Raw genomic sequence first — 57,671 nt, 5'->3', positions numbered from 1 at the left:
CTACATCGCCCATCGCGAGCGCATCCGCCGCGCCCAGCTCCTGATCCTGGAAGAGCGTTCCCCGAACCCCTGACGCAAGATCGCGCGTCCGCTTCGTGCTATCGACGGCTCCAACAAGACGGGAGGAGCCGGATGCGCGCTGCGATTTTCAGGAACGGTGAGATTGTCGTCGACCGGATGGCCGAGCCAAAGCCCGGCCCCGGCCAGGTGCTTGTCAAGACGCTCGCCTGCGGCATCTGCGGCTCCGATCTGCACGCGCGCCAGCACGCCCACCGCATGGTGGAGATGGCGCGAAAGACCGGCCGCAAGCCGATGGATCTCGCCCGCGACGTCGTGTTCGGCCACGAGTTCTGCTGCGAGATCGTCGACTTCGGCCCGGGGACCGTGCGCAAGCTCAAGTCGGGCACGCGCGTCTGCTCGCTGCCAGCCCTCGTAACGCCGCAGGGCATCGAAGGTATCGGTTACTCCAACGACAATATTGGCGGCTATGCCGAGGCGATGCTGCTGAGCGAAGCGCTGCTGCTCGAGGTGCCCAACGGTCTCGCGCCGGAGCATGCCGCGCTCACCGAACCGCTCGCGGTCGGCGTTCACGCCGTCGCCAAGGCCAACATCCGAGGCGGCGAAGTGCCGCTCGTGATCGGCTGCGGTCCGGTTGGGCTCGCGGTGATTGCGGCGCTAAAGCTCAAGGGCCTGCATCCGATCGTCGCGGCCGACTATTCGCCGGCGCGGCGCGCGCTTGCGGCAAAACTCGGCGCCGATGTCGTCGTGGATCCACGAGTGTCGCAGCCCTATGCCACCTGGGCCGAGCATGCGCAGATGTCCGATGCCGAAAAGGCGGCCCGGCCGCCGTTCCAGGCGATGCTGCCCGCGCTGAAGCCCGCGATCATCTTCGAATGCGTCGGCGTGCCCGGTCTGTTGCAGCAGGTCTTCGAAGGCGCGCCGCGCGATGCGAGGATCGTCGTGGTCGGTGTGTGCATGGAGACCGACAGGAGCGAGCCCATGCTCGGCATCATGAAAGAGCTCAACGTCCAGTATGTGCTCGGCTACACGCCGGACGAATTCGCGGCGTCACTGCGCCTGATCGCGGAGGGGCAGGTGGATGCGGCGGCAATGGTGACGGCGGAAGTCGGCATCGACGGTGTCGCAAAGGCTTTCGCAGATCTCGCCAACCCTGAGGCTCACACCAAGATCATCGTGCAGCCGTGGCGGTGATGCCTTACACCGGCAGCGCGATCGAATATTTCACCTGGCTGAGCGCAAAGCTGGACTCGATCGAGGCGATGCCGTCGAGCCGGGTCAGCTTGGTCTTCAGGAAAGTCTCGTAGGAGGCGAGGTCGGCGGCGACCACGCGCAAGAGATAGTCGCGATTGCCGGTCATCAGATAGCATTCCAGCACCTCGTCCCATTTCGAGATCGCGCGCGCGAAGCGGTTGAGGTCCTCCTCCTTCTGCCGGGCCAGCTTGATCGAGATGAAGACGCTGACATGCAGCCCCAGCGCCTTCTGGTCCACGGTCGCGATGTAGCGCGAGATGACGCCGCGTTCCTCGAGCAGCTTGACCCGGCGATGGCATGGCGACACCGACAGCCCGACCTTGTCGGCCAGTTCCTGCATGGTCAGGCGGCTGTCGTTCTGGAGCAGAGCGAGGATTTTTCGGTCAATGGCGTCGAGGTCGGGCATTGGGATGAACCTGTCGTTTTTGTCGGCTGATTGGTAAGCTATCCCAATATTGGCTGGTATTGCGCGAAAAATTGAGAAGTTTGGCGCTTCCTGCAGGGGTATCATCGGGCACCTGTTTTCCGGGAGCATTGCCATGCCCGTTGATACCGCCCGCCTCGACACCTTGACCGCGCTGGCCCGCAAGACGCTGTGGCTGTCGTCATGGACCATCCATCACGCCAACCACATCCGCCCGAATGCGGACGGCCTGAAAGTCGGGGGACATCAGGCCTCGTCGGCCTCGCTCGCCACCATCATGTCGGCGCTGTATTTCCACGTGCTGAAGCCCGAAGATCGCGTCGCGGTGAAGCCGCATGCGAGCCCGGTGTTCCACGCCATCCAGTATCTGTTCGGCCGGCAGAGCCGCGAGAAGCTGGAGAATTTTCGTGGCTTCAAGGGCGCGCAGTCCTATCCCTCGCGCACCAAGGACGTCGACGACGTCGATTTCTCCACCGGCTCGGTCGGCCTTGGCGTGGCGCAGACGCTGTTCGCCTCGCTGGTGCAGGACTACGTCAAGGCACATGGCTGGATGAAGGATCGCCGCGAAGGGCGGATGATCGCTCTGGTCGGCGATGCCGAGATGGACGAGGGCAACATCTTCGAGGCGCTGGCGGAGGGCTGGAAGCACGGCCTGCGCAACACCTGGTGGGTGGTCGACTACAACAGGCAGTCGCTCGACGCCGTCGTCCGCGAAGGCCTCTGGGAGAAGTTCGAGACCGTGTTCCGCAATTTCGGCTGGGACGTGGTGATCGTGAAATATGGCCGCCTGATGCGCGAGGCCTTTGCGGAAGCTGGCGGCGAGGCGCTGAAGCGCTGGATCGACAATTGTCCGAACGCACTCTACGCCGCATTGTGTTTTCAGGGCGGCGCGGCGTTCCGCAAGCATTTGCACGACGAGATCGGCGATCAGGGCCCCATCACCAAGCTGATCGACAGGCGCAGCGACGACGAGCTGCTGGCGCTGATGTCGAACCTCGGCGGCCATGACATGGCGAGCATGCTGGACGCCTTCGAATCCATCGACCACGACCGCCCGGTCTGCTTCATCGCCTACACCATCAAGGGCGTCGGCCTGCCGTTCCAGGGCCACAAGGACAATCATGCCGGCCTAATGACGGTCGCGCAGATGGAGAAATATCGCGACAGCCAGAACATCCGGCCCGGACACGAATGGGACAGATACGAGGGTCTCGCGCAAAGTGCCGCCGAGCTCGACGCCTTCCTCGCGGGCGTGCCGTTCAACCAGGACGGCCGCCGGCTCACCGCGCCTGTTATCGAGGTGCCGTCGCAGCTTGCCTTCAAGCCGGCGCCGCAGATGTCGACCCAGCAGGGTTTTGGGCTGGTGCTGAACGAGATCGCGCGCGGCGACAGCGAGCTCGCCAAGCGCATCGTGACGACATCGCCTGACGTCACCGTCTCGACCAATCTCGGTCCGTGGGTGAACCGGCGCGGCCTGTTTGCGCGCGGCGAGAAGGCGGACTTATTCCGCAGCGAGAAAATTCCATCCACCTTCAACTGGGACTTCTCGCCCAAGGGCCAGCATCTCGAACTCGGCATCGCCGAGATGAACCTGTTCATCATGCTCTCGGCGCTCGGCCTGTCGCACCAGATCAACGGCGAGCGGCTGCTGCCGGTCGGCACGCTCTACGATCCCTTCATCGAGCGCGGTCTCGATGCGCTGAACTATGCCTGTTACCAGGATGCGCGCTTCATGGTGGCGGCGACCCCCTCAGGTATCACGCTCGCGCCCGAAGGCGGCGCGCATCAGTCGATCGCAACCCCTTTGATCGGCATGGCGCAGGATGGCCTTGCCTCGTTCGAGCCGGCCTTTGTCGACGAGCTCGCCGTGATCATGGGGTGGGGCTTCAATCACATGCAGCGCGATCCGGGTGAGGGCGGCTCGGTCTATCTGCGGCTCTCGACGCGCTCGATCGAGCAGGCGCAGCGGATCATGACGCCCGAGCTTGCACAGGGCATCACCGACGGCGCGTATTGGTTGCGCAAGCCGGGGCCCAATGCCGAAGCCGTCATCGCCTATACCGGCGCCGTGGCGCCAGAAGCGATCGAAGCGACCGGCTTCATTGGCGAGAGCCGGCGCGACATCGGCCTGCTCGCGATCACGTCCGCGGATCGTCTGCATGCGGGATGGACGGCCGCACGGAAGTTGCGCCGTGATCGGCGCGGCGTGCAGCATCTCAGCCACATCGAAAAACTGCTCGCACCGCTGCCGCGCGACTGCGGCATCGTGACGGTGATCGACGGCCATCCGGCGGCGCTCGGCTGGCTCGGCAGCATCCGCGGCCATCGCGTCGAGGCGCTCGGCGTCGAGCAGTTCGGCCAGACCGGCACCATCGCAGACCTCTACCGCCACCACGGCATTGACGCCAACGCCATCATCGATGCGGCCGAAAGCCTCACCACCGGCGCGCCGGTGTTGCATCGGAAGATGGCGGTGTAGTTCTCCGTCGTGGTCCTGGCCCCCGTGCGCAATTGCGCACTGGGCCAGGACGACGGCAATCGAGACCTTGCCACCCCTCCGCCATCGGCTCATATAACCTCGGTCCGCCGCAATGCTGGCCCCGCATATGGCGGGTTCAATTGCCGGCGCTTTCGTGCAAGGATGCCTGCCGAAACGCCCCCCAAGCCCCCAAGAAGAGGTTCACTATGGTCAATCGCATGCAGTTCTACATCGACGGCGCCTGGGTCGATCCCGCCGTCAAGAAGTCCACCGCCGTGGTCAATCCGGCGACGGAAGAGGCGATGTACGAGGTTGCGCTGGGCTCCAAGGCCGACGTTGACAAAGCCGTCGCCGCCGCCAAGCGCGCGTTCGTGACGTTCTCCCAGACCAGCCGTGACGAGCGCGTCGCGCTGCTCACCAAGGTCATCGAGATCTACAAGGGCCGTCTCAAGGAGATCGGCGCCGCCGTCTCCGACGAAATGGGTGCGCCGCTGCCGATGGCGGAGAAGCTGCAGGCCGGCGCCGGTCTTGGCCACCTCATGACCACGCTCGACGTGCTCAAGAACTATCATTTCGAGGAACCGGTCGGCACCGCCATGGTGCTGCGCGAGCCGGTCGGCGTGGTCGGCATGATCACGCCCTGGAACTGGCCGCTCAACCAGATCGCCTGCAAGGTCGCGCCCGCACTCGCCGCTGGCTGCACCATGATCCTGAAGCCATCGGAGTTCACCCCGACCTCGGCGCTGATCTTCGCGGAAATCCTCCATGAAGCCGGCGTGCCGAAGGGCGTGTTCAACCTCGTCAACGGTCTCGGTCCCGAGGTCGGCGCCGCCATGAGCGAGCACCCCGATATCGACATGATCTCCTTCACCGGCTCGACCCGCGCCGGCATCGACGTGGCCAAGCGTGCGGCACCGACCGTGAAGCGCGTCAGCCAGGAGCTCGGCGGCAAGTCGCCGAACGTCATCCTCGAAGGCGCCGACCTCACGAAGGCGGTGACCGGCGGCGTGATGCACATGTTCAACAACTCCGGCCAGTCCTGCAACGCGCCCTCGCGCATGATCGTGCCGGCCTCGAAGATGAAGGAAGTCGCCGCGATCGCGAAGGCCGTCGCCGACAAGACCAAGGCGGGCGATCCGCGCGCCGAAGGCACCACCATCGGTCCCGTGGTCAACCGCGGCCAGTGGGACAAGATCCAGGGCCTGATCAAGAAGGGCATCGACGAGGGCGCAACGCTCGTCTCGGGCGGCCCGGGCCTGCCCGAGGGCGTCAACAAAGGCTTCTATGTCCGTCCGACCATCTTCGCCGACGTCACCCCCGACATGACGATTGCGCGTGAAGAGATCTTCGGACCGGTGCTGACGATCATCGGCGCCAAGGACGAAGCCGAGGCCGTGCACATCGCCAACGACACGCCCTATGGGCTTGCCGGCTACGTCACGGGCGCTTCCGTCGAGGACGCCAAGCGCGTCGGCCGGCAGATCCGCGCCGGCAACGTCAACCTGCAGGGCGTACCCAACGACCGCTCCGCGCCGTTCGGCGGCTACAAGCAATCCGGCAACGGCCGCGAGTGGGGCAAATATGGCCTCGAGGACTTCCTCGAAGTGAAGGCCGTCGCCGGCTTCAACGCGGCGTAGGCGTTACTGCCTGGGTGAACATGACGCCGGAGCGGGAAACCGCTCCGGCGTTTTTGTTCTATCTTTCGTCATTGCGAGGAGCGAAGCGACGAAGCAATCCAGGCTGCCTCCGCGGAAAGATTCTGGATTGCTTCGCTCCGCTCGCAATGACGAGAGGCGTGACGGAGGAAAAACTATCCCCCGACCGCGCCCTGCGTGTTCACATACAATGCGTAGATCGACTGGCTCGCGGCCATGAACAGGCGGTTGCGCTTGACGCCGCCGAAGCAGAGATTGGCGCAGCGTTCGGGCAGCGCGATGCGGCCGATCATGACGCCGTCGGGCGCGAACACCACGACGCCGTCGAGCTCGGGATCGCCCATGCCCCAGCCGCACCAGAGATTGCCGTCGATGTCGCAGCGCATGCCGTCCGGCGTGCCCGGGCCGGCGTCGATGTGGACGCGCTTGTTGGAGATGGTGGCGCCGTCAGGCGAGACGTCATAGGCGAGGATTTTCCGGTTCGGCACGCCGCGTGATTCCACGACGTAGAGGATTGTCTCGTCCGGCGAGAAGCACAGCCCGTTGGGCCCGAGCACGCCTTCGGCAACGATGGTCGCCTTGCCGGTCGCGGGATCGAGCCTGTAGACGTTCGGCTCGATCTCGGGCTCGGCCTTGTAGCCCTCGTAATTGCCGAGTAGGCCGAAAGTGGGATCGGTGAACCAAACCGCGCCGTCGGACTTCACCACGACGTCGTTCGGCGAGTTGAGCTTCTTGCCGCCGAACGAGTCCATCAGCACGGTGATGCTGCCGTCATATTCGGTGCGGGTGACGCGTCGCCCGCCATGCTCGCATGTGACGAGCCGGCCCTGGCGATCCCTGGTGTGGCCGTTGGCGAAATTGGAGGGCTTGCGGAACACCGAGACCGCGCCGGTCTCCTCTTCCCATTTGACGATGCGCTGGTTCGGAATGTCGCTGCACAGGAGATAGCGCCCGTCGCCGAACCACACCGGACCCTCGGCCCAGCGCAGGCCGGTCGTCAGCCGCTCCACCGCCGAGAGTTTCAGCCAGTATTTTTCGAAGCGGGGATCGAGTGCCTTTATCGCCGGATCGGGATAGTAGCTCGCCGGCCGCCAGCCTGGCCGCTCCTGGGGATGGGACGATGCCTCATTCATGTCGGTTCTCTCGTTTCGTTCCCTCTGGACAATCCTGCTATCATTAGAGACATGTGACCGCAAATTGGTTGCCAAAGGCGAGGAAAGACATGGCGCGCATCTTGATGACGGGAGCTTCGGGCGGGATAGGAACGCGTCTGCGAAAACTGTTGCCGCCGATCTATCCGGACCTGTTGCTCAGCGACATCCGCCCGCCCGCCGATCTCGGCCCCAACGAACAATTCAAGGCGGCGGACCTCTCTGACCTGGCGCAGTGCGAGGCGATCTGCGAGGGCGTCGACGGCATCATCCATTTCGGCGGCTATTCGGTCGAAGGTCCCTGGAACGACATCCTCCAGGCCAACATCATCGGCGGCTACAATCTGTTCGAGGCCGCGTATCGCAAGGGCGTCAAGCGTGTGGTGTTCGCCTCCTCGAACCATGCCGTCGGATTCTATCCCCGCCACCACAAGATCGGCACCGACGTGACCCCGCGCCCCGACGGCCGCTATGGCGTCAGCAAGGTATTCGGCGAAGCGGTCGGCGCGCTCTATGCCGACAAGCATGGCCTGAAGGTGACTTGCCTTCGCATTGGCAATTTCGGCGACGTGCCGCTGGACCATCGCCGGATCTCGATCTGGCTGAAGCCGGAAGATCTGGTGCAGCTCTGCCGGATCGGGCTCGAGCATCCCGACATTCATTTCGAGATCTTCTACGGCGTGTCCCTGAACGAGCGTGCCTGGTGGGACAACCACCGCGCCTACGAGTTCGGTTACCGTCCGACGGGGCGCTCCGAGGATCATGTGGCACATGCGATGGCCGAGCAGGCCAAGCTGAAGCCCGATCCGGTCGGCGATCACTATCAGGGCGGCGCGTTCTGCAGCAACGAGTTCGACGGCGACACAAGTCGCATCATCGATTGGACCAAGCGGTAGGAGCGCATTCGCAAATCCAGGGCGTCGGAATCGACGCGCTAAACAACGCGTTTGCCGGCCTGGGCCGCGATGGGCCTCTGTACAAAGTACATCAGGATCAGGGAAATCACCGCCGTCGTCACGACGACGTATCCCAGCCGGTCGAAATGCCGGAGCGTACCGTCGGCGTCCTGCGCGATGAGTGCGGCGGCGAGCACGGAGCCGAGCCCGCCGGAGAGCTGTTGCAGCGACGCGCCGACCGCGCTGAAGGAGCCGCGTTGCGCCGGCTCGGGGATTGCCGAAATCAACGCCTGCGAAGGAATCATGCGGGAGAAGATGCCGACGAACATCAGGACGTTGACCAGGATCGCGACCGTCAGGCTCACCTCGCCGAGATGGGTGTAGATCAGCACCATCACGATGGACATGGCGCTGCCGAAGACGAAGGTGGGGTATTTGCCGAAGGCATCGCTCGCGCGTCCCACCAGCGGGCCGATGACAATGCTGAACAGGCCGGAGACGAGATAGATCGTCGGCAGATGCACGATGTCGATGCCGAGATTGTGCACGGTGTAGGCGCTGCCGAACGGCATCAGCATGTAGCCGCCGGTCGCCAGCAGGGTCGTTACCGAAAACGCCATCCAATAACGCGGCTGCGAGACCGTGGCGATCAGATGCCGGAACGGATTTCGATCCTGCTTCAGCCCGAGATGGCCGTTCACCGGCTTCATCAGGAGCATCACTGCGGTCATCCCGATCACCGACAGTCCGACCAGCGCGCCGAACGCGACGTGCCAGTTCCACTGGTTGGCGAGGAAAAGACCGGCCGGGATGCCCAGCACCTGGCTTGCCGCGAAGGCGGTTTGCACGAAACCCATGACGCGGCCGCGCAATTGCAGCGTGAACAAATCGGTGACGATGGCGAGCACGACCGAGCCGATCACGCCGCCGAACAGGCCGGTCACGATCCGCCCCAGCAGCAACAGATGATAGTTGGGCGCGATCGCGCACAGCATCGTGCCAAGGGTGAAGCCGGCGTAGAAGAACAACAGCAGCCGCTTGCGATCAAACCGGTCGGCAAAGCCGGCCGCCAGGATACCGGAAATCCCCGCGCTGAACGCATAGGCCGAGACCGCCACGCCGAACTGAGCGGCCGAAATATCGAGCGCCGGCATCATGATGGCGCCGAGCGGCGACATGATCATGAAATCGATGATGATCGTGAACTGGACCAGCGCCAGCAGCGCAACGAGGATCGCCTGGTAGCGCGAGAAGCCTCGGGATGGCGCTTGCCGCTCGGCGATCGGCTCCGTCAGGGTTTGTTCGGTCATGGCATTTCATTTGGGAGGGAGTGGAGGAGGACGCGCGACGTGGCGCCGGAGCCCGGCCCATATTTATTTCCGGCTCTGCGAAATTTCGATGGCTTGACAAACAGTTTTAGTGTCCGTCCCAGCGCGGTGCCTCGATTCACACGGGGCGAGCGACGCAAAGGCCTGAGCCTCGCTTTGGCCGTTCCGGCCATTGATCCAGATCAACGTTGCTCTGGCCGTCTGGCTCTCGATTTTGCGAGACCGCAATTCGGCAATCGGTGCCTCGATCACGGCTCAACGGCGGCAGCGCGAGTCAGGACAATGAAAATCGAATTGCCAGCCGCCGTACTGCTCACGCTGTTCATGTCGGGACCGGCGCGGGCCGCGATGCTCGGCGACGCCGAGGCGACGTTTCTCGACCAGCTCGTCACCGCATCCGCGGTGCTCGAACAACGATGTGTCGGCTACGAGGTCGATGGTGCCGGCAGTGTACAGCTCGGCGCCCGACTTCTCGGCAGCACGGATGCCGCGATGGCGATGATCGACGCCTATGCTGCAGCCATCAAGGCCCGCGATGGCGAGAGCTCCGATCCCGGTAAATTCCGCCCCGAAGTGTCCGACGCTGCCGGCAAAACGTTCAGGCGCGTCCGGATCTGATCAGAAACCCGAAGAGAGCATGCGCCGACTATGGCGATGCCAGCGTGGATCGCGGTCTGCTGAGGCGGTACTGAACCTGGACTTGAGGGATTCAGATCTGCGCAAACGAAAGGGCCGTCTCGAAAGACGGCCCCTTGGTTGTTATTCGACGATCTCAACGATCCGGTGGGTTCGCGGTTCGACCAGAACCGTGCGACCGTTCACCACCGTGTAACGATACTCACGGGCGCCGTACTCGGGCGGCACCTCGTAATAGGTCACGCCCTCTTCCGGAAGAACCGCCCCGACTCTCACATCCTCGCGGTACTGATATGAGGGCCGCCGCTGTTCGACGACGTAGGAGTGAAAGCGAGGACGTTGATCGACACCAAGGACTCCCGCCACGCCGCCAACGACTCCGCCGACGACGCCACCCACAACTGCACCGACAGGCCCTGCCGCTCGCTCACCATCCCGCGCACCGCGTTCGACGCCTCCGGGAACGCCCTGGGCCTGGGTCGTTACGGGAAGCAGGACGGCGACGGCAACAGCGGCGGCTCCGACTAAACGGCAAATCATGGCAGCTCCTATGGTGGGGGATTGGTGCAAGACCAAGTACCAAGCCGACCATAGGTTCCCCGGAAGTTGTGGACTGCGGGCGTTATTGCCCGAATGGGCTCGTGCGGCCTGCAATTGCGGGTAATCCAGCGCGCCCTTACCGCGTGAACTGCACCACCGCGAGAAGCGAACGTCTCCCATCTATGAACGCGGGCCCTCGGCTCGCTCATCCCCAATCCGCGCCAGGTAATCCTTCTTGCTGAACTGCATGTGATCCACACACAGCTGCGCCAGCGCCCAGCTGTCGCGGCCCTTCAACAGCTCGATCATGAGCTCGTGCTGGCGGCGCGATTGTGCCAGCCCGTCGCTGTCGGCGAGATTCTTGGCGCGCATCGGCAGGGTCAGGTTCATGTAGTGCTGCAGCGAGCGCACCAGATATGGATTGCTGCAGGCCGAGAACAGCGCGAGGTGGAAGGCGTCGTTGGCTTCATGGATGCCGCGCAGGTCCTGCAAATCCGCTCTCGCGCAATATTGCCGCTGCAATGCAGAGAGCTCGTCGATCAGGCCTTGCTGTGCGGGCAGGGGGATCATCAGCGCCGCCTGCCGGGTCAGCATCTCCCGGACCTCGTAGATCTGCCGGACCTCTTCGGCCGAGTAAAACCGCACGGTGGCGCCGACATTCTTCTCGCGGCGGACGATGCCCCGGCGCTCCGCATCCACCAAGGCCTGCCGCACGAAATGGCGCGAAGTGCCGTAAGCCGACATCAGCGCGTCCTCTGTGAGGCGCGCGCCTGGCGCAAGTCGGCCGAAGATGATGTCCTCTTCGAGCCGCGCGACGATGTCGTCCGGATCGTCGCGCCGGACCATCGTGGCGTCTGCGATGTGAATGTCGGACATGCCCTCGGCCTCCCGGCGCTTGGCCGGTTCGTCCTGTGGAGCAGGGAAGGCCCTGATTGTCAATAATCTGGTCTCCCACCAGCGCGCAACACGGGTAAATGGCAGGTTTAACGTCTGTCTTATTGACAATCAAGGGGCAATCTGTAGGACAATGACCCGGTAATGGGAGTGGTATGATGACGAGTGGGTTGCGCAAAGGGCTGACGAGCTATGGCGATGCCGGCTTCTCGCTGTTCCTGCGCAAGGCGTTCATCAAGGCCATGGGCTATTCCGACGACGCGCTGGAGCGTCCGATCGTCGGCATCACCAACACCTATAGCGACTACAATCCCTGCCACGGCAACGTCCCGCAGATCATCGAGGCCGCCAAGCGCGGCGTGATGCTGTCGGGCGCGATGCCGTTCGTGTTCCCGACGATCTCGATCGCGGAGAGTTTTGCGCATCCGACCTCGATGTATCTGCGCAATCTGATGGCGATGGACACCGAGGAGATGATCCGCGCGCAGCCGATGGATTCGGTGATCGTCATCGGCGGCTGCGACAAGACTCTTCCTGCGCAGGTGATGGCGGCGATCAGCGCCGACCTGCCGACGGTGGTCATCCCCGTTGGCCCCATGGTGGTTGGTCATCACAAGGGCGAGGTGCTGGGCGCCTGCACCGATTGCCGTCGCCTCTGGGGCAAGTATCGCGCCGGCGAAATGGATGATGTCGAGATCGAGGCGGTGAACGGCCGCCTTGCGCCGTCGGTCGGCACCTGCATGGTGATGGGCACCGCCTCCACCATGGCCTGCATGATCGAGGCCATGGGCCTGTCGCTGCCGATGAGCGCGACGATTCCCGCCCCGCATGCGGAGCGCTTTCGCCTTGCCGAGGCGAGCGGCAGGGTGGCCGCCGAGATGGCCAAGACCAAAGGTCCGAAGCCGAGCGAGGTGCTGACGCCGGCATCTTTTAAGAATGCCCAGGTCGTGCTCCAGGCGATCGGCGGCTCGACCAACGGCCTGATCCATTTGACCGCGATGGCACATCGTTCGCCACACCGGCTCGACCTCGGGGTGTTCGACCAGATTGGCCGCGAGGTGCCGGTGCTGGTCGATCTCAAGCCGTCCGGCGAGCATTACATGGAGCATTTCCATCACGCCGGCGGCGTGCCGAAACTGCTGGCGCAACTCGGCGATCTCGTCGATCTCGATGCCAAGACGATCACCGGCCAGACGCTGCGCGATATCGCGGCGAACGCGGAAGACGTGCCCGGCCAGGACGCGATCCGTCCGCGGGACAATCCGATCAAGAAGGAAGGCGGCCTCGCCGTCCTGCACGGCAATCTCGCGCCGCGCGGCGCAGTCATCAAGCAATCCGCCGCGAGCCCAAAGCTGCTGCAACACACGGGCCGTGCGGTGGTGTTCGAATCCGTCGAGGATATGACGCTGCGGGTGGACGATCCCGATCTCGACGTCACGGCCGATGACGTGCTGGTGCTGCGCAACGCCGGCCCCAAGGGCGCGCCCGGCATGCCGGAGGCGGGCTATCTGCCGATCCCGAAGAAGCTCGCGCGCGCTGGGACCAAGGACATGGTGCGCATTTCGGATGCGCGCATGAGCGGCACCGCATTCGGCACCATCGTGCTGCACATCACTCCGGAATCCGCCGTCGGCGGCCCGCTGGCGCTGGTGAAGAACGGCGACATGATCCGACTCGACGTCGCCAAGCGCAGCATCGAGCTTCTGGTGGATGCTACCGAGCTGGAACGGCGGCGTACGGCATTGAAGCCCGCGGCTGCGCCGGATGAGGCGCGGCGCGGCTATGCGTGGCTGTTCAACGAGACCATCATGCAGGCCGACGAGGGCTGCGATTTCGATTTCATGCAGAGGACTGGGAAGAAGACTGAGCAGAAAACTAAGAGAGGGTGACCAACCACCCGGAAGCGTAGCCCAGACCGCTAAAGCGGCGGGCGTTAAAACAGGGGGAAACGATGATCGCACGATCCATGCCAAGATTCTACATCGGCTGGCGGCAACGGCCGCAATCCTGTTCGTCACGGGCGCATCTGCGCAGGAGGTGAAGCATTATCGCTTCGCCTACGACCAGCCGCGCAATACCGGCTACTCCATCGCGGGCGACCTCTTTGCCGAAAAGCTCAAGGAATTGAGCAAAGGCACCATGATCATCGATCAATATCCGGGCGCGCAGCTCGGGCAGGAGCCGCAGGTGCTCCAGCTCGTGAAGGCGGGCGACGTCGAGTTCTCGATCATCTCCTCGGCGAACACCGCGACGATCTCGCCGCAAGCGGGCGTGATGTCGTTGCACTTCCTGTTCCGCGACGAGAACCACGTGGTCAAGGGTCTGGCCGATCCAAAAGTGTTCGAGGCGCTCAAGACCATGATCGACGAGACCACGCAGGGCCTGCATGTGATCGCGACGGGGTCGCAGGGCGTGCGCCACATGTACTCGAAGAGGGAGATCCACAATGTCGGCGACATCAAGGGCCTGAAGATCCGGGTGCAGGCGACTGCGACCGAGGACACCATGTTCCCGGCCTACGGCGCCCAGACCGTGCACATGCCGTTCGGCAGCGTCTACACGAGCCTGCAGACCGGCGTCGTCGACGTCGCCGAGAACAGCATCAATGTCTACCTCGTCAACAAGCACTACGAGGTCGCGCCGGTCCTGAATATCACCGAGCACGAAGCCAACAACGCGCTGGTGTTCATCTCGGACAAGCTCTGGCAGAGCCTGTCGGCCGAGCAGAAGGGATGGGTCCAGGCGGCGGGGAACGAGGTCAGCTCAAGGAGCCGCAGAAGGCCTTCGACCTCGAACGCACCGCGGCAGAGAAGCTGAAGAAGATGGGCGTGAAGATCGTCGACAACGTCGACAAGAAGACCTTCACGGCGACCGCCGATCCCTATCTCGACAAGCTCGCCAAGGAGCTCGGCCCGCACGCCGAGAAGATCAAGGATTTGATCCGCTCGATCAACTAGGCCGCGTACCGTTGCCTCCGCGTCGTCCCGGCGAAAGCCGGGACCCATACGCCGCGGCGGAGCTTGGGGCAGGATAGCCGCCAGCTTGCTTTGGCCACACGCAGCTGGGGGTATGGGTCGCGGCTTTCGCCGGGACGACGGGGATAGTGATGACAATCGCCGACAAACTGCTGGTGCAACGCCAACGGCACCTCAAATGGCGCGGGCTGGACTGGCTCGAGCTCGCCTTGATGATCCTCTGCGGCGTGCTCTGCTTCGGCTTCTCGCTGTCGGTGACCGCCGACATCGTCACCCGTACCATCGGCCATCCCTGGCTCTGGCTCCAGGAAGTGACCTCGACGCTGTTCATCTATGCGATTTTCGTCGGCACCGCGGCCGCGACCCGGCGCAACGACCACCTCTATCTCACCGCGATCTCCGAGGCGATGCACGGCACGCCGCGTCTGATCGTCGAAGTCATCATCCGGATCGTGGTGCTCGGCGTCGCCTTCTGCCTGATCTTGTACGGATATCAGAACTATCTCCGCGGCTTCGGCAGTTTCCGCCTGCCGTCGGGCACGCCGATCGCCTCGCTCTACGCGATCATCCCTCTGTCGGGCGTGCTGATCGGCCTGTTCACCATCGAGCAGCTCGTCAACGGTCTGCGCAACGGCTTTGACCACCCCGAGCCACCCGAAGAGGATGACGGGGCGCCTGTTATCACCGACGCGCAGATGAGGGCGCAGCCGTGAGCGCACTCCTTGTTCTGGCGTTGATGACGGTCTGCTTCCTGTCGTTCGGCTATCTCGGCGTGCCCGTGCCGTTCTCGCTGATGGCCGGCGTCTTCATCGGCGCGCTGCTGTCGGACGTCTCGCTCGCCGCGATCATCCAAAAAGTCTTCGACGGCGTCGATTCCGAGGCGCTGCTGGCGATCCCGTTCTTCCTGCTGGTCGGCGAGCTCATGAGCTCGGCCAATGTGGTGGTTCGAATAGCCAACCTCTCGGTGTCCCTCGTTGGCCACATCAGAGGCGGCCTGTCGCAGGTCGTGGTCGTCTTCAGTATGTTCTTCTCGGAAATGTCGGGCTCGACCACGGCCGACGTCGCTGTGATGAGCCGCGCTCTGGGCGGCCCGATGAAGCGCGAGGGTTACGAGCCCGCCTTCATCGCCGCGATCATCGCATCCGCATCGACCATCGCGGCGCTGGTGCCGCCGAGCATCACCGCGGTGGTCTATGGCGCCGTCGGCAATGTCTCGATCGCCGGCCTGTTCATGGCAGGCGTCGTGCCGGGCCTGATGATCGGCTTCGGGTTGATGATCTATTGCTATTTCTTCGGCCCGTCCGGCCTGCGCAAGCCGCGCGCGCCGCTGCGGCAGGTGGTGTTCGCGGCCGGCGATGCGGCGCTGCCGCTGATGATTCCGGTGATCCTGTTGGGGGGCATCCTGACCGGCTGGTTCACGCCGACGGAAGCCGGTGTCGTCGCCGTGGTCTGGATTGTCGTCGTCGTGATCCCAGCGCTCAACCGCGGGCATATCAGGAAGATTCCGTACGATTTCTGTCTCGCCGGCCTGATCTTCTCGCTGCCGCTGATCACGATCGGCGCCGCCAATGCGTTCGGCTGGATGCTCGCCTATTTGCGCGGTGCAAGCTACATCGCCGAAGTCATCACCTCGCTCGCCGGCAACGACCCGCATCTGATCATGCTGCTGATGGTGCTGCTGTTCACGGTCGTCGGCGATTTCATCGAGCCGGTGCCGACCATCATCATTTTCATGCCGCTGGTCAACACACTGACGGAAGCCGGCGACATCAACGCCGTGCATATGGGCGTGGTGCTGATCGCCACGCTCGCCTTCGGCCTGATCACGCCGCCTTACGGCTTGGTGCTGCTGATGGCCTCGAAATTCGTCGGCGTCAGTTTCGCAAAGGCGCTACGCGCCGCTTTGCCGATCTATCTGGTGTTCCTCGGGACGATCGCGTTTGCGATCTATTTCCCGAGTGTGGTGCTGTGGCTGCCGCAGAAAGTGCTGCCGGAATCGGTCGGATGCTTCAAGTCGCCGGCGGGCACGGGCTATATCTGTCCCAAGTAAGCCTGCTCGAGTGAACGCTACTTGCTCTTGCTGGTGAATTTCTTCACGGCGGTTCGAAACTCCGCAGTGTTCATCGCCATGATGATCTTGTGCTCCTCGGCGTCGAGCTGCTGCTTCACCGGGGTCGTGGCGGCCTGGTAGACCAGCGACTTGGTGCCGGCAATCGCGGCGAGCGGGTTCTGCGCCAGCCGCTCGGCGAGGGTTCGCGTTGCCGCCTTCAACTCGGCGGCGGGAACGAGCTTCGCAACCAGACCCCATTCATGGGCCTGCTGCGCGGTAAAATTATCCTCGGCCAGGAAAATCTGCAGCGCGCGGCGGGAGCCGACCGTGTTGACGATGCCGACCGTAGATCCGCCATCCGGCGAGACGCCGATCTTGGCATAGGCCGGCGTGAATTTGGCATCCTCGGCGGCGATGCAGAGATCGGTGACGAAGGCGAGGCCCATGCCGGCGCCGGCCGCCGAGCCGTGCACGCTGGACAGCGAGACCTTCGGCATGCGCCGGAGGATCTCGATGAAGGCGTGATAGTGCTTCAACAGCTCGCCGACGACCGGCGTCACCGTGCCCGCTTCGGCGGCGGCGCCGATCGTCTGCAGATCGCCGCCAGCCGAGAAGGCGCGGCCTTCGCCTTCGAGGACCACGACCCTGATGTCGTCGGCGCCCTCAATGTAAGCCGCGAGCTGTTCGAGCTGTTGTGCAATCGCCAGATTGATCGAGTTGAACGCGGCGGGCCGGTTGAGCGTGATGGTCGCGATCGGCCCGTCGATCCGCAGCAAGGCGGGATCGTCGGGCTGGGAGACGGGAGCTGGCATCTTGAAATCCCCGGCATGAGGTCGTTCGTGCGACTAAATCGCAGAAGGCGAGGGGTGACAATCCCCGGCAGGCGCCCTTGCGCAAGCCGGAACGATAGGTTCAAATGGACCTGCCTTCGTCAGGGACGGACACGAGCGCCGGCTCCTCCTGGGCAAGCAAGCCAAAATCAGCGCGAGAGGAGACGACATGGGTGACGCTCGTGTCTTGCGGAAATGGGCTGTCCAATGACGGACGGTCCGGTGGTCATTATCGGTGCCGGCCATGGCGGCTACCAGGTGGCGGCATCGCTGCGTCAGGCGGGATTTTCCGCTGCTATCTGCCTGATCAACGACGAGGCGCATCTGCCCTATCAGCGGCCGCCTTTGTCCAAGGCTTACATCAAGGGGACCGCCGGGCCGGAGAGCCTGATGTTCCGGCCGGGGAAATTCTACCAGGACCAGAGCATCGAGCTGGTCGCGGGCCGCGCCGTGTCGATCGACCGCGCGGGGCGCAAGGTGCTGCTCGCCTCGGGCAGGCCGCTGCCCTACGGCCACCTCGTGCTGGCGACCGGCGCCCGCAACCGGCTGCTCGATCTGCCCAATGCGAACCTTCCCGACGTGAAATATCTGCGCATCCTCGACGACAGCGAGGTGCTGCGGCAGATCATGCCGTCAAAGACGCGGGTCGTGGTGATCGGCGCCGGCTTCATCGGCCTCGAATTCGCGGCCACCGCGCGCATCAAGGGGCTAGAGGTCGACGTGCTCGAACTCGCCCCGCGCGTGATGGCGCGCGCGGTGACGGCTGAGGTGTCGGAGTATTTTCAGGCGCGGCATCGCGAGGCCGGCATCCGCATCCACCTCGGCGTGCAAGCAACCGCGATCGAGGCGGAGGACGGCAAGGTCACCGGCGTCTCCTTGAGCGACGGAAGGCATTTGCCGGCGGATCTTGTCGTGGTCGGCGTCGGCGTGCTGCCGAACATCGAGCTTGCGGCGGAGGCGGGGCTGCCGGTCGCGGCCGGGATCATCGTCGACGAATATCTCTCGACGGCCGATCCTGATATCTCGGCGATCGGCGATTGCGCGCTGTTCAACAGCCCGCGCTTCGGCGGATCGCAGCGGCTGGAATCGGTGCAGAATGCCACCGATCACGCGCGCTGCCTCGCGGCGCGGCTGACCGGCGACCGCAAGGCCTATGACAGCCATCCCTGGTTCTGGAGCGACCAGGGCGAGGACAAGCTCCAGATCGCGGGCCTCACCACCGGCTACGACCGCGTCGTCCTGCGCGGCGATCCCACCAGGAAGGCATTCTCGGCGTTCTGCTACAAGGGCGACAATCTGCTCGGCATCGAATCGATCAACCGTGCCGGCGACCACATGTTCGGCCGCCGCCTGTTCGGCCTGGATCGCTCGATCACGCCGGAGCATGCCGCCGACGAAAGTTTCGATCTGAAGGGCGCGCTGGCGTGATCAGTTCGCATTGAGGACGGCGGCGACTTCCGCGGCCGTCGGCATCGACGGCCCCGCGCCCATGCGCTGCACGGAGATCGAGGCGGCGGCATTGGCGAAGGCGAGTGCTGCGCGCAAGTCGACGCCGTCGGCGAGTTGCGCCGCGAGTGCTCCCACAAAACAATCGCCTGCGCCCGTGGTGTCGACCGCCTTCACCACGCGGCCTTGCACCGAAATCTCCTCGCGTCCCGCGAGCGCCAGCACGCCGCGCTTGCCGAGGGTCACGCAGATGGTCTGGTCCTCGCGCGCCTGAAGTTTTCGTGCGACGTCGAGGATGCGCGCGGCCTCGTCACTGTCGGACAACTCCACGCCGGCGAGGAGGCCGAGCTCGGTCTCGTTCAGCACGAGGATGTCGATCAGCGCGAGCAATTCGCTAGACATGGTTTGTGCCGGAGCCGGATTGAGCAGCGTCGTGGCGCCAATGTCGCGAGCCCGCCGGAAGAACGCGGCGATCGTCGGCAGCGGGATCTCGAATTGGCTGACCGCGACGTCGCCCTTGGCTAGCGGGACGGCCGCGACGTCATCGACGCCGACAAGCGCATTGCTGCCGGGAATGACGACGATGGTGTTGTCGGCCTCCGCCACCGTGATGATGGCCGTGCCTGTGTGCGCCTCGGCCGTCTCTCGGATCGCGCCGAGATCGATGCCTTGCGCGCCGAGGAACGTCCTCAGCTCACCGCCGAACAAATCCTTGCCCAGCCGGCCGATCAGCGTGGTCCGCGCGCCAAGCCGCGACGCCGCCACCGCCTGGTTGGCGCCCTTGCCGCCCGGAAAATACAGCACCTGCTTGCCGGCGACGGTCTCGCCGACCCTGGGATGGCGATCGGCTGTCGCCACCACATCCATGTTGATGCTGCCGGCGACGAAGACGCGCCCCATGAGAGACCCCTGCGAGCGCTAGACCCTAACCTCGAACTCGTGCCTGACCTTGGCGATGTCGACAAGAGTCGGCAGGCCAGCTTCGTTGCCAAGACGCTGGATCTTGAAGGTCGAGGCTGCCCGGGCAAAATCGAAATGCTCGCGCCAGCTTTTGCCGGGATGGGCGAGATAGGAATAGACATAGGCGCCATGGAAGACGTCGCCGGCGCCGTTGGTGTCGATCACGCGCTCGCGCGGAATCGGCATCGCCGGCATCACCTGCACCGTTCCGGTCTCGTCGTACCAGAGCAGGCCCTTCTCGCCCATGGTGATGCCGCCGATCTTGCAGCCGCGGCTCTTGAGATAGTCCAGCATCTTTTCCGGCGTGAGATCCATCTGCTCGCACAGGCGCTCGGCGACGATCGCGACGTCGATGAATTCCAATAGCTCATGCGTGTTGGTGCGCAGGCCGCCACCGTCGAGCGAGGTCAAGATGCCGGCCTCGCGGCAGACTTTTGCGTAGTGGATCGCGGCATCGGGCTGATGGCCGTCGACATGCAGCGCGCGGCAGCCGCCGAGATTGAGCATCGGGAAGGGATGGATGTGGTCGTCGTCGCGGCAGCGGACGATGGCGCGCTTGCCGTCCTTGGGCATGATGAAGGACAGCGAGGACTGATTGACCTTCCGCCCATGGAGCGAAATCGCATATTTCGCGCACATGTCCATGAACATGCGGCCGAGCCAGTCATTGGCCGCGGTGGCGATCAGATCGGGCACGATGCCGAGCTTGGCGCAGCAGAACGCCGCGGTCACCGCATTGCCGCCGAAGGAAACCGCGTAGTCGGAGGCCACGTGCTTCTCGTCGCCGGTCGGCATGTGGTCGGTGATGAAGACGACGTCGATATAGGTCTGTCCGATGAAGAGAGCCTGCATTGCTTGTCCGTGATGCGCTTTGTGGTCCCGGCCGGCGTGCTTACTGTAACACCGGTTCCGTCGCGGGACCGCTGAAATTATTCGCAAAACCGCCGCTGGGAGTGCTTGAGGTCGGCATGCGGCCGGAATACGACCATCACCGGGTAATGCCAAGCCCGGACAAACGCCGTCTCTCGGTCCACGGTTCCGGGCCGCTCAACAGGGGGAAGCATGATCACCGGCCTCGATCACGTCGTCGCACTGGTCAGGGATATCGGTGCGGCCAAGGCGGCCTATCAGACGCTGCTCGGGCGCGCGCCGGCCTGGCAGAACTCGGGCGAGGGCGCCGACCGGGTGTTGTTCACTCTTGCGAACATGACGATGGAATTGATGGCGCCGAACGGCTTCAGCGTGGCCGCCGACCGCATGCGCGCGCTGCTCGATGACCAGGAAGGCGTGCTCGCCAGCCTGTGCTTTCGTGTCGCGGACATGAGAAAAATGCACCGGCGGCTGGAGCGGGTGGCGCTCAAGCCGGATCCGGTCGCCGAGGTCGAAAGCAGCGATGCGGAGAGCGGTGCGGTCCTGCACTGGAAGCGGACGCGCGCCGCCACGGAGCTCACGCGCGGCGTGCGCATGTTCTTCCTCGAACTGGCTGATGAGCGTCCGCTTTCGCCGGCGACCGATATCGCGCCGATCGATGCGCTCGACCACGTCGTGATCACGACCGAAGACTCCGATCGCGCCGCCGCGCTCTATGGCGCGCGGCTCGGGCTCGATCTGGCGCTTGACCGCTCGCACCAGGATTGGGGCCAGCTGATGTTCTTCCGCTGCGGCGATCTCGTCGTCGAGGTGGTGCGCCGCCCCGTTGCGGGCGGCGATTCCCTGCATGACCGCCTCTGGGGCCTGAGCTGGCGGGTGGCCGATATCGACGCCACGCGCGCCCGCCTGATTGCCGCCGGCCTCGACGTCAGCGACGTGCGCAACGGCCGCAAGCCGGGCACGCGGGTGATGACGGTGCGGACCGGCACCTGCGGCACCCAGACGGTCCTGCTGGAGCGCTCGTCGAAGCCGGTGGATTGAGGTTCAGTCCTCCCCTCGTCATTGCGAGGAGCTCTTGCGACGAAGCAACCCAGACTGCCTCCGTGGTGGCAGTCTGGATTGGGTCGCTACGCTCGCAATGACGAAACTATGCGGCGGGCCGAGCGCGTGTTACACGGCATCCTGATAGCACCCAGCGAGCAACCGGTTTGGCGAAAGCAGCGGCAAAGCGAACTCTGAAATGGCAGCGCGATCCCGAGGGGATGCGGCTGCGCATTCTCGAAGCCGCCAAGCAGGAATTCTCGGCGCACGGGCTTGCCGGTGCGCGCGTCGACCGCATCGCGGCCAACGCCGGCGCCAACAAGCGGATGCTGTATTATCACGTCGGCAACAAGGACGAGCTCTATCTCGCGGTGCTCGAAGGCGCCTATGACAAGATCCGCAGCGAGGAGCGCGGGCTCGATCTCGAACATCTCGATCCGCCCGAGGCCATCCGCCGCCTAATTGAGTTCACCTGGAATTATTTCCTGCGCAATCCCGAATTCCTGTCGCTGCTCCAGACCGAGAATCTCGCGCGCGCAAAGCATCTCAAGAAATCGACCAAGGTGAAGTCGATGCACTCGCCCTTCGTCGAGATGATCGGCACCGTGGTGCGGCGCGGTGTGTCCGGCGGCGACTTCAAGGTCGCGGTCGATCCTGTCCAGCTCTACATCTCGATCGCGGGACTCTGCTTCTTCTATCTGTCGAACTCGGCGACGCTTAGCGTGATCTTCGGTCGCGATTTGCTGGCCAAGGACGCCAAGGACGAGCGGCTGGACCACATGGTCGGCCTCGTGCTGGCAGCGCTGACGGGGCAGTCGGCCGCACTGTTAGCTATGACGAAGGCGCCGAAGTCGCGCGCTGCGGTGGCGCAGACGGTTTAGCGGTGTAACTCGCTACAGCTCGATGGATTATCGGCGCTTCTCCGAATTCAGCCGTCATCGTCCGGCTTGACCGGACGATCCAGTACTCCGAGACGGTTTTGGTTGAGCCGACGGGTCGCGGCGTACTGGATTCCCCGCCTTCGCGGGGAATGACACCGAAGACGTGGCGCTGCCGACGCGTCCCTCAAGCCACCCGGAACCCGCCCAAAACGTCGCAGGAAAACCGCTGGACAGTATTTACCCAACGGGTTAATTTCTCGCCCAACGAACAAGACTGCCGGGAGTGAGACGTGGCTGAGCTGAAGCCGCAGAGTGCGGTGTCCAAGATGCTGAATGCGGCCTGGATTCGGCCGTTTTTGTTCCTGGTGTTCATCGTCGTGGCCTGGGATCTCGCCATCCGGCTGTTCAAGATTCCCGCCTACCAGATCCCGTCGCCGGGCGATGTCATTGCGGTGCTGCGCACCGATTGGCCGGAACTGTTGCGCCAGTCCTGGCCGACGACTTATGCCACCGTCTGCGGTTTCGCGCTCTCGGCGTTGTTTGGCATCCCCATCGCGATGCTGATCGCGGGCTCCAAGACGGTGGAGAGCTACGTCTATCCGCTGCTGGTGTTCTCGCAATCCGTGCCGAAGATCGCGATCGCGCCGCTGTTCGTAGTCTGGTTTGGCTTCGGCATCATTCCGAAAGTGATTTCGGCGTTCCTGCTCGGCTTCTTTCCGGTGGTGGTCTCCGCCGTGCAGGGCTTCAAATCGGTCGATCCAGATATGGTCGATCTCGCCCGCGCCATGCAGGGCAGCCGCTTCCAGGTGTTTTGCGCGGTGAACCTGCCGCATGCGCTGCCCGCGATCTTCTCCGGCCTCAAAGTGTCAGTGACGCTCGCCGTGGTCGGCGCCGTCGTCGGCGAGTTCGTCGGCTCCAATTCCGGCATCGGCTATGTGATGCAGCGCTCGATCGGCACCTTCGACCTGCCCACGATGTTCGCAGCGCTCGTGATCCTCGCGCTGCTCGGCGTCATCCTGTTCTGGATCGTGGACCGGATCGAGAAGCTGGTCATTCCCTGGCATGTTAGCCAGCGCGAGGACGTGATTTTCGCCTCTTAACAACAACCAAAGCGACGAACGGCCGCCAAACGGCCGACGCAACAACGAGAAGGGAGAGTGACGATGAAGCGGTGGATAGGAGTTGTCTCGGCGGCGCTGATGGTGTTCGCGGCCATGCCGGCGCAAGCAGCCGACAAAGTCGTGCTGATGCTCAACTGGTACGTCTATGGCGAGCACGCGCCGTTCTATTACGGCAAGGCCAAGGGCATCTACGCAGCCGAAGGCATCGACCTCGAGATCCAGGAAGGCCGCGGCTCGGCCGCGACCACGCAGGCGGTGGCCGCCAAGACCGCCGATTTCGGCTATGTCGACGTGCCCACCATGATGCGTGCCGCGATCAAGGGCGCGCCGGTGGTCGCGACCGGCGTGCTGCTCCAGACCAGCCCGATGTCCGCGATGGGTTTCGCCGACAAGAACATCAGGAAGCCGGAGGATATCAAGGGCAAGACAGTCGCGATCACGCCGGCCGATTCCATGACCCAGATCTGGCCGTTGTTCCTGAAGAAGACCGGCCTGAAGGAAAGTGACTTCCAGACGGTTGCCGGCGACGGCCAGACCAAGCTCAACGCGGTCATCAACGGCCAGGCTGATCTCTTGCTCGGCTATGTCATGGACCAGTCCATGAAGATCAAGGACGCCACCGGCAAGGACGTCTATCCGATCAAGTTCGCCGACTACGGCATCAACATGGTCTCCTCGGGCATCATCGCCAACACTGATTATGTGAAGGCCAATGCCGATCTCGTCCGCCGCTTCATGTCGGCGACGACCAAGGCGGTCGAGGCCGCCGAGAAGGAGCCGAAGGCCGCGGCGCAGTCGATCCTCGATGCCAACCCAAAGGGCGGCAAGGTCGACACGCTGACGCAGGGTTTTGAGCTAACCATTCCGCTCTACCGGACTGCTGAGACCAAGAGCAAGCGGCCGTTCCAGGTCACCGACCAGAACATGACCGACAGCGTCAACCTGATGGTCGAATATGGCGGGCTCGATGCCAAGGCCAAGGAGAACCCGAAGGCGTTCTATACCAACGACTATCTGCCGAAGAGCGGTTCGTGAAACCCGCGACAGCCATGAGTGAAACCCTGCAACCGGCCGCGCATCTGAGACTGGTGAGCGACCGGGCTGCGGGCGATGCGTCGGGCATCAAACTGTCCGGCGTGTCGAAGACCTATAGGACGCGCGACGGCGATGTGCCGTCGTTGCGGCCGCTCGACTTTCACATCAATGACGGCGAGTTCTTCGTCGTGGTCGGCCCATCCGGCTGCGGCAAGTCCACGCTGCTCAAGCTGATCTCGGGACTGCTGCCGCCGACGACGGGCGAGATCCTGGTCGAGGGTGAGAAGGTGACGACGCCGCACGGCAATGTCGGCATCGTGTTCCAGAACGCGCTGCTGCTGCCATGGCGCAACATCCTGTCCAACGTGATGCTGCCGATCGACATGAAGCGGCTGCCGCGCCAGACATATCTCGACCGCGCCAAGGCGCTGTTGAAGCTGGTCGGGCTCGAAGGCTTCGAGAAGAAGCTGCCGTGGCAGCTCTCCGGGGGCATGCAGCAGCGCGCCTCGATCTGCCGCGCGCTGGTGCATGATCCCAGGATCATGCTGATGGACGAGCCGTTCGGCGCCCTCGACGCGTTGACGCGCGAGCGCATGAATGTCGAGCTGATGCGGATCCAGCGCGAGACCAGAAAGACGGTGCTGCTGATCACGCATTCGATCCCCGAGGCCGTGTTCCTCGCCGATCGCGTGCTGGTCATGACCGAGCGGCCCGGCGCGGTCGCCGCGATCTACGACGTCCCGCTGCCGCGCCCGCGCTCGCTCGACGTGATGGCCGACCCTGTGTTCACCGAACTCGTCCAGCGCATCCGCAAGCATTTCTTCTCGCAAGGTTCGCTGGACTAAAGCCATGGCGCCGCGTCTGAAGCTGCGAGATATCGCGTTCTTCGAACGTCCCGTGCAGTTCGCGCGGCCGTTCCGCTTCGGCGCGATCACGATCAACGCGACGCCGCAGCTGTTCGTGCGGGTCGAGATCGAGGTGGAGGGCCGGGGAAGCGCGGTCGGTGCCAGCGCCGAGCTGCTGGTGCCGAAATGGTTCGACAAGCGGCCGGAACTGTCGCCGGCGCAGACTGTCGATGATTTGCGCCGCGCGCTGGAGATCGCGCGGGGGCTTTATCTCGCGCGAACCGGGTTTTTGACGGCATTCGATCTGCATGCCTCGTGCATCGGTGCCCAGGTCGCGACATGTGCGAAAAAGAACATTCCGGCGCTTGCGGCGGCTTACGGCCCCGCCGAAATCGACAAAGCGATCCTCGATGCGCTGCTCCGCGCTGCCGAGACCAATTTTTTCGACGGCATGGCCGGCAACATCGCCGGCATCGACGCGCGGCTTTCGCCCGACCTGAAGGAGACGGATCTCACGACGTTTCTATCCGGCCGGAAGCCGCTGCCGCGTGTTGCCATCAGGCATACCGTCGGCCTCGACGACACCGTTGAAGGCGAGGGCGGGGTTGCCGATGCCCGCGAGAACTCCGGGGCAAGATACTTCAAGCTGAAGCTGTCGGGGGACCCCGTCGCCGATGCAGCGCGGCTGGCGCGCATCGGCAAGGAGCTCGATGCGCTGGACCGTGACTACAACCTGACGCTCGATGCCAACGAGCAATATGCCGATCTCGCAGCCTTGCATGAACTCATCGGCCGGCTCGACCATGACACTGCGCTGCGATCGATTTCATCCAGGCTGCTCTATATCGAGCAGCCAATGCCGCGCGATGTTACGAGGCTGTCGCCGCTCGGCTCTCTCGCTGCGCGCGGTTTCATCATCGACGAAGCCGACGATTCCTACGATACGTTTCCTGCGGCACGGGCGCTTGGCTATCACGGCATCTCGTCGAAATCGTGCAAAGGGCTTTACAAGTCCATCGTCAACGCGACGCGCGCGGCGAAATGGAGCGTGGCCGGCGAAAGATTCTTCGTGACCGGCGAGGACCTGACCTGCCAGGCGGGCGTCGCCGTGCAGCAGGACCTTGCGCTCGGTGCCTTCATCGGCATCACCCATGCCGAACGTAACGGCCATCATTATGTGGATGGCTTCGGTGATACGCCTGCCGCAGAGACCCAAGCGTTCGCCGCCGCTCACCCCGATCTCTACGCCGATGCCGGGCAGGGTATCCGTCTCTCCATTCACGACGGCGATCTCCTGACGGGATCGCTTCGCACAACGGGTTTTGCGACGTCGGTCCATCCGGACTGGTCGGCGCTACGCCCGCTCGAACAGCCCAAATCACCTAGGGAGCAATCGGCATGACCACCCAACGCCTCGGCCTCATCATGAACGGCGTCACCGGCCGCATGGGGCTCAACCAGCATCTGATCCGCTCGATCGTCGCGATCCGCGAGCAGGGCGGCGTCCGCTTGAAGAACGGCGACCGCGTGATGCCGGACCCGATCCTGGTCGGCCGCAGCGCCGAGAAGGTCGAGGCCCTTGCCAAGCGCTACAACGTCACGCGCTGGACCACCGATCTCGATGCCGCCCTCGCCGACAAGAACGACACCATGTTCTTCGATGCCGCGACCACACAGGCACGGCCGGGCCTTCTGACCCAGGCCATCAATGCCGGCAAGCACGTTTATTGCGAGAAGCCGATCGCGACGAACTTCGAGGCGGCGCTCGAGGTCGTCAAGCTCGCCAATTCCAAGGGCATCAAGCACGGCACGGTGCAGGACAAGCTGTTCCTGCCCGGCCTGAAGAAGATCGCCTTCCTGCGCGACTCCGGCTTCTTCGGCCGTATTCTCTCGGTGCGCGGCGAGTTCGGCTATTGGGTGTTCGAAGGCGGCTGGCAGGAGGCGCAGCGGCCGTCATGGAATTACCGCGACGAGGATGGCGGCGGCATCATCCTCGACATGGTTTGCCACTGGCGCTACGTGCTCGACAATCTCTTTGGCGAGGTCGAGAGCGTGAGCTGCATCGGCAACACCGACATCCCCGAGCGTTTCGACGAGCAGGGCAAGAAGTACAAGGCGACCGCCGACGACTCCGCCTATGCCACGTTCCAGCTCAAGGGCGGCGCCATCGCCCACATCAACATGTCCTGGGTGACGCGCGTCTATCGCGACGATCTCGTCACCTTCCAGGTCGACGGCACGCTGGGCTCGGCCGTCGCCGGCCTTTCCGACTGCATGATCCAGGCGCGGCAGGCGACGCCCCGGCCGGTATGGAATCCCGACGAGAAGCGGCTGCACGATTTCTACGGCGACTGGCAGAAGCTGCCTGACAACGTCACCTACGACAACGGCTTCAAGGAGCAGTGGGAGATGTTCATCCGCCACGTCTACGAGGATGCGCCCTACAAATTCACGCTGCTCGAAGGCGTCAAGGGCGTGCAGCTCGCCGAATGCGCGCTGAAGAGCTGGAAGGAGCGGCGCTGGATCGACGTCGCGCCGATTAAGGTCTGAGGAGGGAATAATGAACAAGCCCGTCCAGCCCAAGCCCGTTCCGTCAACGTCGTCCCTGTCGCTCAAGCTGCCGAAAGCCGATCGCTCGATCGAGACCTACCGGCTCGCGGCCTCGCGAACGTTTCCGGCAAAGCTCGAGGGGCCGCTGAGCCGCATCGCGTTCTCGGCCGTCCATACCGTGACCGATCCCTTTGCCGACAACGACCCGTGGCTCTCCGCCGCTGTCGACTGGGACAAGACTATCGCCTTCCGCGAGCACGTCTGGGACCTCGGGCTTGGCGTTGCGGAAGCCATGGACACCGCGCAACGCGGCATGGGGCTGGACTGGCCGACCTCGCTGGAGCTGATCACGCGCTCGGTGTCTGCCGCCAAGCGTCGCAACGCGCTGGTGTTTTCCGGAGCGGGCACCGACCATCTCGCGGTGGAGGACGCCAGAAATATGGACGACGTGATCCGCGCCTATGAGGAGCAGACATCGGCGGTCGAGAAGGTCGGCGGCCGCATCATCTTGATGGCGTCGCGCGCGCTGGCGAAGCTTGGCCGTAATGCCGACGATTACGCAAAGGTCTATGATCGCGTGCTGTCGCAGGTTCGCGAGCCCGTGATCATCCACTGGCTCGGCGACATGTTCGATCCGGCGCTGACGGGATATTGGGGCACCAACGATCTCGACAAGGCGATGGATATTGCGGTCGCCATCATCAACGGCAACGCCGCCAAGGTCGACGGTGTCAAGGTATCGCTGCTCGACAAGCAGCGCGAGATCGACATGCGCCGTCGTCTCGACAAGCGCATCAAGATGTATACGGGCGACGATTTCAATTATGCGGAGCTGATCGCCGGCGACGTCGAAGGCTTTTCGCACGCGCTGCTCGGCATTTTTGACGCGATCGCGCCGGCGGCGTCCTACGCCTTGTCGCGCCTGGCAGCGGGTGACGAAGCCGGCTTCCACGACGTGCTGGGGCCGACGGTGCCGCTGTCGCGGCACATCTTCAAGGCGCCGACGCGGTTCTACAAGACCGGCGTGGTTTTCATGGCCTATCTCAACGGCCACCAGGACCACTTCACCATGGTCGGCGGGCAGGAGAGCACGCGCTCGACGCTGCATCTGGCCGAACTGTTCCGGCTGGCCGACAAGGCCGGACTGCTCGCCGATCCGGAGCTGGCGACGCGGCGGATGCAGGCGGTGCTCTCAACGCACGGAATCGAATCCTGATGCGTGATTTCTCGTCCGACCATCGTTGGCTGTCGCTCAACACGGCGACAATCCGGAAACAGGGTGATCTCGTCGAGATCATCGACGCCTGTGCCAGGCACGGTATCCGCGCCATCGACCCCTGGCGCGACCAGGTCGCAACCGTCGGCCTCGATCGTGCCGCGCGTGCGGTGCGCGATGCCGGTCTCGACCTATCGGGCTATTGCCGTGGCGGCATGTTCACCTCCGACGCAGCGCGCCGCGGCGAGGTGCGAGACGACAACCGGCGCTGCGTCGATGAAGCCAAGGCACTGGGCGCCCCCTGCGTCGTGCTCGTCGTCGGCGGCCTGCCGCAATATTCGCGGCCGGGCAGCGAGGCGTCGAAGGACATCGCCGGCGCGCGGACGCAGGTCGAGGAAGCGCTCGCCGAAATGCTCGACTACGCCAAACAGGCCAAGCTGCCGCTGGCGATCGAGCCGCTGCATCCGGCCTATGCGGCCGACCGCGCCTGCGTCAACACGACGAAGCAGGCGCTCGACATCTGCGACCGGCTCGACCCTGATCGCAGCGGCATGCTCGGCGTCGCGCTGGACGTCTATCACATCTGGTGGGATCCGGAGCTGATGGGGCAGATCGCGCGCGCCGGCCGAGATCGCCTGCTCGCCTTCCATGTCTGCGACTGGCTGGTGCCGACCAGGGACATTCTCAACGACCGCGGGATGATGGGCGACGGCGTGATCGACATCAAATCGGTGCGCGCAGCGGTCGAAGCGCAGGGCTTTGCCGGCTATTCGGAGATCGAAATCTTCTCCAACGACTGGTGGGGTAAACCGTTGGACGAGGTGCTGCAAACCTGCATCGCGCGGCACAAGACGGTGGTTTAGGCCTTCCGGCAATTGTTGCGCGCGGCGGCGCCGATGGCCTGGGATGTCAAATGGTTGCGCGGAATCGCTGGCCCATCCCGCGCCGGTAACCTTCTACTGTGCATGGGGTTGTTTTCGCGATTTTTTGTTTTGATGCCTCAGCCAATCGCGCAGGGCACGCTCAAAAAGCCGCGGAACCGCACCCGTCCGCCCCTGACCGGCTGTCCGCTCACGGCATAGTTCGGGAAGCGCGCCAAGAAGCGCGAGACCGCGATGGCGCCTTCCAATCGTGCCAGCGCCATGCCGGCGCATTGATGCGCGCCGGTGGCGAAGGCGAGATGCCGGTTCGGCGTGCGCGCGATGTCGAATCTCTCCGGGTCCGGAAACTGTGCGGGGTCACGGTTGGCAGCGCCGATACAGAGCGTGATGGATGTGCCGGCTTCGAGCATGACGCCGCCGAGTTCGACCCGCTCCGTGGTCATGCGGTTGCCGAGCTGGTTCGAGCTCTCGTAGCGCAGCATCTCTTCGACCGCAGTCTTGATCAGCTCAGGATTGTCGATCAGCCGCCGCTTCTGATCCGGGTTCCGGTCGAGCGCCACGAGGCCGTTGCCGATCAGGTTGGTGGTGGTCTCGTGGCCGGCATTGAGCAGGAAGATGCAGTTGTGCAGCAGCTCCTTCTCGGTCAGCCGCTCGCCGTTGTCTTCACCCTGTATCAGGCGCGTCAGCACGTCGCGCTCGGGGTTGCCGGGCCTTTCGCGCCGGCGCGCGACCAGCGTTCGGAGGTAGGCGAGGAAGTCCGTCACCGCCTTGTTGCCGCGGGCAGCCACTTCAGGCGACACCACCGGTTCGAGGGCGCCCAGGATCGCCAGCGACCAGTCGCGCAGCGGCGCGCGCTCGTCATGGGGCACGTCAAGCAGATTGCCGATCACCTCGATCGGGATCGAGGCGGCGAAGTCCTCGATCAGCTCGCAATCACCTTTGGCGGCAATGGCGTCAAGCAAGCCGTCGACCAGCTTGATGATGTCAGGCTCCATCCCCGCGATCGCGCGCGGCGACAGCGCGCCCATGATCAGACGCCGCACGCGGGTATGCGCCGGCGGATCGTTGAAGACGAGGCTCGTGGTGTGGTGCTCGTAGAGCGGGGTGTCGCCGTATTTCGGCGCGAACTCGCGCTTCTTGTCCGAGCTGAACGATTTTGTGTTCTTGTAGGTCGTAACGAGGTCGTCATAGCGGGTCAGGAACACGGTGCCGTTGCGCAGGCGCTTGACCGGCTCGTTCTCCCGCAGTGCACGATAGGTCGGGTAGGGATTGTCGTAGAATTCCGCCGTCAGCTGTTCCAGATCGAAACTGGCCGCCAGTTCATTCGCACTTGCGTTCATGCCGCCATACTCGCCGGTTGAGTCCGATATGCTGTATTCGCTCTTTTGAGCGGCTCGGTTCACCGTCTACAGTCGAGCCGCGATTTGCAAGCCGACCGGACAGGAAAATGCACGCCCGCGCTGACGCTGCCGACACGGCCGCCGAGTCCAGCACTCATTGGCCCGACGATATTTTCGCGACCTTGCAACGCTTCGACGTTCGGCAGGTGCCCTACGTGCCCGACGCCGGCCATTCAAAGCTGATCCAGCGCGTGCTGGCATCGTCCACGATGCGCGGCATTCCGCTCACGACGGAGGAGGAGGGCGTGGCGCTTCTCGCCGGCGCATGGACGGGGGCCAGCGCGGCGTGCTGTTGATGCAGTCGAGCGGGGTCGGCAATTGCATTAACATGCTCTCGCTGATCCCGATCCTGCGCTTTCCCTTCCTCACGCTGGTGACGATGCGTGGCGAGTGGGGCGAGTTCAATCCATGGCAGGTGCCGATGGGATCGACCACGCAGGGCGTGTTCGAACTCTCGGGCGTCAAGGTGCTGCGGGCTTCGACCGCAGCAGAGGTGCCGGCCGTGCTCGAGGCGGCGGCCGCGCAGGCCTACAACGCGCTCACACCCACCGCCGTCCTGCTGTCGCAGCGCCTGATCGGCGCCAAGGTTTTCACCAAATGAGCAAGGCCAATCTCCTCGACCGCCGTCAGGTGGTGTCCACGCTTCTCGCGGACCGCAAGGACGTGGTTGCGATCGGCGGCCTCGGCGCCTCCACCAACGACATGTGCGCAGCCGGCGACCATGCGCGCAATTTCTACCTCTGGGGCGGCATGGGCGGGGCGGCGATGATCGGCCTGGGCCTCGCTCTGGCGCAGCCAAAGTTGCCGGTGCTGGTCATCACCGGTGACGGCGAGATGCTGATGGGCATGGGCAGCCTTGCCACCATCGGCCTCCAGAAGCCGTCCAACCTCTCGATCGCGGTGCTCGACAACGAGGCCTATGGTGAGACCGGCGGTCAGACCAGCCACACTTCCGTGGCCGCCGACCTGGTCGGCGTCGCCCGGGCCTGCGGCATCGGGGATAGCCGGTCTGTGACGACCATGGCCGAGGTCGAGGCCTTCGCCAAAGCCGTCCACGACGTCACGGCCGGGCCGCGCTTTGCCAATGTGAAGATCGACAGCGCCAATCTGGAGCGGATTTTGCCCAGCCGGGATGGGACTTACATTCTCAACCGGATCCGCGGCGACCTCGGCTTCCGTCCGATTTAGCACTTCGGATACCTCTAAGAGACGATTCTTGTAGGTTGCATCGCACCATTCGGCTTGACTTTTGCGTGGGTGAGTGCTTACTCACTAGCATGAGCTCATTGCGTATGACGAGCGACCTGAGGCGTCAATTGATCCTCGGCGCCGCAAAGCGTTGCTTTGCCCGACACGGCTATACCGGCACCACGACCAAGAGCGTGGCGGCCGCCGCTGCCATTTCCGAAGCGCTACTGTTCAAGCATTTCCCGTCCAAGGCCGCGCTTTACGCCGAAATTCTCAGCGATGAATGCGAGGCGGACCCGGCGCTCATGGAGCTGCTCGAACGTGAGCCGTCGACCGCTACGTTGGTCGAAGTGATCCGCGGCATGGTCGGGCATTTCATGCACATCGCCGATGGCCCTGACCAGGAAGAGGCCCAGCGCCTGCGACTGATGACCACGAGTCATTTGGAGGATGGCGAATTTGCCCGGTTGCTATATGCCAAGATCGAGGCGCTGATCGGGGCGGCCTTCGTCGCCTCGCTCGAGCGTGCGGTTGCCGCGGGGGACGCGCGGCCATACAACGGCGAACCGCTCAACCTGTTCTGGTTTGCGCATCACACCGTGATGACGGCTGCGCTGACCAGGCTGCCGGCCACGCCGTGTCTCGCTTACGGCAAGGCGAACGACCTCGAGCGGCAGCTCTGTGAGTTTCTCCTGAGGGGTATCGGACTTAACGACGCCGCAATTGTTTCGCATTTGGGCCGCGATCAGGCCAGTTGTGCGGGCAAGACGGCGATTGCAGAAAGTGCATGACATGAACATCGTGACCGAACACAAGATTTCGGGCGAACCGATCGACAACAAGGCTCCCAAGCGTCCGGTCCGGCCGGTGCTCTGGTTCATCGTCGTCGGCACGCTTCTGGCCGTGCTCGTCGGTGGCCTCGTCTGGTTCAATTATTTCCGCGGCCAGATGATCAAGCAGTTCTTCGCCAACAACAAGCCGCCGCCGGTCGCGGTCAGCGCCGCCGAGGCAAAGTCCGAGGTGGTGCCGAACCTGTTGACCGCCGTCGGTGGTCTCGCCGCCGTGCACCAGGTCGACGTCAGCGCCGACGTCAACGGCCGTGTCACCGAGATCAAGTTCGAGCCGGGCACGCATGTCGAGGCCGGCACACCGCTCGTGCAGATGTTCGACGCGCCGGAGCAGGGCGACCTCGCCAATTACAAGGCGCAGGCCACCGTCGCACAGCTGTCGCTCGATCGCGCCAAGCAACTGGCGTCGCGCCAGTTCGGGCCGCAGGCAACCGTCGACACCGCGCAGGCCGCGTACGATCAGGCGCAGGCGGGTATCGCCAAGACCGAAGCGTTGATCTCGCAGAAGCTGGTCCGCGCGCCGTTCTCCGGCGATCTCGGCGTCCGCAAGGTCGAGGTCGGCCAGTATCTGACCGCCGGCACGGCCATCGTTTCGCTGACGGATCTGTCGGAGCTGTGGGCCAACTTCACGGTGACGGAAAAGGACTCGGGCAGCCTCAAGGTCGGTCAACCGGTCCGGCTGAAGGTCGACGCCTATCCCGGCCGCACCTTCGACGCCAAAATCACCACGATCGAGCCGCAGATCTCGACCGACACCCGTAACATCCGCGTGCAGGCGACCATCGCTAATCCGGAGAAGATCCTGAAGCCCGGCATGTTCGTGACCACCACGGTGGTGCTGCCGGACAAGCCGGCCGTAGTCACCGTGCCGGAGACGGCGGTCGACTACACGCTGTACGGCGACTCGGTGTTCGTGATCACCGAGAAGAAGGAAGCCGACGGCAAGACCAGCCTGAGCGCGGTGCGCACTTTCGTGCAGACCGGCAACCGGGTCGAAGGCCGCGTCGAAATCGTCAAGGGCGTGAAGCCGGGCGACAAGGTCGTCGCCGTCGGCCAGCTCAAGCTGCAATCGGGCGCGGCGGTGTCGATTTCGACCGACCCGGCTCCGCAGATCCCGGCGCAGCCGCCGCGCTACTGACATCGTACACGTTGCAGCATGATCCGGCACGGCCGGGTCACGCGCTTTGCAAGTCAAAGAAATCGAGATCGCCGCGATGCGCTTTACTGATATTTTCATCAAACGCCCGGTCCTGTCGGTCGTCGTCAGCCTGCTGATCCTGCTGATCGGCCTGCGCGCGGCGACGACGCTGCCGATCCGGCAATATCCGAAGCTGTCGAACACGGTCATCAACATCACGACCGTCTATCCGGGCGCGTCCGCGGACCTGATCCAGGGCTTCATCACCACGCCGATCGAGCAGGCGGTCGCCTCCGCCGAAGGTGTCGATTACATCACCTCGTCCTCGGTGCTCGGCACCTCGACGATCCAGGTCTACATCAAGCTGAACTTCGATCCGAACCAGGCGCTGACCGAGGTTCTGGCCAAGACGAACTCGGTCAAATACCTGATTCCGAAGGAATCCAACGATCCCATCGTCACCAAGACCACGGGCCAGACCACGGCCGTGATGTATCTCGGATTCTCGTCCGAAGAGCTGTCGGGCTCGGCGATCTCCGACTACCTGACGCGCGTTGTGCAACCGGTGCTGTCGACCGTCGACGGCGTCGCCTCCGCCGATATTCTCGGCGGCCAGACCTTTGCGATGCGGCTGTGGCTTGATCCCCTGAAGATGGCCGGCCGCAACGTGTCGCCTGCGGATGTCGCGACCGCGATCACCGCCAACAACTTCCAGTCAGCGGCGGGGCAGACCAAGGGTTATCTCATCGTTTCGAACGTATCGACGAATACGGGCCTGACCGACGTCAACCAGTTCAAGAAGATGATCGTCAAGGCCAAGGACGGCGGCTTCGTGCGGATGGAGGACATCGCCACCGTCGAACTTGCGGCCCAAAGCACGGACGCGAGCGTCGCCTTCAACGGCGAGCACGCCATCTTCATCGGTGTGCAGGCAACGCCGCAGGGCAACCCGCTGACGCTGGTCAAGGGCGTGCGGGCGCTGTTCCCCGAGCTGGAGCGCAATCTGCCACCGTCGATGAAGATGAAGGTCGCCTACGATTCGACCAAGTTCATCCAATCCTCGATCGACGAGGTCGAGAAGACACTGGGTGAAGCCGTGATCATCGTGATCGTGGTGATCTTCCTGTTCCTGGCGTCGTTCCGTTCGGTCATCATTCCCGTCGTCACCATCCCGCTGTCGATGATCGGCGTCTGCACGCTGATGCTGGCACTGGGCTTCAGCTTCAATCTGTTGACCCTGCTCGCGATGGTGCTCGCGATCGGACTCGTGGTCGACGACGCCATCGTCGTGGTGGAAAACATCCATCGACATCTGGAGGAAGGGAAAACGCCGGTCCAGGCGTCGCTGGAAGGCGCGCGCGAAATCGTGGGTCCCGTCGTCTCGATGACCATCACGCTCGCAGCCGTGTACGCTCCGATCGGTTTCCTCGGCGGTCTGACCGGCTCGCTGTTCCGCGAATTCGCCTTCACACTTGCGGGCTCGGTGATCGTGTCCGGCGTGATCGCGCTGACGCTCTCGCCGATGATGTGCTCGGTGCTGCTGAAGAACACGGAAGAGGGGCGCTTCGCCAAGTTCGTCAACAAGGTGTTTGGCGCGCTGACGCGGTGGTACGGGCGCAGGCTCGACCGCTCGCTCGACTACAAGGCCATCACCGGCCTGTTTGCGGTGACCATCCTCGGGCTCGTCGGCTTCCTTTACATGCACACGTCGAAGGAGCTGGCGCCTGAGGAAGACCAGGGTATCGTGTTCGCGGTGACCAAGGCGCCGAAATACGCCAATATCGACTATGTCGATTTTTACGGCGAGAAGCTCGACAAGGAATTCCAGAAATTCCCCGAGACCGATCTGCGCTTCGTGCTGAACGGCATCAACGGCCCGCAGGGCGGTATCGCCGGCATGCTGCTCAAGCCCTGGGAGGAGCGCAAGCGCTCGTCGATCCAGCTGAAGTCGCTGGTGCAGGCCGAGCTTTCCAAGATCGAGGGCGTGCAGGCGTTCGCTTTCAACCTGCCGCCGCTGCCGGGCGGTCCGGGCGGCCTCCCGGTGCAGATGGTGATCAACTCCACCGCCAGCTTCCAGACTGTCTACGAACAGATGGAGAAGTTGAAGGCCGCCGCCCGCAAGAGCGGAATGTTCATCGTCTCCGACAGTGATCTTGCCTACAACCAGCCGAACGTGAAGGTGACGATCAACCGCACCAAGGCGCAGGATCTCGGCGTCAACATGCAGAACCTCGGCAGCACGCTCGCGGTGCTGCTCGGCGGCAACTACATCAACCGCTTCAACCTCGAGGGCCGTTCCTATCAAGTTATCCCGCAGGTGCCGCGCGGCCAGCGGCTCTCGCCGGAATCGCTCGCCGGCTACTACGTGACCACCAATACCGGCCAGCAGCTTCCGCTCTCGACGGTTGTGTCGATCGAGACCAAGACCGAGCCGAATTCGCTGACACATTACAATCAGCTCAATTCAGCGACCTTCTCGGCCGTGCCGATGCCCGGCGTGACCGTCGGTGCGGCGGTCGACTTCCTCGAGAGCGAGGCCAAAAACCTGCCGCAAGGCTTCAGCCATGCTTATCTGGCTGACAGCAGACAGTATGTGCAGGAAGGCAACCAGCTCGCGATCACCTTCGGCTTCGCGCTGATCATCATCTTCCTGGTGCTGGCGGCGCAGTTCGAGAGCTTGCGCGATCCGCTGGTCATCATGATCTCGGTGCCAATGGCGATCGTTGGCGCACTGATCCCGCTGTTCTTCGGCGTGGCGACCATGAACATCTACACCCAGGTCGGCCTGCTGACCTTGGTGGGCCTGATCACCAAGCACGGCATCCTGATGGTGGAGTTCGCCAACGAGCTCCAGATCAACGAGCGGCTCGATCGCCGCTCCGCCATCGAAATGTCGGCCCGTATTCGTCTGCGGCCGATCCTCATGACCACGGCCGCGATGGTGACGGGCCTGATCCCGCTCCTGACCGCGACCGGCGCAGGGGCCGCCAGCCGCTTCTCGATCGGTCTGGTGGTCGTGGCCGGCATGTCGATCGGCACGTTGTTCACGCTGTTCGTGTTGCCGGCGGTCTACGTGGTGCTGGCGACCGACCATCGCGCGGCGGCCGATTCCGAGCGGAACAAGCAGGTCAACGACCTCGACCTCAACGCCAAGGCGCTGCGGCCGACCTGGAGGCCACCGATAAAGCGAACCCGAGGGCGGCAGCGGCCAATCCGCTGCCGCCCTTTTCTATTTGCCTCGGGGCCCGGCTGCCATCAGGCTTTCCCGCGCTCGCGAGAGACAAGGTCCGGTCTTCTTGCTAGGTTCAGCGGGATGAGCCTTCCCCTCCATCCCGACACCCCGCAAGCACGGACGCTGCCGAGCGCCGCGCGGGATGGCGTCGCGTCCGGTACGATGCCGGGGCAGGGGATCAGGACGCGGCTGTTCACCAAATATGTCGCGTTGTTCGTGGCCGTCGTCGCGATCGCGCTGCTGGCCAACGGCCTGTTCGAGGTCCTCTTCTATTATCGCGAGCACAAGGCCGCGCTGATCCGGGTTCAGCATGAACAAGCCGAGGCGGCCGCTGCCAAGATCGGTCAGTTCGTCAAGGAGATCGAGAGCCAGCTCGGCTGGACCACGCAGCTGCCCTGGTCGGCGGGCTCGCTCGAGCAGCGCCGCTTGGATGCGCTGCGGCTGCTGCGCCAAGTCCCTGCGGTCACCGAGCTCGCGCAGGTCGATGCGACCGGCAAGGAGCGGCTCCGGGTCTCGCGGCTTGCCATGGACGCGACCGACAGCGGGATCGACCTGTCGGAGGATCCGAAGTTTACCGAGGCGGTCGCGCACAAGGTCTATTACGGTCCGGTCTATTTCCGCAGGGAGTCCGAGCCGTATATGACCCTGGCGCAGGCTGGGTCGCGCAAGGATGCCGGCGTCAGTATCGCGGAGGTCAATCTCAAGCTGATCTGGGACGTCGTCTCCCAGATCAAGGTCGGCGAGCACGGACACGCCTACGTGGTGGGTCCGGAGGGACGCCTGATCGCGCACCCCGATATCAGCCTGGTCCTGCGCAACACCGACATGTCTGGTCTCACCCAGGTGCGCGCCGCGCTTGCCGGAGGCAGCGCCGCGTTCGACCCGCTTTCCGAAGCGCGCAATCTCCAGGGACAGACGGTGCTGACCGCGTCGGCCCCGATCGCGCCGCTGCACTGGACCATGTTCGTCGAGCTCCCGGTCGAGGAGGCCTATGCGACGCTCTATGCCGCGTTGGAACGGCTTGCATTCGTGCTGCTCGCGGCGTCGATCTTCGCGGTGCTTGCCGGGATATTCCTCGCGCGCCGCATGGTCGGGCCGATCCAGGCGCTGCGCAGCGGTGCCGAGCGCATCGGCAGTGGCGATTTCTCCCAGCGCATCTCGATCCGAACCGGAGACGAACTGGAGGGGCTCGCGGACCAGTTCAATGACATGGGCGAGCGCCTGCAGGAATCCTATGCGGACCTGGAGAAGAAGGTCGAGGTGAGAACCGCCGAGTTGACCGAGTCGCTCGAGCAGCAGACGGCGACGTCGGAAGTGTTGCAGGTCATCAGTTCGTCTCCGGGCGAACTCGCACCGGTGTTCCACAAGATGCTCGAGAATGCCACACGAGTCTGTGGCGCGAGTTTCGGCGTCATGAATTTGTGGGATGGAGAGAATTTCACAATTGCTGCGGACTACAATGTGCCGCCTGCGTTCGCGGCTTCGCGGAAAGATATGGCGATCCGTCCCCATCCGGAGAGCGCGCTTGCCGTGGTCGTCGGAACACGTCAAGTCGTCCACGTTCACGATGTGCAACAAACTCCGGCCTATCTTGCCGGAGGTCCGACCATTCGTGGAATCTCAGACGTCGCCGGCGCCCGTACGATCGTAATCGTGCCCATGATGAGGGAAAGCGAGCTGATCGGAACCGTCGCGGTTTATCGCAAGGAGGTCCGGCCGTTCACCGACAAGCAAATCGCGTTGGTTGAGAACTTCACGAAGCAAGCCGTCATCGCCATCGAGAATACGCGACTGCTGAACGAATTGCGCAAGCGCACGACGGAGCTGTCGCAATCCCTCGACGATCTTCGCACCGCGCAGGACCGCCTGGTCCAGACCGAGAAGCTCGCGTCGCTCGGCCAGCTCACGGCGGGAATCGCGCACGAGATCAAGAACCCACTCAATTTCGTTAACAATTTCTCGGCGGTGTCGACCGAGTTGATCGACGAGCTCAACGAGGCGCTGCAGGCGGCCTCGCTCGACGGCAAGACGAAGGCGGAGGTCGACGAGCTGACTGGCATGCTCAGGAGCAACCTCGAAAAGGTGGTGCAGCACGGCAAGCGCGCCGATTCCATCGTCAGGAACATGCTCCTGCATTCGCGCGAGGGCTCCGGAGAGCGCCGTCCGGCGGACATCAATGCCATCGTCGAGGAAAGCCTCAACCTCGCCTATTACGGCGCGCGAGCCGAGAAGCCTGGCTTCAACGTCACGATAGAGCGCGGCTTCGACCCCGCCGCAGGCATGGTCGATATCTATCCGCAGGAAATTACGCGAGTCGTCCTCAATCTGATCTCGAATGGCTTCTACGCCACTGCCCAGCGCAAGGAGAGCGCCGCAGACGCCTTCGAGCCCACCCTGCGCGCAGCAACCAGAACGCTCGGCGACAGGGTCGAAATCCGCATTCGCGACAACGGCACCGGGATCCCGTCCGAGGTGAAGGAGAAGATGTTCAATCCCTTCTTCACCACCAAGCCGGCCGGCGAGGGCACCGGGCTCGGCCTTTCCATGAGCCATGACATCGTGGTGAAACAGCACGGCGGCACGATCGACGTGAACACCGCACCAGGCGTATTCACCGAATTCATCATCACCCTGCCGCGCGTAATGGCGGCGGACGGCACTTCCGGAGGCAAGACTTGAACGTTTACATCCTGGTCGTCGATGACGAGCCCGACGTCGAGGCGCTGTTCCGGCAGCAGTTTCGGCGCGATTTGCGCGCCGGCCGCTTCCAGATGGAATTCGCGTCGTCGGCACCCGATGCGCTGAAGCTCGCCGCCGAGGTGCGCGATCCCTCGTTGATCCTGATTTTGTCCGACATCAACATGCCCGGCATGAGCGGGCTCGACATGCTGCCGAAGGTGCGTCTTGCGCATCCGGACGTTCCCGTCATCATGATCACCGCCTATGGCGACGCCGAGACGCGCCGGAAGGCGATCGAGCGCGGCGCGGTCGCACTCCTCACCAAGCCGATCGATTTCGCGCTGCTGCGGCAGGAAATCGACACAAGGCTCGAGAAAGCCGCATGACCGCGACCATCCTCTTCGTCGACGACGAGCCGGATCTCGAGGCGTTGGTCCTGCAAAAATTCCGCAAGCAGATCTGCGATGGGTCGGTGACCATCATGTTCGCGCGAGACGGCGTCGAGGCGTTGCAATCGCTCGAGCAGAATCCGCATGTCGACATGGTGGTCTCCGACATCAACATGCCAAGGATGGATGGGTTGTCACTGCTGGCGAAGCTCCAGGAAGCGGACGACAAGAAGTCCACCATCATCTTGTCGGCCTATGGCGATATGAGCAACATTCGCACTGCGATGAACCGCGGCGCGTTCGACTTTCTGACCAAACCGATCGATTTCGCCGACCTGGAGATGACGATCGAGAAGACCATCCGCCATATCGAGATGCTGCGGGAGGTGCGGCGCCGCCAGACGGAAGCCGAGCGCGCTCACGCCGCGCTCTCGCGTCATTTCTCGCCCGAGCTCGCCAAGCGTCTGGCGGCCGGCGGTGAGAGCGAGGGAATCGAAGTGCAGTGGCGCGATATCGCGACCATCTTCACGGATATAACGGGCTTCACCTCGCTGGTCGAGAGTGCGCCGCCGGAGACGCTGGGCGCCCTTCTCAACGAATATGTCGGCGGCATGACCGAAATCGTCTTCACGCATGAGGGGACGGTTGCCAAGATCATCGGCGATGCAATCCAGGTGCTCTTCAATGCGCCCGGAGATCAGCCCGATTATACGACGCGTGCGGTTGCCTGCGCGCACGAGCTCGACGCCTGGGCGGAGGATTTTTCCGCGCGCTGGAAGCCGAGAGGGGTGAATTTCGGCACCACTCGCATCGGCATTCACGCCGGGCCGGCACTGGTCGGAAATTTCGGCGGCAACCGGTTTTTCGACTACACCGCGTATGGCGACTCCATCAACATCGCGGCGCGACTGGAAGCCGCGAACAAGCATCTGGGCACGCGGATTTGCGTCAGTGCCGGCATCGCCGAGGCGGCTGAGAATTTTCGAGGTCGTCCCGTCGGGGAGCTGATGCTGCGCGGACGCAGCGAAGCGTTGCGCGCGTTCGAGCCGCTGACGCCGGCCCAATTCGCTGCGCCGGAAACGGCGCTGTATTCCGAAGCTTTTGCCAAGATGGAAGCCGGTGATGCCGCCGCCATGCCGGCTTTCGCGGCGCTGGTCGGCATGCATGCCGGCGATTCCTGGCCGGCTTTCACCTGAAGCGCCTGCTTAACGGCGACAAGGGCATTCGCATGCAACTGGAATAGGAGTCCGACATGATTGGTGAATTCTCCGCCGGCAACTACCGTTTCATTCCGTCCGTATTCCAGTATTCGGCCGGTGCGGCCGCAGACGATGGCTATGAGATCGAGCGCGTCCGCTTCGACCGGCTGGTGCCGCTCGCCGAAGGCTTTGCGCTTGCCGCGAAGCATATCCAGGAGGCGGGGCGGCAACTGACGGCCTTCTGCGCTTGCGAACTGCGCTCGCCCGCGGCGTTCAGCGAAGAAGGTTTTCGCGCGTTCAACCTGCACTATGTGAAGACGTTGTCCGAATGGGGCATCTTCGACGGCACCACCAATCCGGTGGCGCGCAGCAATGTCTGTCCAGAGATCGATCCACCGGCCGAGCCGTCGTTCTACGCGTTCTCCTTCACGCGGCCGACAAGCTCGAAGACGCCGAGCTTCGTGATTTCCGGCGGCGCCGAGGCGCGCGAGGGCGGCGGGACCTATGTCGAGCGCACCGTGCGCTACCGCGACCTCAGCCCGGAAGGCCTTCGCGAGAAGGTGCGCTTCACGACGACGTCCCAGATGGAGAACAGGATGACGGCCTTCGGCTTCGGCTGGAAGGACACGACCGGCGTGCAGGCCTATTCCGTGCACGACTTCCACCACGCGCTGGTCGACGAACTCGTCCGCCGCGGGGCGTTGCGGTCCGGCCTGACCTGGCACTATGCCCGGCCGCCGGTGGTCGATCTCGAATACGAGATGGATTGCCGCCGCGTGATGCGCGAGGTCGTGATCTAGCGCTGGCGTGGATCGAGCGCGTCGCGCAGGCCGTCGCCGAGCAGGTTCAGCGACAGCACCACGAGGAAGATCGCAAGCCCCGGCCAGATCGCCATCCACGGCGCCTGGGTCAGGAAGCGCTGCGCTGCGTTGAGCATGCTGCCCCAGGATGGCGCCGGCGGCTGCTGGCCGAGGCCAAGGAAGGACAGCGCGGCTTCGGCGATAATGGCGGCCGCAATCGACAGCGTCGCCTGCACTAGCAGCGCCGGCAGGATGTTCGGCAGGATGTGCGAGAACGCGATCCGCCACGGCGGATTGCCGAGCGCGCGCGCCGCCTCGACATAGTCCTCAGCCTTGACAACCAGCACCTGGCCGCGGGTCAGGCGGATGAAAATCGGGGTTGCCGAGATGCCGATCGCGATCATGGCGTTGCCAAGGCTCGGACCGAGGAATGCGGCGAGTGCGATCGCCAGGATCAGGAATGGGCAGGCCAGCATCGCGTCAGTCATCCGGCTGATCAGTGCATCGACGAAGCCGCCGCGATAGCCGGCAAGCAGGCCGAGCGGAACGCCGACGCCCAGAGCGATCGCCACCGAGGTGAGGCCGGCGAGCAGCGAGGCGCGGGCGCCGTAGACGACGCGGCTCAGGATGTCGCGACCGAGCTCGTCGGTGCCGAACCAGTGCGCCGTCGTGGGCGGCTTGCGAACCAGGCTCCAGCTCGTCGCGATGGGATCGTAGGGAACGACGAGCGGCGCGAGAGCCGCGAAGCCGACGAACAAACTGATCATGACAAGTCCGAACACTGCGGCCTTGCGTTTGAACAGGCGCCGCCGGGCGCGACGCGCCGGGCTGTCCAGCTCGTCAGCTTGCGCGATGGGAGCAGCGGGCAGGGCGGCATCGGTCATGAGTCCAGCCCCGTAGCCGCGGATTGACGAGGATGTAGGCGACATCGGCAACCAGGTTCAGTGTGATGTAGACCGTCGCCGTCACCAGCACGACGCCCTGTACCACCGCGTAGTCGCGGTTGAACACGGCGTCCACGATCAGTTTGCCGAAGCCCGGAATGGAGAAGATTTGCTCAGTCAGAACCGCGCCCGACAAGAGCGTGCCGAGCTCGAGCGCGCCGAGCGTAATGATTGGCGTGAGTGCGTTGCGCATGGCGTGCTTGAGGATGACCGAGCGTTCGGACAATCCCTTGGCGCGCGCGGTGCGGACATAGTCGCTTTCCAGCACCTGCAGCATGGCGCTCCGGGTGTGCCGCATTAGGACCGCGGAAATTGCGTTGCCGAGCACGAAGGCCGGCATGATGGTGGCGGCGAGGCTCGCGCGCCAGTTCTCAGTCAACGGCACGTAGCCGGACGCCGGCAGCCAGCCGAGTTCGATCGAGAACAGGAAGATCAGCATGATGCCGAGCCAGAAATTCGGCGTCGAGATGCCCCACAGCGCGAACAAATTGGCACCATAATCCCAGACGGTGCCCCTTTTCACGGCGGAGACGATGCCGGCGGGAATGCCGATCAAGAGCGCGATCAACATTGCCATCGAGCCGAGCTGGAGCGTCACCGGCAGCTTCTGCGCGATCAGCTCGCGCACCGGCATCTTGTTGCGCAGCGATTCACCGAAATTGCCTGATAGAACGCCCTTGAGCCAATAAACGTACTGCACGGGGATCGGCTGATTGAGCCGGTATTGCTGGCGGATCTGCTCGATCACGGCGGGATCGCGCTCCTCACCGGCCATCACCAGCGCTGGATCACCTGGCAACAATTGCTGGAGCGAGAAGATCAGCACCGACACGAAGAACAGTGTCGGCACGATCTGCGCGATGCGGCGGGCGAGGAAGTTCAGCATGGCGCCGGCCGCGTGTCAGGCGAGGCCACGCTCACTTGAACTTCAGCCCGACCACGCGCACGAGGCCATCTGGCATCTGCTTATAACCCTGGAGCTTGGTCGTGTGCGCAATCAGAAGCGTGCGGTGGTAGATGTAGATGATCGGCAAATCGTTGAGCACGATCCCGGTCAGCTTTTCGTAGATCGCCTTGCGCTCATCGAATTTGGCGGTCAGCCGGCCGTCTTCCATCAGCTTGTCGGCTTCCGGGTTCGAATAGACGCCATCGTTCTGCGGTGCCTTGCTGCGCATGAAGATGTAGGAGTTGCCGTCGGGATCGATGCGGCCGCTCCAGTTGATCTGGAAGATCTGGAACTCGCCGGCCTGGGCCTGCTTGAAGGTGGTCGCGAATTCGACCGCGCGGATCTTGATGTCGAAGCCCGCTTCCGCCGCCATCGACTGGATCACCTGGGCAACCGCTTCGTTCTCCGCGCCCTTGGGGATCATGTAGTCGACGGTCACCGGCGAGGTGATGCCCGCTTCCTTCAGCAGCGCCTTGGCCTTCGCGACGTCGCGGCCGTGGACCGGGAACGCCTTCTGGTAATAGGGATGTGTCGGGCTGACCCATTGATTGCCTGGGGTGAACTCGCCGTTAAAGACAACTTGGTTGAGAGCTTCGCGATCGATCGACAGATCGAGCGCTTGGCGTACTTTCGCCGACTGGCTGAGCGGCCCCTTTGCTTTGTCGTTGCGGATATTGACGGTCAGGCCGTAATAGCCGAGCTCCGGTGCCGTCGACAGCACGAGCCGCGAATCCGCACGCACGTCCTTGATGTCGGTGGCGAGCACGCGCTCGATCAGATCGAGTCCGCCGGACTTCAGGTTGGCAAGGCGCACCGTGGCGTCAACGATCGGCAGGAAGACCACCCGGTCGATATGGATGTTGTCCTTGTTCCAATAGTCGGCGAATTTTTCGAAGACCATGCGGTCCTGCTGCACGCGCTCGACGAACTTGTAGGGACCGGCGCAGACCGGATGCAGGCCGAACTTGTCGCCGGCCTCCTTGGCAGCCTTCGGCGACACCATCATGCCGGAGCGGTCGGTCAGCTGGGCGATCAGCGGGGAGTAAGGTGTCTTAAGCACCAGCTTGATGGTCAGAGGGTCTACGATTTCGACATGGTCGACGCTGGCGAGCTCGGACTTGCGGAACGAGGTCGGCAGCGTCATGTGACGCTCGATCGAGAACTTTGCGGCTTCCGCGTCGAGCGGCTCGCCGTCGTGGAATTTCACGTTGGGCCGGAGCTTGATCGTCATCTCCTTGCCGTCGGGCGAGGTCTCATGCGACAGCGCGAGCTGCGGCACGATGTTGAGCTTCTCGTCGATGTCGAACAGCTTGTCGCAGAAGGCGGAGAACACGATGCGGCCGACATAGGTGCGGCCGATGCTGGGATCGAGGATGTCAGGATCCTCGGCGATGCCGATGCGAAGTGTGGTCTGGGCTTGGGCCGCGCCTACGAGCGACGTCAGCAATGCCGACGCCAGGAGTGCCAAACGCATAGGACTCATCGCTCTCAACCTCTGTTTTACGGCTATGCCGGGTTCGTCCCCAATGAACTAACCCCGCTGCCGCGGACTGCTTCCGGGCCGCCGCTGAAGGCGGCGACCAATTTTTCGAGAACCGGGGAGAAGCCGCCGTCCGTTGGGACGATCGCCTCGGACGACGGCAGTCCCGACGTTCGGTGGCATGCCGTTGCATGTCCGATGCCATCCTGCACGAGCTGAGGCATTTCGTTGCGGCAACGGTCGACCACGTAGGGGCAGCGGGTGTGGAAGCGGCATCCCGGCGGCGGATTGAGCGCGCTGGGGATTTCGCCCTGCAGCACAATGCGGCTGCGCTTTGCCCGCGGTTTAGGCACGGGAATCGCGGACAATAGAGCCCGGCTGTAGGGATGACGCGGTGCGGCAAACAGCGCGTCCGCCGCCGCCGTCTCGACGATCTGGCCGAGATTCATCACCGCCACGTGGTCGGCGATGTGCTTGACCACCGCGAGGTCGTGCGAGACGAAAATGTAGGCCAGCCCGAGCCGGTCCTGCAGCTCGCGCAGCAGATTGAGGATCTGCGAGCGGATCGAGACGTCGAGCGCCGAGACCGGCTCATCGCAGATGATCAGTTTCGGCTCGACCGCGAGCGCGCGGGCGATGGCGATACGCTGGCGCTGGCCGCCGGAAAACTCGTGCGGGTAACGACGCGCCAGCCGCGGCTCCAGCCCGACCAGCCGCAGGATCTCCTCGACGCGTTCGCGCCGCCGGGCGGGCGGCACCAGATTGTGCAGCGCCAGCGGCTCGGTCAGGATCTGGCCGACGGTCATGCGCGGATTGAGCGAGGCGTAGGGGTCCTGGAAGATGATCTGCGCCTCGCGGCGAAAGGCGCGCAGTGCGCCGGCGTCGAGCGAGAGCAGATCGCGGCCTTCGAAACGGATCGTGCCTGCATCCGGCTCGATCAGCCGCAGCACCAGGCGGCTAACGGTGGATTTGCCGCAGCCGGATTCACCGACCAGCGCTAGCGTCTTGCCGGCATCGAGCGAGAAGGAAACGCCATCGACCGCTTTGACATGCGCCAGCGCCCGGCCGAACAGCGAACGCTCGGCGACGAAATGCTTGAGCAGACCCTGAACCTCGAGCAGAGCCATCACGACACCAGACGTTCGAGCGGAGCGCGCAGGCAGCGCGAGAGGTGGCCGGGGCTGACTTCGAGCAGCGGGGGCGGCGCCTTGGTGCAGGCGTCCAGCACGAAGGGGCAGCGTGCGGCGAAGCGGCATCCCGCGGGCGGCTGCATCATGTTCGGGACCATGCCCTCGATCGTGGCGAGCTGGTCGGCGCGATGGTCAAGCCGCGGGATCGAGCCGAGCAGGCCGACGGTGTAGGGGATGCTGCGGCGCTGAGAACAGCTCGTCCACCGGCGCGCGCTCGACGATCTCGCCGGCATACATCACCGCGACCTCGTCGCAGACTTCGGCGACGACGCCGAGATCGTGGGTGATCAGGATGATGGCAGCGCCGCTCGCCGCCTTCAATTCGCGCATCAGCTCCAGGATCTGCGCCTGCAGCGTGACATCGAGCGCGGTGGTCGGCTCGTCCGCGATCAGCAGCCGCGGGTCGCAGGCGAGCGCCATCGCGATCATGACGCGCTGGCGCATGCCGCCGGAGAGCTTGTGCGGATATTCGTCGATCCGCCGCTCGGGCGAGGGGATGTGGACGCGACGCAGCAGATCGATCGCCCGCTCGCGCGCACTCCTGCGCGAACCGCCGCGGTGGCGCAAAATCGTCTCGATGATCTGGTCGCCGATGGTGAAGCTCGGATTGAGCGAGGTCATCGGCTCCTGAAAGATCATCGCGAGCCGGTTGCCGCGGAGGTCCCGCAGCGTCTGGTCCGACGTCTTAAGCAGGTCGAAACCGTCGAAGCGGATCGCGCCGGAGATCTCCGCGCTCTGCTTCGGCAGCAGGCCCATGATCGCCAGCGACGTCACGCTCTTGCCGCAGCCGGATTCGCCGACGAGGCCGAGCGTCGCGCCATTGGCGACGCTGAGATCGACGCTGTCGACCGCATGGGTGACGCGGCCGTCGTCGCCGTGAAAACGAATGCGCAGATCGCTGATCTCGATGAGGGGGCTCGGGTTCATGAGCGTATTGCGCGCGCTGCGGCGATGCTGGCGTCGATGACGCTGCGATCGGTGTTGCCGGCAGGGTTCTGCCGGGTTGGCATGGAAACGCGGAAGTGGACCCAGAGTTCGTGGCTGACGCGCTCGAGCCGCTCGAGCTCGCCGAGCGGATCGGGATGATCGTCGGCGCGCAGGTCCAGCGCCGGCCATTCCTCCTCGCCGTGGATCAGGAGCGCGGCGGACTGCTTGCCGCGCTTGTCGCCGCCAGCGGCCTCGCCCGCGCGCAGCGCGGCAAGCAGGCGGCGCGGGAAGGGCAGGCTGTCATTGGCGATATAGGTTTTTGCGGTCTCGTCGAGCACGTCGGCGCCCGCGAGCATGTTGCCGGCGATCGAGAAGCCGCTGCCCGCAATGTGCCCGCACCAATCCACGCAGTCGCGCCCGGTATGCGCGGCAATCGCGCCGCTGGCGTCCATGATGTGAATCTGGCGGCTCTCGCGGCCGTCGTCGGTCGCGAGCAGGGCGGCCAGCACGTCGTGCGCGTTGAGGCCCTCACGCAGCAGCTTGACGCCGTCGATACCGTAATAAGGATTGACGAAAGCCTGCGTCGCGATGGCGCCAAGGCCCGCCGCGATGTAGGGGACACGCGCGCCGACGGCGAAGAAGCGCGTGGCAACGGCGATGCCAAACTGGCCGGTAGCAGAATCGCGCGCGATGATCGACCAGGTCATGTGCTGCCTTTAGCGTCCTGCGGCGTAGCCCTGCATGCCGCGCGGATTGGCGGCGGCGCGGCGGCGCGGACCGACGCGCGAGGCCGCGGTGAGGCGGCCTTCGGACCAGTCCGGACCGACCTCGACGATATGTCCGCGCTCACGCAGGTTCTCGATCGTCGCCTTCGGCACGCGGTTCTCGATCACGAGCACGCCGGGGCGCGCGGTGCGGGGCCAGAACGAGATCGGGAAATGCTCGGAATGCCAGGCCGGCGCGTCGATCGACTCCTGGAGATTGAGATTGCAGTGGACGTGTCGGAGGAAAAACTGCGTGATCCACTGGTCCTGCTGGTCGCCGCCGGGCGAGCCCCAGGCGAGATAAGGCTCGCCGTCGCGCAGTGCCATGGTCGGCGACAGCGTGGTGCGGGGCCGTTTGCCCGGCGCGAGCGAGCTCGGTTGGTTCTCCTCCAAATCGAACATTTGTGCGCGGCTGCCGAGGGCAGAAACCCAGCTCGGGAATGACAGGCGAGGATTGCAGCCAGCCTCCCGACGGCGTCGAGGACACCATGTTGCCGACCTTGTCAATGATGTCGAAATGCACGGTGTCGCCGCGCACCTCGCCGAAGCGCCCCACGGTTGGCTCGCCGGCGCCGAGCGCGCCGACGGCCTCGCGCTGGCCCTCAGCTCGGCGCAGCTTGACCACGCCGCCAAGGCCCTCGACCGTGCCGGGCCGGAGATCGAGCGAAGCTTTCTCGGTAACCAACTTACGACGTTCGTCGTTATAGGCATCTGACAGCAGCGTTGCGATCGGGATTTCGCTGAACTTGGGGTCGCCGTAGAATTTTTCGCGATCGGCAAAGGCGAGTTTTGCGCATTCGATCTGGAGATGGATGAACTCCGGTCCGGTCGGATCGAGCCCATCGAGGGCAAAGCCCTTCAGCAGCGCGAGTTGCTGCAGCGTCACGGGACCCTGGCTCCAGACCCCGGCCTTGCAGACCGTGTAGCGGCCATAATCGTAGGTGAGCGGAGCCTCGACCGTCGGCTGCCAGCGCGCCATGTCGTCGGCCGACAGCACACCGCGATGCGGCGAGCCGCTGACGTCCATCACGTCCTGCGTCCGGCAGAATTTGTCGATGGCTTCCGCGACGAAGCCCTGCGACCAAGCCTTGCGTGCGCGCTCGATCTCGGCATCGCGGCCGCCGCCGCCGCTTTCGGCCTCGCTCAGGATTCGCGCATAGGTCGCCGCAAGTGTCTTGTTGGTGAAGAGCGTGCCGGGCTTTGGCACTTCGCCGTTCGGGAGATAGACGGCGGCCGATGTCGGCCAGTGCGTGCGGAATAATTGCTCGACGGTCTGGATCGTGGCGCAGGCGCGCTCGACCAGCGGATAGCCGTCGCGCGCATAGGAGATCGCGGGCTCCAGCACATCGCGCACGCGCATCGTGCCGTAGTCACGGAGCAGCATCATCCAGGATTCGAAGGTGCCGGGGACGCAGGCCGCGAGCAGGCCGGTGCCGGGCACCATGTCGAGGCCTTCGCTCTTGTAATGCGCGATGGTGGCGCGGGCCGGTGCCGGGCCCTGGCCGCAGATCACCTCGGTGCGGCCGCGCTTCACGTCGTGCACGATGATCGGAACGTCGCCGCCGGGGCCGTTCAGATGCGGCTCGACCACCTGGAGCGTGAAAGCGGTGGCGACGCCGGCGTCAAAGGCATTGCCGCCCTTTTCCAGAAGGGCCATCCCGATAGCGGTCGCGATCCAGTGCGTGGTCGCAACGACCCCGAAGGTGCCTTCGATCTCGGGGCGTGTCGTGAAGGGATCGGGATTGACGATGCTGGCCATGGACTACCTCATTTGCGGCGCGCGCAATTGATCACAGGGCCAGGCCGCCGCCAAATGCGCAGGCTGCATGGCACGCGCGCGTCACGCCGGTACCGGCGCGGTGTTGACCGCGTGGCAGGCGACGCCGTCGATCAATTCAGGTGCTTCCCTACGGCAGAGATCGAACGCCAGCGGGCAGCGCGGATTAAAGGCGCACCCGGACGGCGGGTTGATCGGGTTCGGGATCTCGCCCTTCACGGGGATGCGCTGGCGGCCGCTCATGGCAAGATCAGGCACGGCGCCAAGCAGCATCTTGGTATAGGGCATGCGCGGATGGGCAAACAGCTCGCGCCCTTCCGCGATCTCGACGATGCGGCCGAGATACATCACACCGACGCGGCTCGCCATGTGGCGGACGACGGCGAGGTTGTGGCTGATGAACATGTAGGTCAAGCCGAACTTGTCCTGGAGGTCGCGCATCAGGTTCAGGATCTGCGCCTGCACGGAGACGTCAAGCGCGGAGGTCGGCTCGTCGCAGACGATAAACTCCGCGTCGGAGGCGAGCGCGCGCGCGATCGCGATGCGCTGACGCTGGCCGCCCGAGAATTCGTGCGGAAATTTCAACCTGTCGTCGGGATGCAGGCCGACGAGGGTGAGAAGCTCTCCGACCCGCGCCTGGATGTCGCGCTCGCCCTCGATCAGGTCGAACGCGCGGATTGGCTCGGAGATGATGGCGTCGACTCGGAAGCGTGGGTTCAGGCTCGCATAGGGATCCTGAAAGATCATCTGGATGCGGCGGCGCAGTTTCCGCCGCGCCTGGGCCTGCCGCGGATCGGTCATTGAGATGCCGTCGATCAAGACGTTGCCGGAGCTTGGCGGCAGCAAGCCGACGACCATCCGCGCCACCGTGGTCTTGCCCGAGCCGGATTCGCCGACCAGTGCAAAGGTCTCGCCCTTCCTGATGTCGAAGGTGACGCCATCGACGGCCTTGAGATATTCGAGCTGCCCGCCTTCGAGCATGCGGTTGAGCCAGGGTTTCGAGACGTCGAAGACGCGGCGCAGATTCGTGGCCTGGATGAAGGGAGCGCTCATGCCGCGCTCTCCGCCGGCACGCCGTCATAGAGATGGCAGGCGACGGCTTGCGTGCCGCGCGGCAGCGGCTCCGGCCTCTCCACGCGGCATCGGTCGAATGCGAATGCGCAGCGCGGATTGAACGAACAGCCGCGCGGGATCGCCGACAGGCGCGGCATGGAGCCGGGGATCTGCACCAGACGCTTGTCGTCGCCGGCAAGCGTCGGGATCGCGCCCATCAGGCCCTTGGCGTAGGGGTGCAGCGGGTTCCTGACCACGTCCTGCACCGGACCGATCTCGGCGACGCGGCCGGCATACATCACCGCGACCCGGTCGGAGGTCTCGGCGATCACGCCCATGTCGTGGGTCACCAGCATCACCGCAGTGCCGTGATCGCGGCCGAGACGCTTGATCAGCGAGATGATCTGCGCCTGCACGGAAACGTCGAGCGCGGTGGTCGGCTCGTCGGCGATGATCAGCTCCGGTTCGGCGCAGATCGCGAGCGCAATCACCACGCGCTGGCGCATGCCACCGGAGAATTCGTGCGGATAGCCGTCGATGCGCTTTTCCGGAGCCGGGATTCCAACTTCGGCGAGCAGGTCGATGGCTCGGCGGCGGGCGGCGGTCTCGGACAGGTTCAGATGCGTTCTGATCGTCTCGATGAGCTGGTCGCCGACGCGGTAGAGCGGATTGAGCGAGGTGAGGGGGTCCTGGAAGATCATGCCGATCCGCTTTCCCCGGATACGGCGCAGCTCCTCCGCCGGCAAATTGTCGATGCGCAGGCCCGCAAGGCGAATCTCGCCGCCGGCGATGCGGCCCGGCGGATCGATCAGGCCGATCACAGCCAAGCCTGTGACGGACTTGCCGGCGCCGGATTCGCCGACCACGCCGAGTACCTCGCCCTTGGCGATGTCGAAGGAGACGCCATCGATGGCGCGTAGCGTGCCGCGGCGGGAGGCGAACTCGACCTGAAGATTACGCACGGAGAGGATGGGGTCGGTCATGAGCGAGACGCTCTCATCCAGGTTTTGCTCATCCAGATCATGCTCATCCAAGTCTCGCTCATCCGAGTCTTGCTCATCGAAATGTTGTTCATCGGAGCTTCGGGTTGAGCGCGTCGCGCAGCCAGTCGCCGAGCAGGTTGATCGACAGGATCAGGGCAGCGAGCGCGATACCAGGGAAGGCCACAATCCACCATTCGCCCGCGAACAGGTAGTTGTTGCCGATGCGGATCAACGTGCCGAGCGAGGGCATTGTGTCGGGCAGGCCGACGCCAAGGAAGGACAGCGTTGCCTCGGTGATGATGGCGAGCGCAAGGTTGATCGTGGCGATGACCAGGATCGGACCCATCGTGTTTGGCAGCACATGGCGGAACATGATCTTTGGTGCGGGAAGGCCGATCAATTGCGCGGCCGCCACGTAATCCTTGTTCTTCTCGACCATCACGGAACCGCGCACCGTGCGGGCATACCCGACCCAGAAACTCAGGCCAATCGAGATCACCAGCACCACCAGCATGCTGGTTGCATCCAGCCGGTTGCCGAGGATCGATTTGGCGATGCCGTTGACCAGCAGCGCGATCAGGATGGCGGGAAAAGTGAGTTGCACGTCGGCGATCCGCATGATCACGCCGTCCACCGCGCCCCCGAAATAGCCGGCGACCAGGCCAAGCGCGATGCCGAGCGCGCCGGCGAAGATCACGCCGGCCACGCCGACGGCGAGCGAGATGCGCAGCCCGTAGAGAATGGCGGAGAACACGTCGCGGCCCTGCTCGTCGGTGCCGAGCAGGAACGGGCTCTGCCCCTCGGCGGTCCAGAGCGGTGAGATCCGGGAATTCATCAATTGGAGCTGTGCCGGATCGAACGGGTCCTGCACCGCGAGCGCGGAGGCAAAGATCGCGAGCAGGAAGAACAGCACGGTAATGACTGCCGCCACCATGGTCAGCTTGGATCGGCGAAACGAATAGAAGATGTCGCTGTTGAGTGCGCGACTGAACCAGCTGCGGGCGGCATGCGTCGGCAGCGTGCTCGGCTTGTCGGGATGAGAGGCGACCACTTCGGACATACAGGCTGCCTTATGTGGCGCGGCCGACGGTCGCGCGCAGGCGCGGATCGACGACGGTGTAGAGGATGTCGACCACCAGATTGATGGTGACGAAAATCAGTGAGACCATCAGCAAGTAGGCGGCCATAATCGGGATATCGACGTTTTGCACGGCCTGTACGAACAGAAGTCCCATGCCGGGCCATTGGAACACGGTTTCGGTGATGATCGAAAATGCAATAACCGAGCCAAACTGCAGGCCGGCTACCGTGATCACCGGAATCAGCGTGTTCTTCAGCGCGTGGCCGAAATGAATGGCACGGGTTGTCAGCCCGCGGGCGCGGGCAAAGCGGATATAATCTGTCCGAAGCACTTCCAGCATCTCCGCGCGCACCAGCCGCATGATCAGGGTCATCTGGAACAGGCCGAGCGTGATCGAGGGCATGATCAGCGCCTTCAGGCCCGACAATGTGAGCAGGCCCGTGGTCCACCAACCCAGCTTGACGACTTCGCCCCGGCCGAACGAGGGCAACCAGCCCAACGTCACTGCGAACAGGTAGATCAGAAGGATGCCGATCAGGAAAGTCGGCAGCGAGATGCCAATCAGCGAAACCGCCTGGAATAATTTGGCGAGCAGGGTGTCGCGCCTGAGCGCCGAATAGACGCCCATCAGGATGCCGGAGACCATTGCAAATACGGTCGCGCAGATCGCAAGTTCCAGCGTTGCCGGCATACGCTCCATCAACAGCGTCGAGACCGGCTGGCGGAACTGATAGGAGACGCCGAACTTGAATTGCGCCGCATCGGCGAAATAGCGCACGAACTGCACCGGCACGGGATCATCGAGGCCCAGCGACTTGCGCACGGCGGCGCGTTCGGCCGCCGGCGTATCAAGCGAGACGATCTGGTTGATGGGGTCGCCGGCGAAGCGGAACATCGAGAACGCGATGATGCCGACGGCGAACATGACGCCGATGGCCTGAACGGCCCGGCGAAGAGTGAAAGCGAGCATGCCTTCCACTTTCCTTGAGTGTGCGTCTGGCCGACGTCTTTGTCAGCCGAAAAGGAAAGGTCCCGGTAGCCTGACGCTGCCGGGACCTTGTGTTCAACTGACGCTATTCCTTCTTGGTCGCCCAGTGGAACATGACCAGATTGTCGGCGCGCTGCGGCAGGTTGACCTTTTTCGATACGCCCCAGGCCAGCGCCTGCTGGTGCAGCGGAATATAAGCCCAGTCCTTGATGCTGATCTCATACGCTTGCTTGATCAGCTGGTTGCGCTTTGTGGTGTCGGTTTCGACCAGCACCTTGTCGGTGATGGCGTCGAATTCCTTGTTGCAATAGCCGCCGAGATTGGCCTCGCCGCGCGATGATTTCGCATCGTCGCGACAGCCCATAATGTCGTAGAGCACGTTATGGGAGTCCATCGTGCTCGGCGTCCAGCCCAGCATGTAGAACGAGGTCTGATAGCCGCCCTGCTTCAACACCTTGGCGAAGTATTGCGCCTTGGGCTGCGCCAGCAGATTGATCTTGACGCCGATGCGGGCAAGCATGCCCACGACGGCCTGGCAGATCGCCGCGTCGTTGACGTACCGATCGTTCGGGCAATCCATGGTGACCTCGAAGCCTTCGGGGTACCCGGCCTCGGCCAGGAGCTTCTTGGCACCATCTGGATCGAACTTCGGCCGGGTGAACTCCTTGGACAGCACGAACAATTCCGGAGCGATCATCAGCGCCGAGGGCGTGGACAGCCCGCGCATCACCCGCGTCTTGATCAGCTCGATGTCGATGGCTTTGTAGAAGGCTTCGCGGACCTTGACATCCTTGAACGGGTTCTTGCCCTTGATGTTGGAGTAGAGCAGCTCGTCACGCGTCTGATCGAATCCGATGAAGATGGTGCGCAACTCAGGGGCCTTCAGCACCTGGGCATTCGGGCTCGCATCGACGCGGGAGATGTCCTGGATCGGCACCGGCTCGATCACGTCCACTTCACCCGAGAGCAGCGCGGCGACGCGGGTGGCATCGGACGAGATCGGGGTGAAGATAATCTCCTTCAGGTTACCTTCCATCTTGCCCCAGTAGTTGGGATTGGCCTTGAACACGGTCTTCACACCGGGCTGATGGCTTTCGATGATGAAGGGACCGGTGCCGTTCTCGTGAAGCGAGGCATAGCTCGGAGAGGTCGCGGACACCGGCGTCGGCTCGACCGCTTTGTTCTCCTCAGCCCATTTCTTGTCCATGATGTACCAGACATCCCACGACGAATTTAGGATGGGATTGGGCGAGGGCAGGACGAAATCGACTGTGTAGTCGTCGACCTTGACGACCTTGACGTTGGGCGCCAGCCGGGTCTGCATGTTCGAGTTCTTGTTGCGGACGCGATCGGCGGAGAACAGCACGTCGTCGGCGGTGAAGGGGTCGCCGTTATGAAATTTGACGCCCTTGCGCAAATGGAAGCGCCAGCGGGTCGGCTCCGGTGTCTCCCAGCTCTCAGCCAGCGCCGGGATGATCTTCAGGTCCTTGTCGCGCGCGGTGAGGCCTTGATAGACGTGACCGAGATGAGCGTGCGTGGTGGACTCGTTCAGCGAATACGGATCAAGCGACTTGAGATCGCCCTGGTTGGCGTAGCGCAGCGTCTGGCTCGACGCCGGCGAGACCGCCAACGCAAGCATACTGGCGAGCGTCGCCGCAAACAGACTTCGTCCGACTGACATTCTTGACCTCTCCACTCGCCCGCACCGTCATTTTTGATTGTTCGGCGGGGCTGATCGAACCATGTTGCCCAGAGTTCTCGACCCGTGCAAGCGCCATTCCAGCAAGGAACGCGCCAAGTTGCACCGCTGTGCAGCAATGCTGACCGGCATGACGGGAGGACGGGCGCGGCCGCGGCCGATTTTGATTGACCATATCCGCCGATCGGGGAAGCCGGAGCGCCGCCACCGGCTTCAGGTCGCTTGCGTTGTACACCGCCTCGCGGCGATACTGCAGTAGGCCGCTCGAATCTCATCTGGAGGGGACATGAAAGTTAACATCGAAATCGACTGTACCCCCTCGAAGCCCGTCAGTTCATCGGATTGCCCGACCTGGCACCAATGCAGACGGCGGTCATGGACAAGCTGCAGCAGCAGGTTCTGAGCAACATCGACAAGGTCTCGCCGGAATCGCTGATCCAGAGCTGGTTCACCTTCGATCCAAAGCTTGCCGAGCGATTTCAGGACATGTTCGTCACCATGGCCGGCCTCGGCGGCACGCGCAGCGGCGATAAGAAGAAATAATGCCGCCCGGTCCGGACGGGCCGCAGACCTCAGGCCGGCTTCGTCCGCCGGGCCTTGCTTTGCTGCTCGCCGAAGCCCGTGGGTTGCTCGAACTCAACGCCAGCCTGCTGCTGTCGCCGGTCCTGATGCGGGCGCCAAAAGGCGACGGCCATCCGGTGCTGGCGCTGCCTGGCTTCCTCGCCAGCGATCTCTCGATGGCGCCGATGCGGCGCTATCTCAGCGAGCTTGGCTATGAGGCACATGCCTGGCGGATGGGCCGAAATTTCGGCGGGTTCGGACGGATGCGGGATTCGTTGCGCGCCCGTCTAGCCGAAATCCATGCTGCGAGCGGCCGCAAGGTCAGCCTGGTCGGATGGAGTCTCGGCGGCGTCTATGCGCGCGATCTCGCGCTCCAGGCGCCCGACATGGTCCGCAATGCCATCACGCTCGGCAGCCCTTTTGCCAATG

The 57,671-nt window shown here is 64.0% G+C and carries 44 protein-coding genes and 8 pseudogenes (2 of these 52 cut by a window edge); 31 read left to right on the top strand and 21 right to left on the bottom strand.

All coding sequences use genetic code 11. The features are described from left to right. Together AB3L03_RS07510 and AB3L03_RS07505 are read left to right on the top strand one after the other, a co-directional pair. Positions 1–73, top strand: partial view of a DMT family transporter gene (locus AB3L03_RS07510; protein ID WP_018457082.1) — the 3' portion only. It extends 869 nt beyond the left edge of the window; the window shows 73 of its 942 coding nt (coding positions 870–942); its start codon lies beyond the left edge, outside the window; it ends in the stop codon at positions 71–73. A 59-nt stretch (positions 74–132) separates the two neighbouring features. Further along, complete coding sequence (locus tag AB3L03_RS07505; RefSeq protein WP_085352129.1) at positions 133–1,212, top strand: zinc-binding dehydrogenase; 1,080 nt, start codon at positions 133–135, stop codon at positions 1,210–1,212. Positions 1,213–1,216: 4 nt separating this feature from the next. On the opposite strand, the gene AB3L03_RS07500 is transcribed toward AB3L03_RS07505, so the two are convergent. After that, positions 1,217–1,678, bottom strand: a complete 462-nt coding sequence (locus tag AB3L03_RS07500) for an Lrp/AsnC family transcriptional regulator (protein WP_014497003.1) — start codon at positions 1,676–1,678, stop codon at positions 1,217–1,219. A 133-nt stretch (positions 1,679–1,811) separates the two neighbouring features. On the opposite strand from AB3L03_RS07500, the gene AB3L03_RS07495 reads away from it, so the two are divergent. Both AB3L03_RS07495 and AB3L03_RS07490 read left to right on the top strand, forming a co-directional pair. Beyond that, positions 1,812–4,175, top strand: a complete 2,364-nt coding sequence (locus AB3L03_RS07495; RefSeq protein WP_085352130.1) for a transketolase — start codon at positions 1,812–1,814, stop codon at positions 4,173–4,175. Positions 4,176–4,381: 206 nt separating this feature from the next. Further along, positions 4,382–5,812 carry an aldehyde dehydrogenase family protein gene (locus AB3L03_RS07490; protein ID WP_018457078.1) on the top strand — a complete coding sequence of 477 codons (1,431 nt, stop codon included), beginning with the start codon at positions 4,382–4,384 and terminating at the stop codon, positions 5,810–5,812. Between the two features lie 173 nt (positions 5,813–5,985). Here the strand turns inward: AB3L03_RS07490 and AB3L03_RS07485 are convergent, their stop codons facing one another. Then, positions 5,986–6,963, bottom strand: a complete 978-nt coding sequence (locus AB3L03_RS07485; RefSeq protein WP_085352132.1) for an SMP-30/gluconolactonase/LRE family protein — start codon at positions 6,961–6,963, stop codon at positions 5,986–5,988. Between the two features lie 89 nt (positions 6,964–7,052). Here AB3L03_RS07485 and AB3L03_RS07480 point away from each other — a divergent pair, with 89 nt between their 5' ends. Beyond that, on the top strand, positions 7,053–7,877 hold the full coding sequence (locus tag AB3L03_RS07480; protein WP_085362272.1) for an NAD(P)-dependent oxidoreductase: 825 nt from the start codon (positions 7,053–7,055) through the stop codon (positions 7,875–7,877). A gap of 38 nt (positions 7,878–7,915) precedes the next feature. Here the strand turns inward: AB3L03_RS07480 and AB3L03_RS07475 are convergent, their stop codons facing one another. Further along, positions 7,916–9,187, bottom strand: coding sequence for an MFS transporter (locus tag AB3L03_RS07475; RefSeq protein WP_085362273.1), 1,272 nt, complete (start codon positions 9,185–9,187; stop codon positions 7,916–7,918). A 300-nt stretch (positions 9,188–9,487) separates the two neighbouring features. Here AB3L03_RS07475 and AB3L03_RS07470 point away from each other — a divergent pair. After that, a pseudogene (locus tag AB3L03_RS07470) lies at positions 9,488–9,897 on the top strand (hypothetical protein). A gap of 67 nt (positions 9,898–9,964) precedes the next feature. On the opposite strand, the gene AB3L03_RS07465 reads toward AB3L03_RS07470, so the two are convergent. Together AB3L03_RS07465 and AB3L03_RS07460 are read right to left on the bottom strand one after the other, a co-directional pair. Then, complete coding sequence (locus AB3L03_RS07465; RefSeq protein WP_026233295.1) at positions 9,965–10,381, bottom strand: DUF1236 domain-containing protein; 417 nt, start codon at positions 10,379–10,381, stop codon at positions 9,965–9,967. A gap of 180 nt (positions 10,382–10,561) precedes the next feature. Beyond that, entirely contained in the window at positions 10,562–11,257 is a 696-nt protein-coding gene (locus tag AB3L03_RS07460) for a GntR family transcriptional regulator (protein ID WP_368508394.1), read from the bottom strand. A 176-nt stretch (positions 11,258–11,433) separates the two neighbouring features. On the opposite strand from AB3L03_RS07460, the gene AB3L03_RS07455 reads away from it, so the two are divergent. The 4 genes and pseudogenes from AB3L03_RS07455 to AB3L03_RS07440 all read left to right on the top strand — a co-directional run bounded on the left by AB3L03_RS07455 (position 11,434) and on the right by AB3L03_RS07440 (position 16,300). After that, a complete protein-coding gene (locus AB3L03_RS07455; protein WP_247394460.1) occupies positions 11,434–13,164 on the top strand; it encodes an IlvD/Edd family dehydratase in 1,731 nt (576 codons plus the stop codon). Between the two features lie 73 nt (positions 13,165–13,237). After that, a pseudogene (locus tag AB3L03_RS07450) lies at positions 13,238–14,232 on the top strand (TRAP transporter substrate-binding protein). Positions 14,233–14,381: 149 nt separating this feature from the next. Further along, entirely contained in the window at positions 14,382–14,963 is a 582-nt protein-coding gene (locus AB3L03_RS07445) for a TRAP transporter small permease (RefSeq protein WP_368508393.1), read from the top strand. After that, the gene (locus AB3L03_RS07440; protein ID WP_368508392.1) at positions 14,960–16,300 is read left to right on the top strand and encodes a TRAP transporter large permease; all 1,341 of its coding nucleotides are present in this window, start codon (positions 14,960–14,962) and stop codon (positions 16,298–16,300) included. The genes AB3L03_RS07445 and AB3L03_RS07440 overlap by 4 nt, the downstream gene beginning before the upstream one ends. 17 nt (positions 16,301–16,317) lie before the next feature. Here AB3L03_RS07440 and AB3L03_RS07435 read toward each other — a convergent pair whose 3' ends face one another. Continuing rightward, a complete protein-coding gene (locus tag AB3L03_RS07435) occupies positions 16,318–17,112 on the bottom strand; it encodes an enoyl-CoA hydratase/isomerase family protein (RefSeq protein WP_018457067.1) in 795 nt (264 codons plus the stop codon). Positions 17,113–17,337: 225 nt separating this feature from the next. On the opposite strand from AB3L03_RS07435, the gene AB3L03_RS07430 reads away from it, so the two are divergent. Then, the gene (locus tag AB3L03_RS07430; protein WP_204510595.1) at positions 17,338–18,558 is read left to right on the top strand and encodes an NAD(P)/FAD-dependent oxidoreductase; all 1,221 of its coding nucleotides are present in this window, start codon (positions 17,338–17,340) and stop codon (positions 18,556–18,558) included. Here the strand turns inward: AB3L03_RS07430 and AB3L03_RS07425 are convergent, their stop codons facing one another. Further along, positions 18,559–19,476 carry a ribokinase gene (locus tag AB3L03_RS07425; protein ID WP_368508391.1) on the bottom strand — a complete coding sequence of 306 codons (918 nt, stop codon included), beginning with the start codon at positions 19,474–19,476 and terminating at the stop codon, positions 18,559–18,561. Between the two features lie 18 nt (positions 19,477–19,494). Further along, entirely contained in the window at positions 19,495–20,388 is an 894-nt protein-coding gene (locus tag AB3L03_RS07420; RefSeq protein WP_007593904.1) for a sugar kinase, read from the bottom strand. Positions 20,389–20,598: 210 nt separating this feature from the next. Between AB3L03_RS07420 and AB3L03_RS07415 the strand changes: the two genes are divergently transcribed. The 9 genes from AB3L03_RS07415 to AB3L03_RS07375 all read left to right on the top strand — a co-directional run bounded on the left by AB3L03_RS07415 (position 20,599) and on the right by AB3L03_RS07375 (position 29,958). Further along, the gene (locus tag AB3L03_RS07415) at positions 20,599–21,447 is read left to right on the top strand and encodes a VOC family protein (RefSeq protein WP_368508390.1); all 849 of its coding nucleotides are present in this window, start codon (positions 20,599–20,601) and stop codon (positions 21,445–21,447) included. 221 nt (positions 21,448–21,668) lie between these two features. Beyond that, a complete protein-coding gene (locus AB3L03_RS07410) occupies positions 21,669–22,328 on the top strand; it encodes a TetR/AcrR family transcriptional regulator (RefSeq protein ID WP_018457063.1) in 660 nt (219 codons plus the stop codon). Positions 22,329–22,618: 290 nt separating this feature from the next. Continuing rightward, positions 22,619–23,428 carry an ABC transporter permease gene (locus AB3L03_RS07405; protein ID WP_007593901.1) on the top strand — a complete coding sequence of 270 codons (810 nt, stop codon included), beginning with the start codon at positions 22,619–22,621 and terminating at the stop codon, positions 23,426–23,428. A 63-nt stretch (positions 23,429–23,491) separates the two neighbouring features. Next, entirely contained in the window at positions 23,492–24,484 is a 993-nt protein-coding gene (locus AB3L03_RS07400; RefSeq protein ID WP_085385884.1) for an ABC transporter substrate-binding protein, read from the top strand. Next, positions 24,481–25,329 carry an ABC transporter ATP-binding protein gene (locus AB3L03_RS07395; protein WP_085362283.1) on the top strand — a complete coding sequence of 283 codons (849 nt, stop codon included), beginning with the start codon at positions 24,481–24,483 and terminating at the stop codon, positions 25,327–25,329. Before AB3L03_RS07400 ends, AB3L03_RS07395 begins: the two co-directional genes overlap by 4 nt. Positions 25,330–25,333: 4 nt before the next feature. Further along, entirely contained in the window at positions 25,334–26,731 is a 1,398-nt protein-coding gene (locus AB3L03_RS07390) for a hypothetical protein (protein ID WP_085362284.1), read from the top strand. After that, positions 26,728–27,879, top strand: a complete 1,152-nt coding sequence (locus AB3L03_RS07385) for a Gfo/Idh/MocA family protein (RefSeq protein WP_204510600.1) — start codon at positions 26,728–26,730, stop codon at positions 27,877–27,879. The genes AB3L03_RS07390 and AB3L03_RS07385 overlap by 4 nt, the downstream gene beginning before the upstream one ends. 10 nt (positions 27,880–27,889) lie before the next feature. Next, positions 27,890–29,095 (top strand): dihydrodipicolinate synthase family protein, encoded by a 1,206-nt coding sequence (locus AB3L03_RS07380; RefSeq protein WP_018457057.1) that lies wholly within the window; start codon positions 27,890–27,892, stop codon positions 29,093–29,095. Continuing rightward, positions 29,095–29,958, top strand: coding sequence for a sugar phosphate isomerase/epimerase (locus tag AB3L03_RS07375; RefSeq protein WP_018457056.1), 864 nt, complete (start codon positions 29,095–29,097; stop codon positions 29,956–29,958). Before AB3L03_RS07380 ends, AB3L03_RS07375 begins: the two co-directional genes overlap by 1 nt. Positions 29,959–30,095: 137 nt before the next feature. Here the strand turns inward: AB3L03_RS07375 and AB3L03_RS07370 are convergent, their stop codons facing one another. Then, the gene (locus tag AB3L03_RS07370) at positions 30,096–31,316 is read right to left on the bottom strand and encodes a cytochrome P450 (protein WP_368508389.1); all 1,221 of its coding nucleotides are present in this window, start codon (positions 31,314–31,316) and stop codon (positions 30,096–30,098) included. 107 nt (positions 31,317–31,423) lie between these two features. Here AB3L03_RS07370 and AB3L03_RS07365 point away from each other — a divergent pair. The 9 genes and pseudogenes from AB3L03_RS07365 (at position 31,424) to AB3L03_RS07325 (ending at position 42,849) form a co-directional block, all read left to right on the top strand. After that, positions 31,424–31,977 (top strand): annotated as a pseudogene (locus AB3L03_RS07365) (phosphonopyruvate decarboxylase). Then, positions 31,974–32,564: a thiamine pyrophosphate-dependent enzyme gene (locus AB3L03_RS07360; RefSeq protein ID WP_368508388.1), complete on the top strand. Its 591-nt coding sequence runs from the start codon at positions 31,974–31,976 to the stop codon at positions 32,562–32,564. The pseudogene AB3L03_RS07365 and the gene AB3L03_RS07360 overlap by 4 nt, the downstream one beginning before the upstream one ends. A gap of 89 nt (positions 32,565–32,653) precedes the next feature. Next, positions 32,654–33,355 carry a TetR/AcrR family transcriptional regulator gene (locus tag AB3L03_RS07355; RefSeq protein WP_085352143.1) on the top strand — a complete coding sequence of 234 codons (702 nt, stop codon included), beginning with the start codon at positions 32,654–32,656 and terminating at the stop codon, positions 33,353–33,355. Position 33,356: 1 nt separating this feature from the next. After that, the gene (locus AB3L03_RS07350) at positions 33,357–34,550 is read left to right on the top strand and encodes an efflux RND transporter periplasmic adaptor subunit (RefSeq protein WP_018457051.1); all 1,194 of its coding nucleotides are present in this window, start codon (positions 33,357–33,359) and stop codon (positions 34,548–34,550) included. A 76-nt stretch (positions 34,551–34,626) separates the two neighbouring features. Beyond that, positions 34,627–37,719 (top strand): annotated as a pseudogene (locus tag AB3L03_RS07345) (MexW/MexI family multidrug efflux RND transporter permease subunit); the annotation flags it as partial. A gap of 144 nt (positions 37,720–37,863) precedes the next feature. Then, positions 37,864–40,461, top strand: a complete 2,598-nt coding sequence (locus AB3L03_RS07340; RefSeq protein WP_368509018.1) for an ATP-binding protein — start codon at positions 37,864–37,866, stop codon at positions 40,459–40,461. After that, entirely contained in the window at positions 40,458–40,847 is a 390-nt protein-coding gene (locus tag AB3L03_RS07335; RefSeq protein WP_018457048.1) for a response regulator, read from the top strand. Before AB3L03_RS07340 ends, AB3L03_RS07335 begins: the two co-directional genes overlap by 4 nt. Next, positions 40,844–42,093, top strand: a pseudogene (locus AB3L03_RS07330) (adenylate/guanylate cyclase domain-containing protein). The gene AB3L03_RS07335 and the pseudogene AB3L03_RS07330 overlap by 4 nt, the downstream one beginning before the upstream one ends. Positions 42,094–42,102: 9 nt before the next feature. Further along, positions 42,103–42,849, top strand: coding sequence for a hypothetical protein (locus AB3L03_RS07325; protein WP_368508387.1), 747 nt, complete (start codon positions 42,103–42,105; stop codon positions 42,847–42,849). Here AB3L03_RS07325 and AB3L03_RS07320 read toward each other — a convergent pair. The 12 genes and pseudogenes from AB3L03_RS07320 to AB3L03_RS07265 all read right to left on the bottom strand — a co-directional run bounded on the left by AB3L03_RS07320 (position 42,846) and on the right by AB3L03_RS07265 (position 56,663). After that, positions 42,846–43,733, bottom strand: coding sequence for an ABC transporter permease (locus tag AB3L03_RS07320; RefSeq protein ID WP_085352146.1), 888 nt, complete (start codon positions 43,731–43,733; stop codon positions 42,846–42,848). The two genes, AB3L03_RS07325 and AB3L03_RS07320, sit on opposite strands and share 4 nt — an antisense overlap. After that, complete coding sequence (locus tag AB3L03_RS07315; protein WP_368508386.1) at positions 43,690–44,679, bottom strand: ABC transporter permease; 990 nt, start codon at positions 44,677–44,679, stop codon at positions 43,690–43,692. Before AB3L03_RS07315 ends, AB3L03_RS07320 begins: the two co-directional genes overlap by 44 nt. Before the next feature lie 31 nt (positions 44,680–44,710). Next, complete coding sequence (locus AB3L03_RS07310; protein ID WP_368508385.1) at positions 44,711–46,222, bottom strand: ABC transporter substrate-binding protein; 1,512 nt, start codon at positions 46,220–46,222, stop codon at positions 44,711–44,713. Between the two features lie 23 nt (positions 46,223–46,245). After that, on the bottom strand, positions 46,246–47,346 hold the full coding sequence (locus AB3L03_RS07305; protein ID WP_247394414.1) for an ABC transporter ATP-binding protein: 1,101 nt from the start codon (positions 47,344–47,346) through the stop codon (positions 46,246–46,248). Next, a pseudogene (locus AB3L03_RS07300) lies at positions 47,346–48,336 on the bottom strand (ABC transporter ATP-binding protein). Before AB3L03_RS07300 ends, AB3L03_RS07305 begins: the two are co-directional and overlap by 1 nt. Next, entirely contained in the window at positions 48,333–49,043 is a 711-nt protein-coding gene (locus tag AB3L03_RS07295; RefSeq protein WP_085362288.1) for a DUF1028 domain-containing protein, read from the bottom strand. Before AB3L03_RS07295 ends, AB3L03_RS07300 begins: the two are co-directional and overlap by 4 nt. Positions 49,044–49,052: 9 nt before the next feature. Beyond that, positions 49,053–50,859: pseudogene (locus tag AB3L03_RS07290) on the bottom strand (gamma-glutamyltransferase family protein). 81 nt (positions 50,860–50,940) lie between these two features. Continuing rightward, positions 50,941–51,930: an ABC transporter ATP-binding protein gene (locus tag AB3L03_RS07285; protein WP_018457038.1), complete on the bottom strand. Its 990-nt coding sequence runs from the start codon at positions 51,928–51,930 to the stop codon at positions 50,941–50,943. Then, on the bottom strand, positions 51,927–52,913 hold the full coding sequence (locus AB3L03_RS07280) for an ABC transporter ATP-binding protein (protein WP_085352225.1): 987 nt from the start codon (positions 52,911–52,913) through the stop codon (positions 51,927–51,929). Before AB3L03_RS07280 ends, AB3L03_RS07285 begins: the two co-directional genes overlap by 4 nt. Positions 52,914–53,001: 88 nt before the next feature. Next, a complete protein-coding gene (locus AB3L03_RS07275; RefSeq protein ID WP_018457036.1) occupies positions 53,002–53,973 on the bottom strand; it encodes an ABC transporter permease in 972 nt (323 codons plus the stop codon). 10 nt (positions 53,974–53,983) lie between these two features. Further along, positions 53,984–54,964, bottom strand: coding sequence for an ABC transporter permease (locus tag AB3L03_RS07270; RefSeq protein ID WP_007607877.1), 981 nt, complete (start codon positions 54,962–54,964; stop codon positions 53,984–53,986). Positions 54,965–55,067: 103 nt separating this feature from the next. Further along, complete coding sequence (locus AB3L03_RS07265; RefSeq protein ID WP_018457035.1) at positions 55,068–56,663, bottom strand: ABC transporter substrate-binding protein; 1,596 nt, start codon at positions 56,661–56,663, stop codon at positions 55,068–55,070. 304 nt (positions 56,664–56,967) lie between these two features. Here AB3L03_RS07265 and AB3L03_RS07260 point away from each other — a divergent pair. Both AB3L03_RS07260 and AB3L03_RS07255 read left to right on the top strand, forming a co-directional pair. After that, a pseudogene (locus tag AB3L03_RS07260) lies at positions 56,968–57,224 on the top strand (DUF6489 family protein). Then, positions 57,224–57,671: the 5' portion of a triacylglycerol lipase gene (locus AB3L03_RS07255; RefSeq protein WP_018457034.1), read on the top strand. The gene runs 353 nt beyond the window's last position; 448 of the gene's 801 nt are visible here — the first part of the coding sequence; it begins with the start codon at positions 57,224–57,226; its stop codon lies beyond the right edge, outside the window. Before AB3L03_RS07260 ends, AB3L03_RS07255 begins: the two are co-directional and overlap by 1 nt.

This window comes from Bradyrhizobium lupini, from assembly GCF_040939785.1.
In the GTDB taxonomy this organism is placed as follows: domain Bacteria; phylum Pseudomonadota; class Alphaproteobacteria; order Rhizobiales; family Xanthobacteraceae; genus Bradyrhizobium; species Bradyrhizobium canariense_D.
The sequence above is the reverse complement of the archived record's forward strand: the minus strand, read 5'-3'. Positions and strand labels throughout refer to the sequence as shown.

What these genes read in the sequence shown, in the direction of transcription:
- AB3L03_RS07505 (WP_085352129.1), top strand. Translation starts at nt 133, where the DNA reads ATGCGCGCTGCGATTTTCAGGAACGGTGAGATTGTCGTCGACCGGATG.
- AB3L03_RS07500 (WP_014497003.1), bottom strand. Translation starts at nt 1,678, where the DNA reads ATGCCCGACCTCGACGCCATTGACCGAAAAATCCTCGCTCTGCTCCAG.
- AB3L03_RS07495 (WP_085352130.1), top strand. Translation starts at nt 1,812, where the DNA reads ATGCCCGTTGATACCGCCCGCCTCGACACCTTGACCGCGCTGGCCCGC.
- AB3L03_RS07490 (WP_018457078.1), top strand. Translation starts at nt 4,382, where the DNA reads ATGGTCAATCGCATGCAGTTCTACATCGACGGCGCCTGGGTCGATCCC.
- AB3L03_RS07485 (WP_085352132.1), bottom strand. Translation starts at nt 6,963, where the DNA reads ATGAATGAGGCATCGTCCCATCCCCAGGAGCGGCCAGGCTGGCGGCCG.
- AB3L03_RS07480 (WP_085362272.1), top strand. Translation starts at nt 7,053, where the DNA reads ATGGCGCGCATCTTGATGACGGGAGCTTCGGGCGGGATAGGAACGCGT.
- AB3L03_RS07475 (WP_085362273.1), bottom strand. Translation starts at nt 9,187, where the DNA reads ATGACCGAACAAACCCTGACGGAGCCGATCGCCGAGCGGCAAGCGCCA.
- AB3L03_RS07465 (WP_026233295.1), bottom strand. Translation starts at nt 10,381, where the DNA reads ATGATTTGCCGTTTAGTCGGAGCCGCCGCTGTTGCCGTCGCCGTCCTG.
- AB3L03_RS07460 (WP_368508394.1), bottom strand. Translation starts at nt 11,257, where the DNA reads ATGTCCGACATTCACATCGCAGACGCCACGATGGTCCGGCGCGACGAT.
- AB3L03_RS07455 (WP_247394460.1), top strand. Translation starts at nt 11,434, where the DNA reads ATGACGAGTGGGTTGCGCAAAGGGCTGACGAGCTATGGCGATGCCGGC.
- AB3L03_RS07445 (WP_368508393.1), top strand. Translation starts at nt 14,382, where the DNA reads ATGACAATCGCCGACAAACTGCTGGTGCAACGCCAACGGCACCTCAAA.
- AB3L03_RS07435 (WP_018457067.1), bottom strand. Translation starts at nt 17,112, where the DNA reads ATGCCAGCTCCCGTCTCCCAGCCCGACGATCCCGCCTTGCTGCGGATC.
- AB3L03_RS07430 (WP_204510595.1), top strand. Translation starts at nt 17,338, where the DNA reads ATGACGGACGGTCCGGTGGTCATTATCGGTGCCGGCCATGGCGGCTAC.
- AB3L03_RS07425 (WP_368508391.1), bottom strand. Translation starts at nt 19,476, where the DNA reads ATGGGGCGCGTCTTCGTCGCCGGCAGCATCAACATGGATGTGGTGGCG.
- AB3L03_RS07420 (WP_007593904.1), bottom strand. Translation starts at nt 20,388, where the DNA reads ATGCAGGCTCTCTTCATCGGACAGACCTATATCGACGTCGTCTTCATC.
- AB3L03_RS07415 (WP_368508390.1), top strand. Translation starts at nt 20,599, where the DNA reads ATGATCACCGGCCTCGATCACGTCGTCGCACTGGTCAGGGATATCGGT.
- AB3L03_RS07410 (WP_018457063.1), top strand. Translation starts at nt 21,669, where the DNA reads ATGCGGCTGCGCATTCTCGAAGCCGCCAAGCAGGAATTCTCGGCGCAC.
- AB3L03_RS07400 (WP_085385884.1), top strand. Translation starts at nt 23,492, where the DNA reads ATGAAGCGGTGGATAGGAGTTGTCTCGGCGGCGCTGATGGTGTTCGCG.
- AB3L03_RS07390 (WP_085362284.1), top strand. Translation starts at nt 25,334, where the DNA reads ATGGCGCCGCGTCTGAAGCTGCGAGATATCGCGTTCTTCGAACGTCCC.
- AB3L03_RS07385 (WP_204510600.1), top strand. Translation starts at nt 26,728, where the DNA reads ATGACCACCCAACGCCTCGGCCTCATCATGAACGGCGTCACCGGCCGC.
- AB3L03_RS07380 (WP_018457057.1), top strand. Translation starts at nt 27,890, where the DNA reads ATGAACAAGCCCGTCCAGCCCAAGCCCGTTCCGTCAACGTCGTCCCTG.
- AB3L03_RS07375 (WP_018457056.1), top strand. Translation starts at nt 29,095, where the DNA reads ATGCGTGATTTCTCGTCCGACCATCGTTGGCTGTCGCTCAACACGGCG.
- AB3L03_RS07370 (WP_368508389.1), bottom strand. Translation starts at nt 31,316, where the DNA reads ATGAACGCAAGTGCGAATGAACTGGCGGCCAGTTTCGATCTGGAACAG.
- AB3L03_RS07360 (WP_368508388.1), top strand. Translation starts at nt 31,974, where the DNA reads ATGAGCAAGGCCAATCTCCTCGACCGCCGTCAGGTGGTGTCCACGCTT.
- AB3L03_RS07355 (WP_085352143.1), top strand. Translation starts at nt 32,654, where the DNA reads ATGAGCTCATTGCGTATGACGAGCGACCTGAGGCGTCAATTGATCCTC.
- AB3L03_RS07350 (WP_018457051.1), top strand. Translation starts at nt 33,357, where the DNA reads ATGAACATCGTGACCGAACACAAGATTTCGGGCGAACCGATCGACAAC.
- AB3L03_RS07340 (WP_368509018.1), top strand. Translation starts at nt 37,864, where the DNA reads ATGAGCCTTCCCCTCCATCCCGACACCCCGCAAGCACGGACGCTGCCG.
- AB3L03_RS07325 (WP_368508387.1), top strand. Translation starts at nt 42,103, where the DNA reads ATGATTGGTGAATTCTCCGCCGGCAACTACCGTTTCATTCCGTCCGTA.
- AB3L03_RS07320 (WP_085352146.1), bottom strand. Translation starts at nt 43,733, where the DNA reads ATGACCGATGCCGCCCTGCCCGCTGCTCCCATCGCGCAAGCTGACGAG.
- AB3L03_RS07315 (WP_368508386.1), bottom strand. Translation starts at nt 44,679, where the DNA reads ATGCTGAACTTCCTCGCCCGCCGCATCGCGCAGATCGTGCCGACACTG.
- AB3L03_RS07310 (WP_368508385.1), bottom strand. Translation starts at nt 46,222, where the DNA reads ATGAGTCCTATGCGTTTGGCACTCCTGGCGTCGGCATTGCTGACGTCG.
- AB3L03_RS07305 (WP_247394414.1), bottom strand. Translation starts at nt 47,346, where the DNA reads ATGGCTCTGCTCGAGGTTCAGGGTCTGCTCAAGCATTTCGTCGCCGAG.
- AB3L03_RS07295 (WP_085362288.1), bottom strand. Translation starts at nt 49,043, where the DNA reads ATGACCTGGTCGATCATCGCGCGCGATTCTGCTACCGGCCAGTTTGGC.
- AB3L03_RS07285 (WP_018457038.1), bottom strand. Translation starts at nt 51,930, where the DNA reads ATGAGCGCTCCCTTCATCCAGGCCACGAATCTGCGCCGCGTCTTCGAC.
- AB3L03_RS07280 (WP_085352225.1), bottom strand. Translation starts at nt 52,913, where the DNA reads ATGACCGACCCCATCCTCTCCGTGCGTAATCTTCAGGTCGAGTTCGCC.
- AB3L03_RS07275 (WP_018457036.1), bottom strand. Translation starts at nt 53,973, where the DNA reads ATGTCCGAAGTGGTCGCCTCTCATCCCGACAAGCCGAGCACGCTGCCG.
- AB3L03_RS07270 (WP_007607877.1), bottom strand. Translation starts at nt 54,964, where the DNA reads ATGCTCGCTTTCACTCTTCGCCGGGCCGTTCAGGCCATCGGCGTCATG.
- AB3L03_RS07265 (WP_018457035.1), bottom strand. Translation starts at nt 56,663, where the DNA reads ATGTCAGTCGGACGAAGTCTGTTTGCGGCGACGCTCGCCAGTATGCTT.